Source organism: Clostridium saccharobutylicum DSM 13864, from assembly GCF_000473995.1.
GTDB lineage: Bacteria > Bacillota > Clostridia > Clostridiales > Clostridiaceae > Clostridium > Clostridium saccharobutylicum.
In genome coordinates this window covers 4,053,330-4,111,000 of the sequence record NC_022571.1, presented here as the reverse complement: position 1 = coordinate 4,111,000, position 57,671 = coordinate 4,053,330, and the positions used below count along the sequence as shown (strand labels likewise).

General features: G+C 27.7%; 43 protein-coding genes and 1 riboswitch (2 of these 44 cut by a window edge). Of the genes, 35 read left to right on the top strand and 8 right to left on the bottom strand.

Translation table 11 applies throughout. From position 1 onward, the window contains the following. The 3 genes from CLSA_RS17995 to CLSA_RS17985 all read left to right on the top strand — a co-directional run. Window positions 1-4,394, top strand: partial view of an AAA family ATPase gene (locus CLSA_RS17995; protein WP_022748553.1) — the 3' portion only. It extends 1,516 nt beyond the left edge of the window; 4,394 of the gene's 5,910 nt are visible here — the last part of the coding sequence; its start codon lies beyond the left edge, outside the window; its stop codon occupies window positions 4,392-4,394. A 462-nt stretch (window positions 4,395-4,856) separates the two neighbouring features. Next, window positions 4,857-5,004: riboswitch (cyclic di-GMP riboswitch) on the top strand. Window positions 5,005-5,094: 90 nt separating this feature from the next. Next, a complete protein-coding gene (locus CLSA_RS17990; RefSeq protein WP_022748549.1) occupies window positions 5,095-5,472 on the top strand; it encodes a hypothetical protein in 378 nt (125 codons plus the stop codon). A 445-nt stretch (window positions 5,473-5,917) separates the two neighbouring features. After that, on the top strand, window positions 5,918-7,633 hold the full coding sequence (locus CLSA_RS17985) for a methyl-accepting chemotaxis protein (RefSeq protein WP_022748545.1): 1,716 nt from the start codon (window positions 5,918-5,920) through the stop codon (window positions 7,631-7,633). A gap of 764 nt (window positions 7,634-8,397) precedes the next feature. Here CLSA_RS17985 and nudC read toward each other — a convergent pair. Then, a complete protein-coding gene (nudC, locus tag CLSA_RS17980; protein WP_022748541.1) occupies window positions 8,398-9,225 on the bottom strand; it encodes an NAD(+) diphosphatase in 828 nt (275 codons plus the stop codon). 294 nt (window positions 9,226-9,519) lie between these two features. Continuing rightward, on the bottom strand, window positions 9,520-10,146 hold the full coding sequence (locus CLSA_RS17975; RefSeq protein ID WP_041716341.1) for a DUF5105 domain-containing protein: 627 nt from the start codon (window positions 10,144-10,146) through the stop codon (window positions 9,520-9,522). A 498-nt stretch (window positions 10,147-10,644) separates the two neighbouring features. Here CLSA_RS17975 and CLSA_RS17970 point away from each other — a divergent pair, with 498 nt between their 5' ends. Continuing rightward, the gene (locus CLSA_RS17970; protein WP_022748534.1) at window positions 10,645-11,217 is read left to right on the top strand and encodes a sigma-70 family RNA polymerase sigma factor; all 573 of its coding nucleotides are present in this window, start codon (window positions 10,645-10,647) and stop codon (window positions 11,215-11,217) included. 460 nt (window positions 11,218-11,677) lie between these two features. Beyond that, a complete protein-coding gene (locus CLSA_RS17965) occupies window positions 11,678-12,796 on the top strand; it encodes a CAP domain-containing protein (RefSeq protein ID WP_022748526.1) in 1,119 nt (372 codons plus the stop codon). Between the two features lie 244 nt (window positions 12,797-13,040). On the opposite strand, the gene CLSA_RS17960 is transcribed toward CLSA_RS17965, so the two are convergent. Next, window positions 13,041-14,099 carry a galactose ABC transporter substrate-binding protein gene (locus CLSA_RS17960; protein WP_022748523.1) on the bottom strand — a complete coding sequence of 353 codons (1,059 nt, stop codon included), beginning with the start codon at window positions 14,097-14,099 and terminating at the stop codon, window positions 13,041-13,043. Between the two features lie 436 nt (window positions 14,100-14,535). Here CLSA_RS17960 and CLSA_RS17955 point away from each other — a divergent pair, with 436 nt between their 5' ends. The 4 genes from CLSA_RS17955 to CLSA_RS17940 all read left to right on the top strand — a co-directional run bounded on the left by CLSA_RS17955 (window position 14,536) and on the right by CLSA_RS17940 (window position 16,878). Then, window positions 14,536-15,066 carry a sigma-70 family RNA polymerase sigma factor gene (locus CLSA_RS17955; protein WP_022748519.1) on the top strand — a complete coding sequence of 177 codons (531 nt, stop codon included), beginning with the start codon at window positions 14,536-14,538 and terminating at the stop codon, window positions 15,064-15,066. 69 nt (window positions 15,067-15,135) lie between these two features. Continuing rightward, the gene (locus CLSA_RS17950; protein WP_022748515.1) at window positions 15,136-15,354 is read left to right on the top strand and encodes a BhlA/UviB family holin-like peptide; all 219 of its coding nucleotides are present in this window, start codon (window positions 15,136-15,138) and stop codon (window positions 15,352-15,354) included. An 808-nt stretch (window positions 15,355-16,162) separates the two neighbouring features. Then, window positions 16,163-16,480 carry a hypothetical protein gene (locus CLSA_RS17945; protein WP_022748511.1) on the top strand — a complete coding sequence of 106 codons (318 nt, stop codon included), beginning with the start codon at window positions 16,163-16,165 and terminating at the stop codon, window positions 16,478-16,480. 80 nt (window positions 16,481-16,560) lie between these two features. Next, entirely contained in the window at window positions 16,561-16,878 is a 318-nt protein-coding gene (locus CLSA_RS17940; RefSeq protein WP_022748507.1) for a hypothetical protein, read from the top strand. A 119-nt stretch (window positions 16,879-16,997) separates the two neighbouring features. On the opposite strand, the gene CLSA_RS23210 is transcribed toward CLSA_RS17940, so the two are convergent. After that, a complete protein-coding gene (locus CLSA_RS23210) occupies window positions 16,998-17,873 on the bottom strand; it encodes a glycoside hydrolase family protein (RefSeq protein ID WP_022748504.1) in 876 nt (291 codons plus the stop codon). 426 nt (window positions 17,874-18,299) lie between these two features. Here CLSA_RS23210 and CLSA_RS17925 point away from each other — a divergent pair, with 426 nt between their 5' ends. From CLSA_RS17925 to CLSA_RS17895, 7 genes are all read left to right on the top strand, one after another. Next, on the top strand, window positions 18,300-19,043 hold the full coding sequence (locus tag CLSA_RS17925; protein ID WP_022748500.1) for a hypothetical protein: 744 nt from the start codon (window positions 18,300-18,302) through the stop codon (window positions 19,041-19,043). 442 nt (window positions 19,044-19,485) lie between these two features. After that, the gene (locus tag CLSA_RS17920) at window positions 19,486-21,477 is read left to right on the top strand and encodes a methyl-accepting chemotaxis protein (protein ID WP_022748498.1); all 1,992 of its coding nucleotides are present in this window, start codon (window positions 19,486-19,488) and stop codon (window positions 21,475-21,477) included. 630 nt (window positions 21,478-22,107) lie between these two features. Next, window positions 22,108-24,105: a methyl-accepting chemotaxis protein gene (locus CLSA_RS17915; protein ID WP_022748496.1), complete on the top strand. Its 1,998-nt coding sequence runs from the start codon at window positions 22,108-22,110 to the stop codon at window positions 24,103-24,105. A 317-nt stretch (window positions 24,106-24,422) separates the two neighbouring features. After that, window positions 24,423-26,417, top strand: a complete 1,995-nt coding sequence (locus CLSA_RS17910) for a methyl-accepting chemotaxis protein (protein WP_022748492.1) — start codon at window positions 24,423-24,425, stop codon at window positions 26,415-26,417. Between the two features lie 812 nt (window positions 26,418-27,229). Next, complete coding sequence (locus CLSA_RS17905; protein ID WP_022748488.1) at window positions 27,230-27,721, top strand: sigma-70 family RNA polymerase sigma factor; 492 nt, start codon at window positions 27,230-27,232, stop codon at window positions 27,719-27,721. Then, on the top strand, window positions 27,708-28,865 hold the full coding sequence (locus tag CLSA_RS17900) for a hypothetical protein (RefSeq protein ID WP_041716339.1): 1,158 nt from the start codon (window positions 27,708-27,710) through the stop codon (window positions 28,863-28,865). The genes CLSA_RS17905 and CLSA_RS17900 overlap by 14 nt, the downstream gene beginning before the upstream one ends. A 1,043-nt stretch (window positions 28,866-29,908) precedes the next feature. Continuing rightward, window positions 29,909-31,645 carry an N-acetylmuramoyl-L-alanine amidase family protein gene (locus CLSA_RS17895; RefSeq protein WP_022748482.1) on the top strand — a complete coding sequence of 579 codons (1,737 nt, stop codon included), beginning with the start codon at window positions 29,909-29,911 and terminating at the stop codon, window positions 31,643-31,645. 206 nt (window positions 31,646-31,851) lie between these two features. Here CLSA_RS17895 and CLSA_RS17890 read toward each other — a convergent pair whose 3' ends face one another. Beyond that, on the bottom strand, window positions 31,852-32,907 hold the full coding sequence (locus tag CLSA_RS17890; RefSeq protein WP_041716337.1) for a galactose ABC transporter substrate-binding protein: 1,056 nt from the start codon (window positions 32,905-32,907) through the stop codon (window positions 31,852-31,854). Window positions 32,908-33,245: 338 nt separating this feature from the next. Here CLSA_RS17890 and CLSA_RS17885 point away from each other — a divergent pair, with 338 nt between their 5' ends. After that, on the top strand, window positions 33,246-33,878 hold the full coding sequence (locus CLSA_RS17885) for a DUF6198 family protein (protein ID WP_022748475.1): 633 nt from the start codon (window positions 33,246-33,248) through the stop codon (window positions 33,876-33,878). A 224-nt stretch (window positions 33,879-34,102) separates the two neighbouring features. Here CLSA_RS17885 and CLSA_RS17880 read toward each other — a convergent pair whose 3' ends face one another. Beyond that, complete coding sequence (locus CLSA_RS17880; protein ID WP_022748471.1) at window positions 34,103-34,942, bottom strand: CAP domain-containing protein; 840 nt, start codon at window positions 34,940-34,942, stop codon at window positions 34,103-34,105. Between the two features lie 526 nt (window positions 34,943-35,468). Between CLSA_RS17880 and CLSA_RS17875 the strand changes: the two genes are divergently transcribed. The 5 genes from CLSA_RS17875 to CLSA_RS17855 all read left to right on the top strand — a co-directional run bounded on the left by CLSA_RS17875 (window position 35,469) and on the right by CLSA_RS17855 (window position 39,517). Then, the gene (locus CLSA_RS17875) at window positions 35,469-35,933 is read left to right on the top strand and encodes a GNAT family N-acetyltransferase (protein ID WP_022748467.1); all 465 of its coding nucleotides are present in this window, start codon (window positions 35,469-35,471) and stop codon (window positions 35,931-35,933) included. Further along, the gene (locus tag CLSA_RS17870) at window positions 35,923-36,354 is read left to right on the top strand and encodes an EamA family transporter (RefSeq protein WP_041716335.1); all 432 of its coding nucleotides are present in this window, start codon (window positions 35,923-35,925) and stop codon (window positions 36,352-36,354) included. The genes CLSA_RS17875 and CLSA_RS17870 overlap by 11 nt, the downstream gene beginning before the upstream one ends. Before the next feature lie 147 nt (window positions 36,355-36,501). Further along, window positions 36,502-37,008: a GNAT family N-acetyltransferase gene (locus CLSA_RS17865; RefSeq protein ID WP_022748460.1), complete on the top strand. Its 507-nt coding sequence runs from the start codon at window positions 36,502-36,504 to the stop codon at window positions 37,006-37,008. 97 nt (window positions 37,009-37,105) lie between these two features. Continuing rightward, entirely contained in the window at window positions 37,106-37,609 is a 504-nt protein-coding gene (locus CLSA_RS17860; RefSeq protein WP_022748456.1) for a cupin domain-containing protein, read from the top strand. Between the two features lie 486 nt (window positions 37,610-38,095). Beyond that, window positions 38,096-39,517, top strand: coding sequence for a L,D-transpeptidase family protein (locus CLSA_RS17855; RefSeq protein WP_022748452.1), 1,422 nt, complete (start codon window positions 38,096-38,098; stop codon window positions 39,515-39,517). Window positions 39,518-39,978: 461 nt separating this feature from the next. On the opposite strand, the gene CLSA_RS17850 is transcribed toward CLSA_RS17855, so the two are convergent. After that, the gene (locus tag CLSA_RS17850; RefSeq protein WP_022748449.1) at window positions 39,979-43,062 is read right to left on the bottom strand and encodes an efflux RND transporter permease subunit; all 3,084 of its coding nucleotides are present in this window, start codon (window positions 43,060-43,062) and stop codon (window positions 39,979-39,981) included. Window positions 43,063-43,075: 13 nt separating this feature from the next. Then, window positions 43,076-44,287 (bottom strand): efflux RND transporter periplasmic adaptor subunit, encoded by a 1,212-nt coding sequence (locus CLSA_RS17845; RefSeq protein ID WP_022748446.1) that lies wholly within the window; start codon window positions 44,285-44,287, stop codon window positions 43,076-43,078. A 214-nt stretch (window positions 44,288-44,501) separates the two neighbouring features. Between CLSA_RS17845 and CLSA_RS17840 the strand changes: the two genes are divergently transcribed. From CLSA_RS17840 to CLSA_RS17780, 13 genes are all read left to right on the top strand, one after another. Then, the gene (locus CLSA_RS17840) at window positions 44,502-45,095 is read left to right on the top strand and encodes a TetR/AcrR family transcriptional regulator (protein ID WP_022748443.1); all 594 of its coding nucleotides are present in this window, start codon (window positions 44,502-44,504) and stop codon (window positions 45,093-45,095) included. Between the two features lie 538 nt (window positions 45,096-45,633). Further along, a complete protein-coding gene (locus CLSA_RS17835) occupies window positions 45,634-46,263 on the top strand; it encodes a DUF6033 family protein (protein WP_022748441.1) in 630 nt (209 codons plus the stop codon). A 61-nt stretch (window positions 46,264-46,324) separates the two neighbouring features. Then, window positions 46,325-46,957: a DUF6033 family protein gene (locus tag CLSA_RS17830; protein WP_022748437.1), complete on the top strand. Its 633-nt coding sequence runs from the start codon at window positions 46,325-46,327 to the stop codon at window positions 46,955-46,957. A gap of 40 nt (window positions 46,958-46,997) precedes the next feature. Continuing rightward, on the top strand, window positions 46,998-47,216 hold the full coding sequence (locus tag CLSA_RS17825) for a hypothetical protein (RefSeq protein WP_041716334.1): 219 nt from the start codon (window positions 46,998-47,000) through the stop codon (window positions 47,214-47,216). Between the two features lie 197 nt (window positions 47,217-47,413). Next, a complete protein-coding gene (gene ccpM / locus CLSA_RS17820; protein WP_022748430.1) occupies window positions 47,414-48,859 on the top strand; it encodes a Cys-rich peptide radical SAM maturase CcpM in 1,446 nt (481 codons plus the stop codon). A gap of 3 nt (window positions 48,860-48,862) precedes the next feature. Further along, window positions 48,863-49,972: a TIGR04066 family peptide maturation system protein gene (locus CLSA_RS17815; RefSeq protein WP_022748427.1), complete on the top strand. Its 1,110-nt coding sequence runs from the start codon at window positions 48,863-48,865 to the stop codon at window positions 49,970-49,972. A gap of 14 nt (window positions 49,973-49,986) precedes the next feature. Continuing rightward, a complete protein-coding gene (locus tag CLSA_RS17810) occupies window positions 49,987-50,247 on the top strand; it encodes a hypothetical protein (protein ID WP_022748423.1) in 261 nt (86 codons plus the stop codon). Between the two features lie 146 nt (window positions 50,248-50,393). Beyond that, window positions 50,394-51,860: a S8 family serine peptidase gene (locus CLSA_RS17805; protein WP_022748419.1), complete on the top strand. Its 1,467-nt coding sequence runs from the start codon at window positions 50,394-50,396 to the stop codon at window positions 51,858-51,860. 223 nt (window positions 51,861-52,083) lie between these two features. After that, complete coding sequence (locus CLSA_RS17800) at window positions 52,084-53,808, top strand: ABC transporter ATP-binding protein (protein WP_022748415.1); 1,725 nt, start codon at window positions 52,084-52,086, stop codon at window positions 53,806-53,808. A gap of 234 nt (window positions 53,809-54,042) precedes the next feature. After that, entirely contained in the window at window positions 54,043-54,654 is a 612-nt protein-coding gene (locus CLSA_RS17795) for a DUF6033 family protein (protein ID WP_022748411.1), read from the top strand. 41 nt (window positions 54,655-54,695) lie between these two features. Continuing rightward, window positions 54,696-55,307, top strand: a complete 612-nt coding sequence (locus CLSA_RS17790) for a DUF6033 family protein (protein ID WP_022748407.1) — start codon at window positions 54,696-54,698, stop codon at window positions 55,305-55,307. 56 nt (window positions 55,308-55,363) lie between these two features. Continuing rightward, window positions 55,364-55,981 (top strand): DUF6033 family protein, encoded by a 618-nt coding sequence (locus CLSA_RS17785; RefSeq protein ID WP_022748403.1) that lies wholly within the window; start codon window positions 55,364-55,366, stop codon window positions 55,979-55,981. Between the two features lie 452 nt (window positions 55,982-56,433). Next, window positions 56,434-57,671: the 5' portion of a putative bifunctional diguanylate cyclase/phosphodiesterase gene (locus tag CLSA_RS17780; protein WP_022748400.1), read on the top strand. 1,093 nt of this gene lie beyond the right edge of the window; only the first 1,238 of its 2,331 coding nucleotides appear in the window; the start codon lies at window positions 56,434-56,436; the stop codon falls past the right edge of the window.

The window sequence follows — 57,671 nt, the reverse complement described above, 5'->3', positions numbered from 1 at the left end:
AAGATGGAATAACAATTCATACAATTGATTTAAAAGTTATTGAGAGAAAAGATATTAAGTTACTTTTACAAGATACTTTGGTAGGGCTTGAACAGGATTTGAATGATATCGAAGAATTATCAGATTGCATATATAGTAAAACACAAGGTAATCCATTTTTTGTAAGACAGTTTTTGAGATCTTTATATGATTTTAAACACTTATGGTTTGAGTATAATTTAATGAAATGGTGCTTCAATACTGAAGAAATAAGAAAGATGAATATAACAGAAAATGTTATAGATCTTCTAGATAGTAAAATTAAAATGTTAAAACCATCAGCTATTGAGTATCTAAAGTATGGAGCATGTATGGGAAATGAGTTTGATTTGCAAACATTAGTTTTAGTAAACGATAAAGATGGTGAATCAATATTAAATTCATTAAAGGAAGCTGTAAAAATTGGTTTGATTTATGATTTACATAATAACAGAGAATCAGATCTACTGAAGGCGGATATTAAATTTAAGTTTGTTCATGACCGCGTTCAGCAGGCAGTATATTCTATAATATCTGATGATGAAAAATGTTCGATACATTTACAGTTAGGTCAGCTTTATTTAAAGAATTATGCGGAAGTTAATAAGTCTGAACAATTATTTGAAACAGTGAGACAGCTTAATGCAGGAAGCATAATAATAACAGATAAATTTGAAAAAGTTAAATTAGCAGAGTTAAACTTAAAAGCAGGTATAGCATCAAAACAATCTTCTGCATATTATTCTGCATATACTTATTTTAATGAAGGAATTAAGTTATTAGCTAATAGCAATGGATGGCAGGATTTTTATGATATAACTCTGCAATTATACTCAGAAATTACAGAAGCAAGTTATCTTATAAGCAACTATAATAAAATGGATAAATTTGCAGCAGTAGTTTTGGAAAATGCTAAAACATTAATGGATAAGGTTAACGTTTATAGAGTTAAAATTGAAGCATCTCAAGCTCAATTAAATGTACAGGAAGCATTAGATACTGCTTTACCAGTTCTTAAATTAATGGGAATAGATATTAAAGCTAATCCTACCAAAGAAGACGTAGATGAAGTGTTTGAAGAGGTATGGAATATAGTAAGAGAAATTAAGCCAGAAAATTTAGTAAAGCTACCAGAAATGAAAGATAAAGTAATGCTTGGAGCAATGCAGATTTTACTTGGAAGTATATCTGCCGCATATAAAATAGCGCCAATGGTCATGAATATAGCTGTGTGTAAGATGGTAGAACTTTCAATAAAGTTTGGTGATTCTCCATTTTCACCTGGAGCATATTCACTTTATGGACTTGCTCTTTGTTCATATATAACCAATATAGAGTTAGGGGATAAACTTGAGGAATACATAGAGCTTGCTTATAAATTAGGAAAAATAAATGCGCATATTGTAGAAAAGCCTAATATGAAACCATCTAAGGTAGTAGTTTTAGACGTGAATAATTCATCAGTAAATGAGTGGAAGGAAAGTCTTAGAGATACGCTCAAACCTCTTATGGATGGATATCTTGCAGGAATAGAAAATGGTAATTTTGAGTATGCGGGTTATTGTTTAATGAATTACAATAAACATTCATTTTATTCTGGTAAAGAACTTAACATAGTTGAAGATGATATAAAGAAGAATATAATAAAGTTACAAAAAATAAAACAAGGATTCAGTGTTAACTGGGTATTTGTTTTTGGACAGATTGTTGAGAATATTCAAGGAAAATCAAAAGATCCAATTAAACTTACAGGAGAGTTTTGTGATGAAGATGAAATGATTTTGATACTTGAAGATATTGGTGATATGTTAGGTTTAGTATTTCTATACCTAGGAAAGATGAGACTTGATTACATATTTGGAAATTATTTTGGCGCTATACAATATGGAAAAAAGGTAGAAGAAAACTTAGCTGGAGCATCTGCAACTATAGATATAGCAGTTTATTATTTTTATGATTCACTTTCAAGATTAGCTGTACATTTCACATTAGCAAAAGAAGAACAAATTGCTAACTTAACAAGAGTAAGCAGAAATCAAGAAGTTATGAAAACTTGGGCAAAGCTTGCGCCAATGAATTTTATGCATAAGTTTTATTTAGTCCAAGCAGAACTGTGTAAAGTAAATGGCAATTATAATGAAGCTAGACAATGTTATGATAAATCAATTAAGTTAGCTAGGGAAAATGAATATTTAAATGATGAAGCTTTAGCTTATGAATTAGCAGGAAAGTTTTATTTAGATGAATGCAAGAGAGATGCGGCGAAAGTATATCTTATTGAAGCTAAAAATAAATATGAACTTTGGGGAGCAATAGCAAAAGTAAATGAAATGAAAAATAGGTATCCAAGTTTAATGGAGGAAACTGATGATAATATAAATTCAACTCAAGGTATGGATTTATTTTCAATTATGAAGGCTTCGCAAGCAATTTCGAGTGAAATAAATCTAGAAGGATTACTTGGTCGCCTTATGACAGTTATTTTAGAAAATATGGGAGCACAAAGAGGATTTCTTATATTAAAATCACATGATGCACTAGTTATTAAAGCTTATGTAGATGCAGTACGCAACAAAAAGGAAATATTGACTCTTCAGCCACTTGATGAATTTGAAGAATTACCAAAAACAGTTATCAGATTTACAGCAAGGACAGGAGAAAATGTTATATTTCCAGAAAAAACGGATAAATTTTTATTTGATGAGGATCCATATATTATTAATAAAAAGCCAAAATCATTCTTTTCAACAGCAGTTAAGATAAAAAATACAATAAAAGCAGTATTATATCTTGAAAATAATTTAGTTGAGGGAGCTTTTAAGCCTGATAGAGTAAAGGTCATTGATATTTTATCAACTCAAGCAGCAATTTCTCTTGAAAATGCTATTCTTTATAATACTTTAGAGGAAAACATGAATGATAAACTTCGAGATAGTGAAAATAAGTTAAGATTTACAGTTACTAATGCAGGTTTGGGGCTTTGGGAATGGAATATAGAAACTGGAGAAATTAAAATTAATGAAGAATGGGTTTCTATGGTAGGTTATACTTTAGATGAATTAAAACTTCAAAATATAGATATGTTTTTTGAAATTATGCATCCTGATGATATTACGAAGTCAAAGGAATGCTTAAAGAGATGTTTTGCTAAAGAATTAGATGTATATGAATGTGAATTTAGAATCAAACATAAAAATGGTGAGTGGGTTTGGATATTAGGAACAGGAAGAGTTACTGAATGGAATACAAGTAATAAACCGATTAAAATGTCTGGTATTCATATGAATATATCTGAAAGAAAAGTAGTTGAAAATGAGCTTAAAATGGCAAAGAAAGCAGTTGAAGAAGTAAGTCTTTTAAAAAAGAAATTTCTTTCTAATTTACCTAATGAAGAGGGAAGTTCTAATAACATTGATAATAAAATAAAAAATATACCAATTATGATAAGCAAAACAAATGAAATTGATAAAACCAATACTATCATAGAGGAAGTTAATGCTATCATTAAGGACGAAATACAAAAGTACGGAAAAACTGAAGTGGAACTTATTAGAGCAAAGGCAGAAGCTAATAAGGCAAATTTAGACAAGACTAATTTTATTGCAAATATAAGCCATGAGCTTAGAACACCAATTGCCGTTATATTAAGTGGAATACAATTAATAGAAGCTAATATTAAAAATAATTCGGCTGAAAATAATGCAAACTTATTTAATCATATAAAGACGATTAAGCAGAATTGTTATCGATTATTAAGATTAGTAAATAATATTATTGATATAACTAAAATTGATGCGAGATTGAAAAAATTAGAGCTTAAAAATTTAAATATTATTAACTTAATAGAGAATATAACAACATCGGTTATAAAATATGCTGAATTAAAAGAAATAACAGTATTGTTTGATACAGATGAAGAAGAGCGGATTATAGCTGTAGATTCTGATAAAATTGAAAAATCATTACTTAATCTTCTTTCAAATGCTATAAAATTTACACCGAAAAATGGTTATATATTTGTGAAAGTTTTAAATGAAAACTCTAAGGTTATAATTTCTGTAGATGATACTGGAATAGGAATACCAGAAGAAAAAATGGATATTATTTTTGAAAGGTTCCATCAGATCGACAATACATTCACAAGAAGAAATGAAGGAAGCGGAATAGGACTGTCTATTGTGAAATCTTTTATTGAACTTCATGGAGGAAAAATATCTGTATCTAGTGAGCTAGGTAAAGGTAGTAAGTTTATTATCGAAATCCCAGTTAAAAGGTTAGATGAAGATGAAGCTGAAGATATACAAACTCAAGTTGAGAATGCAAGTAGTTGTGTTGATATAACTGATATGGAATTTTCGGATATCTATTTTGATTAGAATAAAACTAAAATTACATATAACAAACATATGAGTAAAGTTAAGCCGGCGGCTACCACAATATATGCTAAATATTGAGAAAAACAAAGCTGTTTATGATTGAAATTTATTAATTTTTATAAGAGAACTGGATTAAATTTACCCATAGGATAAACAAATTGTAATTTAAAACTATGTGTTGACTAACTGAAAATATAGTACTATTCATTAAAATATTCTTTAAGAAAATTAAGTTTCATTGTGGTGAATTACGACAGTAGTTTTAAGTTATAAGTTGTTCGTCTATGTAATAAAGTTACATTTGGTTAATAATACCTGAAAATTTCGTGATTTTTATGTTGTTTATTTCAGAGCAATGTGATAGAATTTTACCTGGATATTGAAAATTATTGATTTATATTTTATAAGATACAAAAGTTCTAAAAAATATAAAGCTTTTAATTGAATATTAAAAAAAGTAAAAAGTGAAAAAGGCAAATCATGGGAAACTGTGAGACGCAAAGCCAAGGGCCTGAACCACTAAAGTTATTTAGAAATATGAAAAAATAGACTAGTTGATGTGCTTACTATTCTTAAATATTTCTTATGTGGATGGCAGCCGGTTACCACGGGAGATCATAGGAATGGAACTGTGATTAATATTTTTTTGGTCCATTTTTATTGACCTATTTCCCTTTTTCACGATGAAAGGTAGGGTCATATGAAAAAAAGTTTTTTAAGGAAGATATCATTTATGATGTCATCGATGTTTACTTTGGTTTCGAAAGCATCTTTGGTAAACGTATCCGTAGCGAAAAATAATGATGAAGGAACTTCAAATGTAGATTCGTTGCTTGGCAATGTTAGTATGGATGAAGTAAATTCAATCATGACAAAATCACAAACAGATTATAATAATGCAGTTATTTTTAATCCAGAATTATATGATGAAGTAGATAATAACAAAAGTTCGTTGTTGAGTAATATTATATGCACTTGTACAATGCAAGATGATATGATATCCACTTGGAGTTCTAGGTATGGAATTGTTGATTATAATGTTAGTGAAATGTTTAATCTTTCAGCTATGGTTAAATAAGGGTGTTTAGAATAACTTAGAATGTAATACAAGGTAAGGGTAATTTATTAATTGAGAGTAATAAGTCACACTTAAGTGGCTAGAATGAGAATTATAATATAAAAAGGGTATTTTATATTAATAAGAAATATTAAAGAAAAAAATAATAATAGGGAAGTATTCAGCGTTAATTTATGTAGTTGAATTTATTCAAATTTATGGGATTGGCCTCTGTTAATAAGCAGAGGTCATTTTTATTTGATTTTATAATAAAAAATTTGCATTATTTATAATTATGAAAAACTATTAATTAGTAAAGTGTTGTTTTTGACAATTTAAGTAATTTTATGAAAGTTTTTAAATTACTTAATAGTAATTGAAAATATGATGACGTATAAGATGTTTTTTGTTGGTACATATTGAGAATGTAAGAATATAGTGTATAATTATGTCGAGGGGTGATTATGTGAACAACTTAAAAGTAAAATCAAAATTAATATTATTCTCAGCTATATCGTTGTTTCTTACAAGCATAATGAGTGGGGTTGGATATTATTATATTTCAAAGTCGAATAAAGATATTACAGCATTATACAAAGATAATTTATTGAGTGTTCAATGGTTAAATGACAATAGAAATCAAGCTAGAGCTATAGAAGCAGATTTATATTATATATTATTGCATACAGAAGATAAAAATAAACAAAGTGAGACAGTAAAGGATATTGAAACAAGACAAAAAAATTTTTCTGAAAACTGGAAAAAATATAAGCAAGTTGCTAATGATCAATATGAAACAGATAGGATTCCGGTTATTGAAAGTAACCTTGAAAAGTATACAAGCGTAAGAGATTCTGCTATTAAATTAGCAGTTCAAGGTGATCAAAAAGCTGCAATGGATGAACTTAAAACTGTTGATAGCAATGAAAAACAATTTCAAGATGCGTTAAAGGAAATTGCTATATATAATACTAATTTGGCAGAGCAATTAAGTATTCAGAATACTAAAAATTTTGATACTTCTAAAGTGGTATTTTTAATAATCTTTTTGATTGCAATAGGTATTGGGACAATTCTTACATTTATTATTTCAAAGTCTATATCATATCCTCTTATATTAGGTGTAAATCATTTGAAAAAAGTAGCTGAAGGTGATTTCACAACTAATGAATCGGAACAATTTATAAATAGAAAAGATGAGATTGGTGAAATTGCAAATACGATACAATTGATGCAAAATTCTTTAAAGCAGTTGATTGGAAAGGTAAAAGATGAATCTAATTCCATAGAAACAGTAGTAATTAATGTTTCAGAAGATATAAATAATTTAAATGGAAACATAGAAGAGGTGGCTGCTACAACAGAAGAATTATCTGCGGGTATGGAAGAAACAGCAGCATCTGCACAGGAAATGAATTCAACGGCTAATGAAATAGAAAGAGCTGTTAAGTCCATAGCTAAAAAAGCTGAAGAAGGTGCAATGGAAGCTTCTGAGATAAATAAAAGAGCAATTGACACAAGAGATAGTGTTATAAAGTCACAAGAAAGAAGTTTAGGTATATTTAATACAATAAATGAGAGCTTGAAAATTGCCATGAAACAATCAAAGGTGGTTGAAGAAATTAATATATTATCTGAAACAATTAAAGGAGTTTTGGGTCAAACAAATCTGTTAGCATTAAATGCATCTATTGAAGCTGCAAGAGCTGGAGAAGCAGGGCGCAGTTTTGCAGTTGTTGCCGATCAAATAAAAAATCTTGCAGAAGAGTCTGAAAATACAATAATTGAAATACAAAATGTAACTAAAAAAGTAATATCATCAGTAAATGATTTATCATCTAGTTCACATGAACTATTGAATTTTATGTCTGCAGATGTGCAGGATGATTATAATTCTATGATAAATGTTGCAGATAAATATAGCAAAGATGCTGAATTTGTAAGTAATTTAGTTTTAGATTTTAGTTCTACTTCGGAGGAACTTTTAGCTTCGCTTCAGAATGTAGTAAATACAATAGAGCAGGTGGCTGCAGCTTCCAATGAAGGGGCAGAAGGAACATATAATATTGCCGATAAGATAGTTGCTATAACTGAAAAATCAAATGGAGTTGCTGAAGAAATGGCGAAATCAAAGAATAGTTCTCAGAAATTAAATGAGCAAATATCCAAGTTTAAGATATGATTTAGACTTAGGTAATAACTTACCGAAAGAAGTTGCATTCTTTTTCTCGGTTGCTATATAATTCGGATGTGGATTTATATCAGCAGAAGTTGACCTATTCATGCATGCTCCTCAAGCAGAAATAGAACAACTTTTGCTGAAGAAATATCTACAGCAAAATTATAAATGCAACACTCCGAAAAAGAATTCAGCTTCTTTCTAGTTGAAATAATTACATAAGTAGTAGTTTGTTTATTTATAGATAATGATCCTAATTGAAATTCAAAAAATACTGATATTTCTGTAATTGTAGCAATTTATATGTCCTATATTATTGTACTTTTGTTAATTTAATTATAATTTGGATGATTTGATTTTGTTAGAGTTTTTTATTTTTTAGGAAATTATAATGCAGTCAAATCTGTGGATGATTTTTAGAAGTAGAACAGACTTACAGTCTGCGAAGCAGATTATTTTATATTAAAGTTAACTAGCACAACGCGTTAATTTAAGAATTAGACTTATAATTAAAATATATATACGTACTTTTAAACTTTAATTCGCATCTATACTAGAAATTAGGGATATGTTTTTGGGAAGTGTTTCATTAGGAATTTTTATGGTTTTGATTCTTAGAGCATAAGTTGTTCCCAATATGCTAGTTCAAAGCTTGAATTTGAGGCTAGCGTTTTGGATGCAACTTATGCTCTTAGAATCATCCATGAAAATTCCTTAGAAACCGGAACAATAACATATCCCTAATTTCGGTAAGCCACTACATAAGTTTAAATTTCAAGTTGTTTATCTGTAAAGCTATCTATTATTTTTCGTGCAAGGGTAAATTTGTCTGGAATATTTGGAAAGTTATCTTTTGTGAACCAATCAGCATGTAGTATTTCTTCTCCATCAACTTTAATTTCACCAGATTCATATTCGGCAGTAAATCCGATCATTAATGAATTAGGAAATGACCAAGGTGAACTTGTATAATAATTGATATTTTTTATTTTTATGCCAACTTCTTCGAAGACTTCACGTTTTACAGCACTTTCTAAATCTTCACCTGCTTCTACAAATCCAGCAATTAAACTATATTTATTATTTTTAAATCCTTTATTATGAGCAAGAAGTATTTTATCACCATTAATAACTGCAACTATTATAGCTGGACAAATCACAGGATACATTACATTATTGCAATTAGGACAAACTTTAGCTATTTCATCATTTTTGTTTTCTGTTTTAGAACCACATTTTCCACAAAATCTATGGGTTTTATCCCAATTTAATATTTGAGTAGCTCTTCCCGCTGCTAAAAATAATTCTTCCTTAACAAATGATCCGAACTCATATAAAGGTATTATTTCAAAATCACCCAATAAATCAACTTCTCCAACAGCTTCAACAGCAAAACAAGATTTCTTATCAATTGTCCCTATAAAAAATTCATTTTCATATTTAATGTTTAATTTTTTAATGTCATCAAATATTGGAATAGTTATATTATCATCTTTTTTCTTAATCAATAAATTTCCTTTAAAGAACGTAAAACATAAATCATTAAGATTGCCTTTTCTAAATATATTAGATATTATTTTTAAATTATCGCCCATATCTACTAAATCCTTTCATTCTGTATAATCGTAATTAAGATAATTAATTTATATTTTATTTTAATGGTTAGTTATACTATTAATTGTAGTATATATATCATAATAAGTCACACGTTATGTAAAGTATTAATGTATTTAGATGAAATTTTGTAAATAAAAGATTTAAGGTTTGGACTTTGGCTTAAAAACATAAGTTATATTATACAAATAACTCTAAGTTGTTTATCTAAATTTTGAAACAAAAAAGTTCTAAAGTGATTTTTTCAAAATTACTTTAGAACTTTATTTATGTTTCTAATTCATTGATATTGCAACTTTAGAAATATCATTTTCGAAGTTATCATCAGGTACCCATATATTATTTTTCTTAGTTAAATTAACTTCTACAGTTGTTGTGTCATCTTTTTCTGGACCAGCAGCAATTTCTTCACCAGCAATTTTAAGTGATTCTTGTATTATTTCATTTTCAGTCATTGACGGATTAGCAGTAACTTCTTCTGTTATTTTCTGCTGTTCATTTGCTACAAGTTTACTGAATTTAAAACAATTAATTTTTACATTAACTTTTGCAGTATCTTTGTCTGTTGATACAGGAGTTACTTCATAGTCTAATTTAGACATTCCAGTTGAAATATTATTTTCTAAATTAGTCTTAATTTCATCTGTTAATATATTGCTGTTAGCACTTGAAGTTTCGAATTCTCCCATTAATAAATCTTTTTCCTTATTCGCATGAGTGTTATAATCGTCTTCTGTCATTCCAATCTTGTCCATATTAGTCTTGTCATTTTTTAAAACAACGTCTAAATAAATCTTCGCAGTATCCTCTGGTGATGTTTTAGGCTTACCACATGAAATTAACATAGTTCCAGACATTACAGTTACCAATGCAACTGCTAAAATTTTTTTTGAATTTTTCATAATTACCTCCCCTATTTTCCCTTTAAAGTCCCTTAACATTTTATCTAACATTATAATCGATTTCAAATAGCTCAAAGTTATTCTATAGCAAGAATAATATGCTTTTCTCTAGATATCTTACAATTTTGCCTGCTTATGCTATATATTCCTATTGTTTGTATGAAAAGTATATGTTTTCTAACACCATTTGAGTTAATACTTAAATATTTTTATATTCTATTTGAATAAATTCTCACCTTAATGATCAATACTTTTGTATTTTTAATGCATCTAAATATTTTTTATATTTATTTCTTTATTATATTGAAATCCACAACAGTGATATTTATATGAAAATTTCGTATCCCAAATAGTTAAATATAATTTAATTATTTGAGAAAAGTGGTTTACAAATAATGGCTTTTGACGGTTAAAACTTATGTAAGATTCACAATTAGAAATTGTTATGTAATTTAAAAATAAGGGATTTAGAAATGTGATTTAAATGGAGGTGTTAATATGGATTACGAATATATAGAAGATTTAGTGTCAAAAGCAAAGACAAACGATGAATGCTCTAAAGAAAAATTAGCACAAGAATTTCGGCCGTTAATAATAAACATTTGCAAAAGAACATTTATTCATGGTTATGATAAAAATGATATTCAAAATGAATGTTATAAAACACTGTTTAAATGTTTATTAATGTATAACTTACAAAATCACAGATTTGTATCATATGCAACGAATGCAATTAAAAATAATATAAATGATTTAATTAGAAAATTTAAAAATAGAAGTTCTTTTGAGGGGCAAGAAGTACTTTGTCTTTCTGACAATCTAGAACAAAATTTAGTATCAAATGAAGAAAATTTAGAAGATATCCTTTGTAATAAATGCGATTATGAATCCTTAAAATTAGCACTTAGCATTTTAAATGATGAAGAAAAAGAACTCATTTATTTCATATTCTTAAAAAACAATTCAGCAGCCTCTTATTCTTCATTAAAGAACATTCCATATACAACAATAATAAGAAGAAAAAAAGCCTCTCTAGCAAAACTTAATAGATATATAGCAAAATGTTTATAGATATAAATAATTTTTAGTTTAGTAAATGTATATATTTTTATATATACAAGTCACATCTCCTAATTGGTTATCTATAAAATTTAAATATTTATGTATTGAAGAGATTAAATATTTAAACGCAATTATTTTTTAGAATTTCAATTATTTATCGTTGAAATGTAAAAAAAAGTCTTTAGAATATATATTTTTTAAATGTGATTATAACAAAGCTTTAAAATAATTATACGGGGTAATCCTTTGCAGTCATAGGGATGGAAGCATATTGTGGTGCATATGAGCAAAAGTAAGAGAAAACCGCAGTTATTTAAAGTTAATATCTTTTAATACAATTATCCAAGGAATTAGAGTGTTGAAAAATGTCGAAAACATGGTACCATAGAGGCATGGACACACTCACTAAATTAAAAAATATTAACAAGAATATGAGGTGTCAAATAAGCGAAACAAAGGAGAAAAACTAATGAAGAAAGCTTTTTTAAAAAAGATAGTGACAGCGGTTGTTGTTGCAGCAACAATGACTACTCTAACACCATTAGGAGTATCGGCAGCAAGTAATACTTCAACAAATAGCAACTATTATAACTTAATTTCCAACACAATATCAAAGGCAGGTTGGACATTCAACAATGGAACTTGGTCTTATGGCGATACAACAGGAAATGCAAAAACAGGATGGGTTAAGGATAATGGTAATTGGTATTACTTAGATAACAATGGAGCAATGCAAACAGGAGTTATTAATGTTAATGGTAAAACTTATTGTTTAAATAATTCTGGAGCAATGCAAACAGGTAAGGTTATAGTGAATAATGCAACATATAAGGTTTCCTCTAATGGACAAGTAATCGGAACTAACGCTCCAACACCTGATGTAATATTTGATTCAAATAACACTGCAGTAAAGGTTAACAATCAAACTTCTACAGTAACAAGTGGAAATAAAACAATTGATTCAAATAATCAAACAACTACTACTTCAGGAAGCAACAGTAATACGGCAACTACTACTTCAACAGGAAACGTAAACACTACAACTACGGCAAATACAACAAAAAACACAACAGGTACAAGCACTACATCAAACACAACAAGTACAAAAACAACTAATACAGGAACTACAAACAATGCAAATACAGATTCAACTTCAGTTGATGTACAAGGGTTACCACAATTACCTAAGACTTATTCTATAAGTGTACAAACTAGTGGTGAACAACAAATTCTTGATTTAATGAATCAAAAGAGAGTAGAAGCTGGTTTGAAACCATTAACATTGGACAACACTTTGATAAAAGTAGCAAGATATAAGAGTGACCATATGATCCAATATAATTACTTTAGTCACACAACTCCAGAGGGAACTAACTGGGCAGATTGGTTAAAAACATTAGGATATAGCTACACTACAAGTGGTGAAAATATAGCATATAACACTTCTGATGCAGTTGAGTTATTCAATCAATGGTGGAATTCTCCAGGTCATAAAGCAAACATGATGAATCCTTCATTTACTAAAGTTGGTATAGGTGTTGTTTATGGTAATGGCAAATATATGGGAACACAAGATTTTTCAAATTAGTAATAAAAAATATTTTAATTAATATATATATGTTGTAAAGAATAATTTACATCAAAAGATGTAACAGTAATTTAATTTTACTGAAAAATTAATACTGCAACATGTATTAAAGCAGTAACTAGCATTTAACAAAAAATTATTAAGAATGAAATCCAAGGTAGGTGCCTTGGATTTCATTTTTATATAGATAAACTTATAACTAAATATCTAACTCTGGAAGTTATTTTAAATAATTTATTTAAGCTTAAGGTTTATATTCAGCGAAAGGAAGACGAATTGTAATTCCAGTTGAATCAAATTTGTAATCAGTGTCTTCAAGAGCATATTTACCTAATGATAAATTAAGTCCAACTTTATAAAGAGCTTTAGCTGTAGCATTAGGATCTTGAATAGTGGTGCCAGTCATAAAGCCTTTTTTTATTAAGTCTATAGCTTCAGGTATTCCATCAGCCCCTACAATAGGAATAGTTTTTTCTTTATTACCATTGTTAAATCCATATTTTTGAAGAGCCTTAACTGCACCTATTGCCATAGCGTCGTTATTTGAAATTATAGCTTCAATTTTATCATTATATGTTAAAAACAAAGATTCAATAGCAGTTTTTGCAGTCTCCTCATCCCAACCACCATATGCTGTTTCAATTTTTTCTGTTTTTATTCCAGCATTATTAATTGCCGAAATGGAGTATTTTGTTCTAATATCAGCAGCTACATTATTATTCCTTCCACGTAACATAATATATTGCAATATATTATCATTATTTTTATCTATAGATGCTTTATTATGATTCCATTCATTAACAATAATTTGTCCTTGTAAATTACCACACTGCTCATTATCTGATGATATAAAAATGGCTTTATTATTAAGTTTAACAAGATTTAGTAAAGATTCAGTAGGATCGCCCAAGATTATTAATGGAATATTTCTTTTAGTTATCCTTGTAATAATATCACTTATCGAGTCTGATCTTATATCTGCAAAATTTATTATTAAAGCATCAAAACGTTGTTTGAGCACATTATCTATATCTTGATTTTGTATAAGCTGATTTCCTTTTGCATCAAAAAAAGTGAAATTGACTTCACTATTATGTTCCTTTTGAATATTTTCAAGATTTTGTTTAACAAGATTAATCCACTTGTCATTCAAATCATATAAAAATACAGCTATATTAACTGGAGTTTTTGTATTAGAATTTGGAACTTCTGCATATATGCTAGTTTGAGTGACATTTATTAATTGACCAGTGAATAGTATTGTAATAACAATAAATATTAATGTTTTTATTATTTTTTTCATTTGTAATCCTCCATGTATCATCTCTAGAATAATATTAGTATATAATTGTATAATTTTTGATATTATTTCTTGTAGTATCTTTTTACATAATACTAAAAAACTATTAATGACTAGATTTATATTGTGTTTTAATAAATAAAATTATTCTAATACATTTTAAATTTTAATAATTAAAGAAATGTATGTAAATTATCATTATTAGCGATAAAATTAATAGGAATTTTAAGAGAACAGAAGACAAGTTATGTAATGTTATATATAATTGTTGCTATAATCGGCAATTACGATAAATGCGAGTTTATGTTAATCATCAATACCGATAAAATATAACTATAGAAATGTTAATAATGGAAAAGAGATTTACAGATATTCGTATTATGAACTTTTGGTGAATATGAAATTCTATAAAACTCTTAACTATATTTTGGAGGTATAGATGATTACAAAGTTATTAGAAAAAGCTAAAATGTTTCAAAAAAACCAGAAAAACTTTAATGAAATTCTATATTATTTTAATTCAACAATTAAATATATAGGATATAAACTAAAATATCCAGAAGCCGAAAGTGATCTTATAATTTACTTGCATCAGCTATTAAGAAGATTAAATTTAAACAGATTTAAAGAAGATAAGGATTTATTAGCATTTATTAATAAGTGCTTAAAAAACAGATCAATAACATTATTTTATAATAATGCAAAGGAAAAAGAACGTATTAATCTTATATCTGAAACAGAAGTATTAGATTCGATGAATTATGAAGAAAAAAATGATGAGTACTCAGATGTTTTTTTCATGGATTTAATTTCATCATTAAATCCAAAACAAAAGCAGATCACATTCTGTAAATATTATTTACAATTATCAGATATAGAAATTGCTAAGATGTTTAAAATGTCAAGGCAAGGTGTTAATCAAGCTAAAAGATTAGCTCTAAAAAAATTAAAGGTAGAATTATTATCATAAGCTTAATGTTTAGGCGGCTATGAGAATAAAAAAATAGTTACTAATTTTTATGGCAAAGGAGATAATGCTATGGATGAATTAATAAAGATGGGTGCAACCCAAGGAATTTGGGCAATGCTTAGCTGTCTACTTATAGTATATATATTAAAAGCTCAGGAAACTAGAGATTTAAAACAGGAAGAAAGAGAAAAGAACTACCAGGAAATAATAAAAGAACTTACAGAAAGGCTCAACACATTAGATTTAATAAATTCAACTATAAACGAAATGAAAAATAAGATTAATTAAATTTAAATAAATATCTGGAGCTTAGAGTTATGTAGTGAATAACCGAAATTCCATACATTTTTGTTCCACAGGACTATGAAATTTTCACTGAAAGTTTCTAAGTACAAGAGACTGTGCCCATTTTTGGATGCTCCTAATCTAAAAGCTAACAGAGAAAGTTCGAATAACGAAATATAAAATTTTCATTCTCACTTTTAAGACAAGCAAGAAAATGGTACAACCTTATACTAAGAACCTTCACAGTTTAATTTCAATGATTGCTTTTACAAAAATGTATGCAATTTCTAGTATGGAAACACATTTTAATTATAAGTCTGATTCTTAAAGTGGATATATATTAAAAACATAGACGTTATTTATAAATTTCATATCTACATAAGGTATAAATCTAATTAGTAGTTTGTCTATAGGATGATGTGCTGTAAACTATTTTATATTTTGAAATACGGAAAATTAAATACGTAATATATTTATAGGGATAAAGGGGAAAGTTTTGGTTAAACACATCATCACTATAGACAACTTATTTTGATTGCTAAATATAATATAACAATTGGAATTTAAAATAGAAACAGCAGGGGGGATTAGTGTACTGCCATATCTATTTTAATTTAAATTATATCCATTTATATTATTAACAATATTCATACAATTATACAATTTAAATTTTATTTGGATTATTTTTCAAAAGTAAAATAAGATAGAGAATAGAACAGACATATTTTTAATCATTATATGTCTTTTTATAGATGATATAGGTATATTGTGAGATGTATTACATATGATAAAACTGAAAGGTGGTTGCAACATGAAGAAACTTACAATTTTAATTTTATTTTTCTTATGTTTTTCATTTAATATAACTATGATGTCTCCCTTAGCAGCAGGTAATATTTATAAAGAAGGCTTTTATAAAATATCGGACTTAAACATACAACCTAATAAAGTTTATGACATTCAAAATGTTTCAGGTACAAGTGATGTTTATGTTCTTGTTTTTGATAAAAACCAAAATTTATATCAGTCTATAAGAATGCCCGCTAATTCACCAAAATATAAATTATTATCATTGGAACCAGATTATAGAATAATAATAGTTGGCAATGGAGAAGTATTTATTTCTTAAAGAATCAAAAGAGCTAATGTATATGAAATGATATAGCTACAGTATTTGATAATTATAATAAATTGAAAGGTAGTGGTAAGATGAAGAAATCTACTGCAATATTTTTAACTGTTTTATTTTTGTCTGTTGGCATGATTAAAATGAGCCCGTTAGCACAAGCTAACAATTTAAAAGAAGGCTTTTACAAAATGAACGATTTAAACCTAGAGCCTAATAAAGAATACGATATTCAAAATCTTTCTCCTAGTTCTGCTGTATATATTCTTGTTTTTGATAAAAACAATGTTGTCCAACAATCTTTACGCTTACAAGTTAAATCTGGAAAGTATAAGCTATCACCTCTTCCAGAAAATTATACAATTGCAATAGTTGGAGATGGAGATGTTTCTATTTCTTAAAATTGAAAGTGGATGTTTTAAAATACAAAATTAATCACAAACAAAGAAATTGGATACATATTTGTATCCAATTTCGATTATTTACCACATAATTTTAATTCATAGTTTGAATATCTATACTATAAATTTCTAGTATAATCTCCGTACATAAACATGTCGAATTCTTCTCTACGTCTATTTAAAAGACCTTGTATAACTTGTCCGTTACCATGGCACCAAGCTTCAAAGTTTGCTTTTAATGATGTATCTCTAACTCCAGCACAAATTCTTTTATAAAGTGTTGAGCTAAATAGTGCGCCAGTTCCACAGTTGTATGCAAAACTGCATAAAGCATCAAATTGTTGTTGAGTTAAAGAAACGCCCTTAGAATCCAAATTTCTCTTTATTTGTGCAGCCATAGAATTTATTTCTTCCATAAGAGCTTGGGTAGCTTCTGCAACTGTAACAGATGATCTATTCATTATCCAGCCATGTGTACTTCCGTATCCAATGGTTCTTACACCAACACTATCATAATATGGTGTTGCGCTAAATCCTTCGTAGCTTTTAACGAATTCAACTAAAGCACTTGATACAGTACCATTAGTTGGTGTACCAGGATTAGGAACAGGTGTTGGAGTAGGAGTTACAGAACCTCTTAAAGCTGCCCATGTAGCAGGACCAACCATACCATCAGCGCTAAGATTATGTGCACTTTGGAAACTTACTACTGCATTGTAAGTGCCAGGACCTGCAACGCCATCAACCCCTACGGAATATCCTTTATTATTTAATGCTTGTTGAACTTGAGTAATGTCAGTTTTTAATCTTCCCCATGTACCATCACCAACAATACCATCAGCAGATAATCCTTTTAAATTTTGATATTTAACAACAGCATTATAAGTGCCAGCTCCGAATTGACCATCAATAGATCCAGGATTGCAACACATAATTTTTAATCCGTATTGTAAATAAGTAACATAAGAACCACTTGAACCTTTTTGTAATAACATAAAAACATCTCTCCTCTAAAATTAATTAGGCATATTGGCTTATTATTTTTTGAATATGCCTTGCATATTTATTTTTGTAAAAAGATAATAACTAATTGTTAATAGTTAGAAGGGAATCTTTTGAGTTTTTTAATAAGCAAATTTATTAAAATGTAAAAAATAATGATCATTAAATGTAGAATTCTAATTAGAAATTATATATATTTAAGTTTTTTGCTTTTTTAATTTCCCTTGTGTCTTTTTACACTATATAAAACAAGTTTAAAGGTGAATTTGTAAACATACTTTTAAAAAAAATTTTTTTTTTAGTTTTTTTCTTGGGCAATTTTTTCCTAGCATAAGGAAAAATGCGAATTAGATAAATTCATAAATAATAATTTGAAGTTATGAAAATAATAAAGATAAAATATTATTTAGGGGTTTAATATGAAGAAAACATTATATGAATACAAAGATAAAATAATTAAATTACCAATAAAAGACAAGTATGATAAAGATGAAATTTTAACAAATGATTTTCTTATAGAGAGGGAAAAGAATATAGAAATATATTATTCGCCTCACAATGAATATATAAATACAAAGGCTAAGATATTTATTGTAGGAATAACTCCTGGGTTTCAGCAGATGAGTACAGCTATTTCTGCTGCACGAAAGGAATTGGAAAATTCTAATGATATTGAAGAAGTTCAATACAAATGTAAGGAAGCTGCACGCTTTAGTGGTAGTCTTAGAAAGAATTTAATTAGTATGTTGGATGAAATCGAGATTAATAAATATTTAGATATAGATAGTTGCAACGAATTGTTTGGAAAAAAGGATTATTTATTACATACTGTATCACTTATACCATATGCTGTTTTTGTAGAAGGCAAAAATTATTCAGGCCATAGTCCTAAACTCATTAAGAGTGAATTCTTAATGAAGTATGTTTATGAAAATTTTATTGATGAACTGAAAGTGTTAGATAATGCTCGTAGCATTCTGATTATACCTTTAGGGAAATGTGTAGAAGAGGTATTATATAAATTAGAGGAGCATGGAATTATTAATGAAAATCAAATTCTTAAAGGATTTCCACATCCTTCTGGGGCTAATGTGAATATGAGATCTCAGTTTGAAAAGAATAAAGAAATGATGATTCAACATCAAAAAATATTGAAATATTAAATAAAATAAAAAAATAAATTAAAATACTTACATAAAATAGTAAGATTGTATTTTGACTATAATATTTGTTATCGATATCAATATCTATAAAATATACAGTAAGAGAACTTATCTAATGAGGAAAAGTTCTTTTTTTATATGTAAAGTTTAGTATTATCAATAAGAACTATAAAGTGATTTACTTAAATAGCAATTTGCGTAATACAGCTAAATATCTAGAATTATGCATATAAACATTGTTATTTAACAACATACAAAAAATATTATAAATAGAAAAATTTTAACTTAATAACAAAATTTAATATTTGTTAAAAGAATTTAAATCAATATTTTTTACAAAGTAGTTTGATTGACAATATTCTACAATGGAAATATAATTATACCTATACAACAAAGTATTGTTAAAAAAATAGCAAAAAATAATTAAAAGGGAGAGATAATTATGAGATTAAAAAGCAAGTTCATTGGTATTTTCACAAGTTTTGCCATAATTCCTATAATTATAGCAGGTATTGTAATAAGCTGCGTTGTTCAAAATTCTAATAAAAATGAGGCTTATGTAAGATTGAAAGAAGAACTTTCTGTAGCGCAAAACTCTATGGAAGGAAATATTGAGATGTTGAAAAATATTGCGCTAGATAGTCAAAATGATGAATTGCTTACTAACTATTTAAATAACAGTAGTTCAGCAGAGTTAAAGGGAAATGTATCTGATGAGTATAAAAGTGTTATGGATAGGTATGGATTATTTTCTAATATAATTATTCATAGCATCGATGAAAAACCTTTAACTGATGCAAAGAAAAGTGGCATTGAAGACAAGCCATATGATGTTCCAGACTATATGGACAAGGCAAAGCAAACAAAACAATTGGTGATATCAGGTGTTAGAAAAAGTAGAACTACTGGTGAACCGATTTTGGCAATATGCAATCCAATTTTAAGTAGTGACAAGCAGATACTAGGATATATAATATATTCGATAAATTTATCGAAGTTATCCGAAAAATATATAACTAACATTAAAATGGGGTCATCTGGATATATGTATGCCATGGATTATGACGGTACAATGATAATGCACCCAAACAAAGATGAAATTTTTCAAAAGAACATTTTAAAAACTGATATTGGTGAAGAAATTTTAAAGAATAAAACAGGAATTGGTGAGTATAAGTACAATGGCGTAAGAAAAATAGTGGCATATAATGAAGATAAAGATATGGGATTAATATATGTAGCTAATATTCCAATTGATGAGTTTATGGGGACTTCGAAAACGGTTGTAAATATAGTGTTAATTATGGGAGTGATTTCTGCAATTGTTGCAGTTGTTCTTTCTGTATTAATAGCTAAAAGTTTAACAAATCGAATTAATAATGTTGTTGTAGCTATGGAAAGCTTGGCAAAAGGTGATTTTACAAATAAATTAAATGTTAAATATAAAGATGAAATAGGTATAATGGTCGATAAAATAAATGAAACGATGGATCAATTAAGATTTTCTGTAATTGGAGTTCAAGAGAATAGTTCAAATGTTGATAATATGTCAACTATTCTTGCAAGTACATCAAAAGAAATGACTGTGGCTGCAAGTGAAGTAGCTTCAGCTGTTGAAGAAATAGCAAATGGTGCTGTAAATCAAACTCGTGAATTACTTGATGTAACTAAGCATTTAGATATATTTAATTCTGATTTAGATGATATTTATAATAAAATATCTAACGTAAATATAAGCAGTAAAGGTGCTGAAGATAAGGCGACATCTGGAAAAGAATATATTGAATCATTGACAGAATCAATAACTAAGGTAAAAGAAGCGGCTATATTAGTTAATAATAAGATTAACGGTCTTGGTGTTACTGTTAGTGAAATAGGTAAAATAACAGATTCTATTAATGAAATTTCTGAACAAACTAATCTTTTAGCATTAAATGCTGCTATTGAAGCAGCTAGAGCTGGTGAACAAGGTAAGGGATTTGCTGTAGTAGCAGAAGAGGTAGGAAAATTAGCAGAAGAATCTAGCAGAGCGTCTAGTGAAATAATGAATTTAATAAATTTAGTAAGTCAAGAAACAGGAGAAGTAATTGAAACTTCTAATCAAATGAATGGACTCATGATAAATCAAGGAAATATAATTAATAAAACTATTCAGTCATTTGATAATATATTAGAGTCTGTAAAAAATATTACTCCAATGGTAGATGAAACTTATAGTTCTGTGAAAAATGCAATTGAAGCAAAAAATGTAGTAGTTGATAAGATTGAAGGGATAGCTTCTGTTGCAGAGGAAACTTCAGCATCAACTGAAGAGATATCAGCTTCAGCAGAGGAAATGCTTTCTTCTACAGAGGAAGTTTCACAAATAGCTTTAAAATTAGATGAAGCTGTAAATGATTTAGTAAGTAAAGTTGAAGGATTTAAAGTACAATAAGATAGATTAAGAAAAATAATAAGTTCATCTGTGAAGATTATTTTCATAATGACATTTTCGAATTGTTATTTTTTTTCGGGTTTCTAATACATAAATAAATACAGTGGATAGTTTTGCTTTTATACAAAACTATCCACTGTTTTATTTTATTAGATACTAAGATTATATTTTATAGGTAAGGTCATTTATTTTTTAGTGCTTATTTACTAGAAGAGAGTTTAATATGTTCTTTATTGAAATATTTCACAACATATACATATATCGTAATAGTGTTGTCTATCTGATAATCAATTGTATCCATTATCTACTCTCAAAGTTATTTGTTTAACAGAAGCACTTGAATGATAAAGACTATTTAGTATTTATGATAAAGTTATCAAAGAATGAAGTTAGGAAAAGCAATGATACATAGTTAGATATCGAATATAGAAATTTTGATAAAATATTTTTTGAAAAGTATAATGTAATGCTAAAATATTCCGACAATAAGCTTGAATTCAAAAATAATTAGTCTATTATTGGCGAAAATAGAATTATTTTAAAAAAGGTAATTTGAAATTTATCAAATTTGATAATAATTATTAACTACAGTAATCGTTTTGATAATTAATTTTTATTAGGGAGGGCATTATGAGAAGCATAAAAGCAAAGTTAATAGTATTTTTTGGAGTATTAATAGGGGGGATATGTATGGGATTGAGTATAATTTCATATATAAACTCATCGAATGCATTAAACTCCAATTTGGGAAAGACACTTCCTAAAGTTGCGGAGCAAACTGCAAATAATATTCAAGGAAGGCTTGAAGGTAAACTAACTTACTTAGAGGCTGTTGCAGCAAGGGAAGATATAAAGGACATCAACAATTCATGGGAAAATAAAAAAGTAATTCTTTTAGATGAAGTTAAAAGAAATGGAAGCATTAGAATGAATATTGCTGATAAAAATGGAGATGCAAAAACTAGTGATGGAAAAACTCTTAATGTTAAGGATAGAGAATATTTTCAAAAGGCATTAAGTGGTCAGAGTAATGTATCAGATCCAGTTATAACTAAGACGGATAACTCAGTATCTATTTTATATGCGGTTCCAATTAAAAATAATGATGAAATTGTAGGTGTATTGATCGAAACACAAGATGGTAATGAACTAAGTGGATTAACAGATCAAGTTAAATTTGGACAAACAGGCAGTGGATTTATGATAAAAGAAGATGGAGTAGTAATAGCAAATCCAAATAGGGATTTGGTTATTCAAATGTACAATCCAATTGAGGAATCGCAAAAAGATTCTAATTTACAGGGATTGGCAAGTATTGAGAAAAAAATGATATCTGGAGACACGGGGATTGGTGAATATCAATATAAAGGAGTAGATAAATTTGTAGCTTATGCTCCAGTACAAGGAACTGATTGGTCTGTAGGAGTTTCTGTAGCAAACAATGAAATATTATCAGAATTAAGCAGCTTAAAAATTTCTACTTTATTATCATCTATAGTATTTATATTGATTGGACTTGGTGTAATTTACATAATAGCTAATTATTTATCTAAGGGAATAAAGTCAACTTCAAAGCATTTAGAATTATTAGCAGAAGGTAATTTATGTGAAGAAATTTCTTCTAAGTATTTGCAATCAAAAGATGAAATTGGTGTTATGACTAGTGCAATGAAAATAATGCAAGAATCTTTAAGAGAAATGATTGAGAGAATTAAAGAAAGTTCTTCAAGTATTAATGGACAATCAGAAAACTTATCATCTATTTCAGAAGAGATAGCAAGTGCATCACAAAATGTTACAGCAGCAATAACAGAAGTTGCAGAAGGAACAGGAAATCAATCTGAGCAGTTAATACAGGTAACAGAAATTCTGAATGAATTTAGTCATAAGCTATCTGGAATGGTTAGAGAAATACAAGTTGTGGATTCTAATTCGAGACAAATAAGTTCAATGGCTAATGATAGTAGTAATGAAATGAATGTATTAAATACATCAGTAGCTAATGTGTCAAATTCGTTTAAAGATTTTTATAACAAAATTAGTGTACTTGGAAAAGATATAAACGAAATAAATGAGATTACTAATTTAATAAATAGTATTGCAGAACAAACAAATTTATTAGCATTAAATGCAGCTATTGAAGCAGCTAGAGCAGGAGAAGCTGGAAAGGGATTTTCAGTGGTTGCTGAAGAAATAAGACATCTTGCTGAACAATCAAAAGATTCATCAGAAAGTATTAGTAAATTAATAAATGAAATATCTAAAAATGCTGATACTATAGTTGAAGAATCAGTTATGATGGATGATGAAATGAAAAGTCAGGCTAAAATTATAGATAATTCAATATCATCTTTCAAAAAAATTATAGATGCAGTTGATGATGTAATTCCTAAGATTGAGACAGTTAAAAGTTCTGCGGAAAATATCGAAAATGATAAGAATATTATATTAGATAGAATAGATGGACTATCTTCAGTTGCAGTTGAGGTATCAGCATCAGCGGAAGAAATTTCAGCATCATCAGAGGAAATGAATGCATCAACAGAAGAAGTAGCATCATCTGCACAAATACTTACTAATATGACTAATGAAATGTTAGAGGAAGTAAATAAATTTAAAATTAAGTAATTAAATTAAAAAATAGAGTCTAAAGTTGAAGACTCTATTTTTTTATTATATTCTAGTTTATTATATATTTTGAATAATAAGAATGGTTTGCTTTTTGTAGAAATATTTACTTATTTATGAAAAAAGTATAATGTGCTTTAAAAATGTTTCAATAATATTTTTAGCAAAAGAACGTATTTGTCTATTATTGACGGAAAACTTGCAATTTAAGATGAAATATGATTATATTTCTTAGAATTGTATTATTTATTTAATTCAAAAATTGCTATGAACGATGATAATCGTTTTAGGCATTTAATTTTTGCTAGGGGGAAATAATGAAAAGTATAAAAACAAAATTAATAGCACATCTAGGATTGTTAATGGGAATTGTATGTATTGGCTTAAGTGTAATTTCATATGTAAATGCATCAAACGAACTAAAATCTAATATAGGAAAAACTTTACCTGCACTTGCAGAACAAACTGCAAGCAACATTCAAGGAAGAATTGAAGGAAAATTAAGTTGTTTAGAGGCTGTTGCAGCAAGAGATGATATAAAAGATCCTAATGTTCCAATTGAAAAGAAAATATCAATTCTTTTAGATGAAGTTAAAAGAAATGGCAGTATCAGAATGAGTGTTATAGATAAGGATGGAAATCTTACAAATTCAGATGGAACTACTGCTAATGTTAAAGAAAGACCATATTTTAAAAATGCATTAAGTGGTAAAAGTAATGTATCTGATCCACTTGTGAATAAAACAGATAATTCAGTAGTTGTTGTATACGCAGTTCCTATTAAAAACAATAATGAAATTGTAGGAGTATTAATTGAAACACGTGATGGTAATAAACTTAGTGAGTTAACTGACCAAGCTAAAATTGGACAAACAGGTACAGGGTTCATGATAAATAAACAAGGAACAACTGTTGCTAATAAGAATAGAGATTTAGTTTTACAAATGAATAATATGATTGAGGAAGCAAAAAAAGATTCAAAACTTCAATCTTTATCTGATATAGAAAGTAAAATGATTACTGGACAACAAGGAATAGGTGAATATAAATATTCAGGAGCAGATAAATTTGTTGGTTATGCTCCTGTAAATGGAACAGATTGGTTTGTAGGAATTATAGTGGACGAAAATGAAATATTATCAGAATTAAGCAGTTTGGAAATTTCTACTTCATTATCATCTATAATATTTATATTGATTGGCCTTGCTACAATATATATAATTGCAAATAAGTTATCAAAGTCATTAAAGTCAACTTCGTCACATTTAGCATTATTAGCAGAAGGTAATTTATGCAAAGAAGTTTCCAAAGAGCATTTGAAGTTAAATGATGAAGTTGGAGAGATGACTAATTCAATGAAAGTAATGCAGGAATCATTAGGAAGAATGATTAAAAAAATAAAAGAAAGTTCTTCAAATATTAATGATCAGTCAGAAAATTTATCATCTATTTCAGAAGAGATAGCAAGTGCATCACAAAATGTTACAGAAGCAATATCAGAAGTTGCAGAGGGAACAGGCAATCAATCTGAGCAATTAATACAAATTACAGAAATTCTAAGCGAATTTAGTGACAAATTATCTGACATGGTTAAAGAAATACAAGTTGTGGATTCTAATTCTAGAGAAATAGGATCAATGGCAAGTGATAGCAGTAATGAAATGAATGAATTAAATATTTCGGTAACAAATATTGGTAAGTCATTTAAAGAGTTTTATAATAAAATTATTACACTTGGAAAAGACATAAATGAAATAAATGAGATTACGAATTTAATAAACAGCATTTCAGAGCAAACAAACTTATTGGCATTAAATGCAGCCATTGAAGCAGCTAGAGCTGGAGAATCAGGAAAAGGATTTTCAGTAGTTGCTGAGGAAATAAGAAATCTTGCTGAACAATCAAAAGACTCATCAGAAAGTATTAGTAAATTAATAAGTGAAATATCTGGAAATGCTGATGAAATAGTTCAAGAATCAGTTATGATGGATGATGAAATGAGAAATCAAGCTAAAATTATAGAAAATTCAATATTATCTTTCAAGAAAATTATAGGTGCAGTGGATGAAGTAATTCCTAAAATTGAAACAGTTAAAACTTCTGCTGAGAACATAGAAAATCATAAAAATACTATTTTAAATAGAATAGATGGATTATCTTCAGTTTCAGCTGAGGTATCAGCATCATCGGAAGAGATTTCAGCATCATCAGAGGAAGTGAATGCATCAACAGAAGAAGTGGCATCATCTGCGCAAGTACTTAATAATATGACTAATGAAATGTTAGAGGAAGTAAATAAATTTATAGTTTAAAATTTAAGAATTGAAATATAGATATTCAAATCAAGTCTTAAACTTATGTAGTAGATAACCGAAATAGAGGTCATGCATTTGTATATATATTCAAGACATAAGATTATTTACAAATTGGATATCTATATAGATAAACCGATTAAAAATTAAAGTTATGAAAAAATAAAGCCAAGGATTATGCTTAAACCTTGGCTTTACTTTATTTAGAAAGATTTGTGTACTTATGGGACTTTAAAATCATTTTCGGACTAATCCTAAAACATTATTTTCAAAATCTAATTCCATGAGAATCACCTCTTTCTGATATTATTGTGTGCAGTATTGAATTAAATATACCTATGAATAAAAATATATATGGTGAAAATTTAAATCTTTATTAAAACTAGGTACGGTATCACTAAATCAGTTGATTAGGTATAATCAAAAAAGCAATAATTACATTTTGGACTTGCTATTTTCTTTCATATACTTTAGTGAAAAATAAGCATATTTGAAGTTTAATAATAAATTATTAAAAAAATTATAATTTATTGCAACACTTTCTTAAGTTGAATTGTATTATATTTAGAAAATAAGATGTGACTTAGGCACATTCAATTTAATTGATGAAATTTAATAATTAAGTCAACTATTAAATTAGTCGATATATAGATATGTAAATCAAGACTTAGACTTATGTGGTGAATAACCAAAATAGAGGTGATGCATGTGTTTCGGTTACTCACCACATAAATATGATTTATTTGATTTGGGGCTATTTAAAATTTTTGATTAGTGATTTTTGGCTAGAGAATGGAAGGATGAGTTTTATAATGAATGAGGTTTCATTGCGTACGGATGAAATTATCTCACAAGATTTAGATCATTATGGTAATATGCTGCTGAGACTTGCATATTCATATATGAAAAATATGTATGATGCAGAAGATGTAGTTCAAGAGGTTTTTATACAATTACTTAAAAATATAGAAATCTTTGAAAGCGATGATCATAAAAAGCATTGGCTTATTTGTGTTGCGCGAAATATTTGTAAAAATAAATTAAAATCTGCTTGGTTTAAAAAACATGTAGAGTTAACAGAAATGGAATATTATGATGAGTATAAAGATAGTAGTGTTCTTAACAAGGTGATGGAGCTTCCATTAAAATATAGAGAAATTATTTATTTATATTATTATGAGGATTATACTACAGTGAAAATTGCATCTATAATAGGTAAAAAAGAATCAACAGTGCGGTCATTGCTTAGTAGAGGAAGAAACATATTAAAGAAAGAGCTAAAGGAGGAGTATGATTTTGAGTAAGAAGTACAAAGAAGAATTGGACAAGATTGTTATGAACGAAGACATGAAAAAAAGAATACTCGTTAATGTGCTCAATAAAAATATAGAGGCTAAAAGTACAACAATACCAAAAGTAAAAAAATATAATAACCTTAAAAGAAATATGCAGTTGACCGCAGCATGCACTATAGTAGTAGTAGGTCTAAGTGTTGCTAAAAGTTATCCTGAGCTTTTAAAGCATGATAATACTAATAATGAACAAAATCAAGTAATTAATGATAGCGATGATGAAAATCAAATAATCAATAATAATAACGATGATGATGAAAATAAAGCATTAAAAAATAGCGAAGAAAGTAAATCAAATGATACTAAAGACTATAGTACAAACAATAATGATGGTGCTAAAAAACATCAAATTATAAATTCACATATTGGTAATGATGAAGAACATACAAAAAGTAATTCTATAAACAAGGAAAGTAATATTGATAATAAAGAAAGTTCTGTAAACAAAGGAAGTATGGATGATTCAGAGAAAACTGAACAGTCATCAGAAATAGAACATAATGAAAAGGCTTTAGATAATTCGGTGGAGAATTCTAGTTCACCATCAAAGATAAATTCAGAAACACAAACTAATGAAAATAATGAAATGGCAAAGCCATCAGGTTTTGATGAACATTCAAAAGATGTAATTAATAGACAGTATAAAACAACTAGTAATGAAAATAAAGAAAACAATGATTTAGATAGTTCTTCTATGAGAACTTGTGAAGATTCGATAATAGAAGAATATAAAACAGTAGAAGAAGCTGAAGATGCAGTTAAATTAAGAATAAATTCTATAAAATTACCTAAAGGATTCAATATTGATAATATAAGTGTTATAACAAATGAGATAGTTCAAATAAATTATAGTAATGGACAAGATTGCATTACTTTTAGAGCAGGAAAAGATATTGAAAATATAAGTGGTGATTATAATATATATGAAATTAAGAATACATGTGAAGTAAATGGGATAAATGTAAATTTACAAGAAAACAAAAATAAAGTATTTAATTTAGCAACTTGGAAAAAAGATGATATATCATATTCTATTTCATCAACAAATGGAATTGATGAAGATGAAATATTAAATATAATTAAAAGTAGTTTATAGTTATGTGGTAATTTACCGAAGGAAATGGTACTCTTTTGTTTCGGTTACTACAAAAAATGGTTGTGGATTTCTAATAACAAAAGTTGTTCCATTCATGCGTGATCCTTAAACAAGTTAAGGACATGCATGAATGGAACAACTTTTGTTAAAGAAATCCTACAATCATTTTTTTTATGTAACACTCCACAAAAGAGTACCAATTCCTTCTGGGTTAGAGTATACGTTAAAGCATAAGTGTGATTTATAGATTAACTATCTGAAATTAAAAGTTGATTATTTATATAAGGATGTGACTAAACAAAATTTTAAAGTAGAAAAAACATTATAAATATATTAAGTAATCTTTTTTTATAAAATTTATTCTATAAAATAAATTTTATTTCATCATCTTATATGATTACATATTGATAGAAAAATCATATAAATTCAGAAATATAAGGAGTTTTTAAATTTCATAAGCTTGAACTTAAAAAGCAATCATACATATATAAATAAACTACGAAATAGATTTAAACTTTGAAATGCATTCAATACTAGAAAGAAAGGGGATTATTTTACGTAGTGTTGCGTTGATAATTTGTCTGTAGGTATTTCTTCAGTAGAAGTTGTTCTATTCTTGCTTGTCACAAAGCTTGTCTTGGGAGCATGCAGGAATAGGACAACGTCTGCTGTTAGAAATCCACAGCCCAATTATCTAGCAACCGAGTAAAATAATCCCCTTTCTTTCGGTAAGTTACCACAGAAGTCTAAATACTAAGTTTTTTATCTATATAAATAAATTTTAAAATTTATTGCAACACTTTCTTAAGCTGAATTGTATTATATATGTAAGAATAAAAAACAATAATGAAGCGTATAGAAATTTCACCTAAAATGATGTATTAATTTATTCACTGGAAGGTAGAAATGTTGCTAAAGCTTACACTAAAACATATGATAATGAAAGTCAATATTGATTATATATTGTAAGCATTATTTGTGTTGATTTAAATGTATTTACATAAGGCGTATTAAAAAAATGAAATTTTGGAGGAAAGAAAATTATGATTAAAAGAGCAAATAAAATCACATCATTATTATTAACGGGAGCAGCTGTTGTCTCAATTATACCAGCATATGCTGCAGATATTAAGAAAATAGATTCAGAGAGCGGAACTGTTTATAATGCAATAGCATACAAAGATGGTAAAGCTTTGATTGATGGAGAAATTAAAGATACTGATGCATCTTATTATTATAGTAATGGTAAATATACTAATTTATCAAGTATTGATTCAGGTTCGGATTACTCTATATATGGAGCTAAATATGCAGAAGTAGAGGATGGAGATTATTATGTAGATTTAGATACTGGTAAAGTGACTGACGATTCTATAAGAGAAAATGCTTTAGATGATGCTCAGTCAGCATTGAGAAAAAGTATTAAAAGTGTTGATAGATATGGCAGCAATTCTAATATACCAACAGATTTGAGTAAAATTAAAGGAAATAAGTTTGGAGAAGAATGGTATGCTACGAAGTTTTATACAATAACAAAGGGGTTAGACAATGCAGGTGATAGACCAAGCATATATACTAATGCAAAGGGAAATTATATTGATGCAGATTATAATTTAGGAAAAATTAAAGTTGAAACAACAGGAGCAGGAGTTGTAGGTCAAGTAACAGTAGAAAATACAGTGGATAAAGAATCGTTAAAATATGGTACCACTAATGCTGTTACTGTAGATGCTAAAATTGTAACATCTTCCACTAATGAATTAGGACAAGACAAGGATAATATTTATAGATATACACAAATTAAATTTACTTTAGCACCTGCAAATGGTGTGACTTTGCCATCAACAGTAAAAATAAATGGTAAATTATTTGGTCTTGATGCAACTGATCATACTGTAACTGTAGATGTAATTCAAAAAATAGCTAAAGCACAAGATTCAGATAATATTAAAAATGCAAAATATTCAAAGTCCGTTACTAACTATGTGATTAGTAATGATAGTGGTATAGTTACTTCTTCAAGTTCAAATGAAGCTAATTACTTAACTTTAGCAAAATTATCAAGTACTGAAGCTAAAGTAATAGATGGAAAATTAGTATTATTTAACATAGATAATGCAAAGAGTGCAGATCCAAATGTTAAAATTCAAGCTGCTACACTAAAATCAAAAAATGGTTATTATTATACAGATGTTGAAAAAAAAGCAGATATTAAAGCTGAGTATAGTACTAAGCTGAATAAAGCAGCAGTTGATACTGATGTGGATGGAAATATTTATGTATTGGATAGTGGATATATAAAGAAATTTGATGGTACTAATGATTGGACAAAGATTTATAAGGTGGATGGATCATTTGATTCATTATCAGTTTATGATAATGACAATATGGTTGTTTGGAGTCAACATGATGAAGCTTATTCGCTAATTGGTGGAAAGAAGCAAAATGATACACCATCTGTGGTTAAAGGCTGGGTACAATCTAAAGATGGAACTTGGTCTTATAACAAAGCAGATGGAACTAAAGCTATAGGATGGATTCAAGATGGAGCAAATTGGTATTATACTAATGCATCAGGAGTAATGCAAACTGGTTGGCAATATGTAGGCGGTATGTGGTATTACTTAAACCCAACATCAGATGGTGTAAAGGGAGCAATGAAAACTGGTTGGATTAATGATAATGGAACATGGTATTATTGCAACTCATCAGGTGCAATGTTAGCTAATACAGTTATTAATGGATATGTATTAGGAAGCAATGGAGCTTGGATTAAATAATCTGGAAATTTGATGATAGCCAAAGCTGATTGTAAACTTTTTTACCCTTGAATAAAGCTATAACTTTGTTCAAGGGTGTTTTTAATTTTAATAAAAGTAAATGGGTGTTTATCTAAATAAAGTATATTATATTATGAATTATTCAACAATTGGTAGTAATAAAAATAGATGTATTTTAAGAATGAAATAAGAAATTAAATTATTTTTTATTTAAACATTGGTCCAGTATATTCTTGAAATGGAATAAGAACTGATACGCCTGTTTCATCTAATTTATATGGTGTCCCCTCAACAGGGTCTCTGCCATAAACTAAGTTCATTCCTATTGTATAAATAGTATTAGCTAAATCAGGATTTTGCAAAGCAGTACCTAGCATAAAGCCTTTTGAAATTAGTTCTTTAGCTTCAATCATTCCGTCAATGCCAACGACTGGAATTACTTTTGATTTGTTTCCGTTGTTATAGCCATATTTTTGTAATGCGTGAGCAGCACCAATTGCCATAGAATCGTCATTTGAAATTATTGCTTCTATTTGGTTGCCATATCTTAAAAACAATGCTTCAACTGTGCTTTTTGCTGATTCTGTGTTCCAATTTAAAATTGGTGATGCAAGTTCTTGCGTTTTTATTCCAGCTTGCTGAATAGTTAAAACGGAATATGTGGATCTATCAATAGATGTTTGATTAAATCTTTCACCAACTAACATAATATATTGCAATATATCATCATTATTTTTATCAATAGCTTGCTTATTACTATTCCAAGCATCTGCTATAATTTTTCCCTGCAAAGTGCCAGCTTGCTTTGAATCTGTTCCTACGAACAAAGCTTTTTTATAGGATTTAATGACATCTATTGAATATGGTTCTCTATTAAAAACTAATACTGGGACATTATATTGTGCAATTTTTTTTATCACTTCTGCTAGATCATTTATATCAACTATATCTAATAATATAAGATCAACGCCTTGATTGAGTTTATTATTAATATCTGAAATTTGTGTTGACTTATTAAATTTGGCATCATAAAAATTGAAGATAACTTTGCCTTCATTATTTTTTTGAATATCTTCAAAGTTTTTGCTAAGAGATTCTATATAATCATCATTAAGATCTTTTGTAAATAAGGCTACTTTAACAGGAAGCGTTACGGAATAGTCATTCGCAATACATTTTACCGTATAAAGATTATTTTCTAGTATTATAATGATTATAATTGCAATTATGGATATAGTTATGGTTTTCTTAAATATCTTCATTTGAATCATTCCAATCATTTGTTTGGTAATTTTAGTATATGTTTTGGAGAAAAATTTATACGGCAATAGAGCAACACAGTAGCTGCACTTTCGGTGAGTTATAACATAAGTCCAAGCACAAGTTGTTTATCTATATAGAGTTCCTCATCTAGAACTTTTCAGCGAAGTTTTCATAGTTCTATGGAACAAATATGTATCTAATTTTGGCTGGGATTCACATAAGCTCTATTCTTATAGCGGAACCCCCAAAATGGTTTATTAAGGATAAAATAAAAATGTGTTATAATTAATGGTATAATTGGAAAATAAATTTTAAAAATAAGAATCGGGGAAGATATATGAAGAAATATTACCGTGGAGTAATGTACTGTATCGGACTTGTGATACTTGCATTAGGAATTATTTTAAATACAAAGACAGGACTCGGAGTGTCTCCTATTATTTCTATTCCATATTGTATCTCAAAAATTTGGAAATTAAATTTAGGGGATATTACTATGTATACTTATATATTGTATGTAGTTTTACAGATGGTGCTTCGAAGAAGAAAGTTTCGTTCATTTGATTTGTTACAGATTCCTATGAGCATTATATTTACTAGAGTAATTAATGTTTTTAATGATAAGATAATAATAAATAACAGCAGTTTTGTAATGAATTTAATTTTGCTTATGATAGCTATAATGCTCACAGCAATTGGAGTTGTTATTACAGTTGAGATGAAGTTTGTTCCGAATGCAGCAGATGGTCTTGCACAAGCTATGGCAGAAGCGATGAATAAAAATCTTGGCTTGGCAAAAAACATTTTAGATATATTCAGTGTAATAATTACCATAGGAATTGGAATGTTTGCAGGTGGAAAAATTATTGGAATTGGTCTGGGTACTGTATTAGCTGTTATTGGAGTAGGTCGTGCTATTTCATTATTTAATATGTTGTTTAAAAATAAATTAGTAGCAATTGCAAGTTAGAATTATGTAGTATTTAACTGAAAAAAATGTATTTTTGGTTTTAGTTACTAGAGTATATGATGTTCATTTCTATTTAGGCACATTCAAAAAATAAGAAATGCTTAGTGATGTAACACTAATAAGCATTTCTTACAATATTTGTTTTGCTTTATGATTACTCAGAAAAATTAATTTTAAGATATAAAAACACTAATTGTTCATTGGTGTTTTTTTGCATAATAATTCTATTTAGGCTTGCTTACAAACATTTGTGAAAACATATTTCCATAACTACTACCATTTTTTATGCCTATACCTATATGAGTAAAGTTAGGATCTAATATATTTCTTCTGTGACCAGGTGAGTTCATAAGTGAATTATGAGCATCTTGAACATCATGGTTTCCTGCAATATTTTCCCCAGCTTTAACGTAGCTTATTCCAAAGGATTTTAGCATATCAAATGGACTTCCATACTTTGGTGAGCTATGACTGAAATAATTATTATCTATCATATCTTGGGCTTTAATTCTAGCTACATTTGTCACTTGCATATCAATCTCCAAAGGTGGTACATTATTTTGAGTTCTAGCTTGATTTATAAGATCTAGCATTTCTTGTTCTTGTGAAGTTAATGTATCTGAGTTTGTTTGTGCAGTCGGAGTTTTAGGTATTGTTGAGCTAGTTGTATTGCCCTGAGTTGGTTGTGGTGTTGCACTGGAATTTTCTTGTGTGATGTCTGTAGTTTTTGTATCAGTTACTACTGGAGTAGCTTCTTGTTTAGATACAAAGCCTATTTGACCATTTGAGAGTTTTACTGCAAACCAGTCTTCAACTTGATTAATAACATCTAATGTATTACCTTTGTCTACTGTATTAACAACAGAAGCATTATTTGAACATCCAGATCTAACATTAGAAGTATCAGCTGTGATTTTTATTTTTTTAATATCACCCATTTCAGACACAGAGGATTCTACGCCTCCTATAAGATTTTGTTGGTTTTCTGTGTTTGGTCTTGAACTACATGAAGCGGTAAAGGTTAAGAATAGTGCTGCCGCTAAAACGAAAAAGTTTTTCTTCATAAGTATACCTCCTCAACAAAAATGTACAGTATTAATATTTACTATAAAAAAATTTTTATAAGCTTATATTGAAAAAATAATTATTGGAATATTAAGCAGGGGAATGAGCATTTATTAAAAATAAGGCTAAGAATTATATTTAAATATTGGTTTTACTTTATCTACAAAGATATGTGTAATTATGGCGAGGTTTTAAAATTAGTACATGATTGAAATTATTTATGAAGGTGTTATAATAATTATAAAAATAAATAAAAAAATAATTTCTTTGTCGCCGGATAAAGAAATTAGGCACATGAAAATAAATAATAAGTTCAATTTGCTGTGGACATTTTTCATCAGGCAAGGAGGCAAGTTGCCTTCATAGCGGTGTTATTATGTCAATTTGTTGATGTAGTATGATGGAAAATAGGCCGATAAATGGACTCGTTATTTTTTGATATGCCTTAATAAGCGTTTAAATTTCACACCGCAGGCCTTTGAAAGTGTGATGTTTAAGCGCTTTATTTTTTAGGGGAGGATTGTTATGTTGGAAGAAAATAATTTAATAACTATCAAACAATATAATTCTTTATGTGAGGAAGCAAAGCATATTAGGATGGAAGTGTTTGTGAAAGAGCAGGGATTTAAAGATGAATTTGATGAATGGGATAATAAAGTATCACATGTAGTATTATTTGTAGATGGAAAAGCAGCTGGTACTGGAAGATTATTGCCTGGGAAAAGTAACAAGATTTTTATTATAGGCAGAGTGGCAGTATTAAAGAAATATAGAAAGCTGCATCTTGGAAGTAAAATTATAAGTGCATTAGAAGAAATGGCTAAAACATTGGGTGGAATAAGTATTGAATTATCAGCACAATGCACAGCTCAGAGGTTTTATGAAAAGCTCGGGTATGTTGCAAGTGGAGAAATATATTTAGATGAATTTTGTAAGCATATTCATATGGAAAAGCAACTATACGGTAAGGAGATTAATCATGTCATTTAAGTACATTATACCAATTATTATAATTATTATATCTAATGTTGTTTATCATAATACAGCTAAGAATATACCCAAAGAAGCAAATTCATTTTTGTCATTAGCAATAACTTATTTCGTAGGGGTTATTATTGCTATAGCGATGTATTGTTTGACATCTAAACCTAGTAAGATTTTAACAGAGATACATGAAATAAATTGGACAAGTTATGTTCTAGGAATATCAATTGTAGGTGTGGAAATTGGGTATATGTATATGTATCGAGCAGGCTGGGACATAAGCAAGGGTTCATTAATTGCAAATATCCTAGTAGCAATAGTGTTAATTATTATTGGCATTTTATTTTATAAAGAACATATTGGAGTATATCAAATAGTAGGAATTATATGTTGTATAGTAGGATTGATTTTTATTAATTTCAATTAAAGTCTTATGTTATAATTGTTTAAAATATTAGAATCAAGTTAGCTAGTTAATCATAATTATGCACATGAAAGAAAATAACAAGTCCAAAATAATTTTGACAGATGGAAGTGTTATTTTTTGAATGTACCTTAAACGAGGGGGATAAGAATGAAATTTAGGAAATCAGTTGAAACAGATATCAATGATATAATGAATATTATAAGACAGGCTCAAGATTATTTTAAAGAACAGGGAATAAATCAATGGCAGGACAATTACCCTAATAATTGCACAATAAGTAATGATATTGCTAATAAAAATAGTTATGTACTTTTAAAAGACAATAAAATTGTTGCTACAGTAGCAATTTCCTTTGATGGAGAAAAAACATATGATTCTATTTATGAAGGTGAATGGATTAGTAATAATGAATATGCAGTTATTCATAGAATAGCTGTTGATAATACTTATAAGGGATTAGGATTATCATCTGCAATTATTAAATATGCACAAGAGCTTTGTTTAAATAAAGGTGTACATAGCATAAAGGTAGATACACATGAAGAAAATATCTCAATGCAAAAGTTACTTGAGAAAAATAAATTTAAATATTGTGGAATAATTTATTTAGAAGATGGAAATAAAAGAATTGCATTTGAGAAAATACTACACTAAAAAATAAATAAAATAATAGGATTTATTAAACTTGAATATATTGTATTATTTAAATTATATATTAGACACATTAAAAAAATTTTAAAGGAGTAATTAGATGTATACAGCAGATTATTTTGTAAAGAATTTAAATATGATATCTCATCCAGAGGGAGGATTTTATAAAGAAAGTTTTGTTTCAGGCCAAAATATATCAAATAGAGGATTAGACATTGAAAGTGAAGAATCAAAAAAACTTTGGACTAGCATATATTTTTTGCTTAGGGATGGTGAAGTTTCAAATTTTCATAGATTAAAATCCGATGAAATGTGGTACTATCATTCTGGTTCGCCACTAACTATATATATGATCACTCCAGAAGGAGAACTTATAACAGAGGAACTTGGACTTAATATTGAAAAAGGAGAAAAACCTCAAATATTAGTTCCTAAAAATTACATATTTGGCTCTGCAATGAATAATACTGGATATGCTTTAGTTGGGTGTATGGTATCTCCAGGCTTTGAATTTAAAGATTTTGAATTATTTGAAAGAAAATATTTGTTGGAAAGATATCCAGAGTATGAAAAAGTAATTCTTAAATTAACTAGAAGTTTTTAAAACAACTTGCACAAATGGGATAACGGTAGACTTGATGTAAAGGGACGTTTGCTAGAGATAGAATGTATGTATATGAGCATATTTCATATGTATCCAAGATAAAAGCACTTTTTATCCTATAGAATTTATAAAACCTTTAAAACAATGATTGAAAAATATAGAAGAAAAATAGTATAATTTATACAGCTGATATTTAATGCTTGCTATTATTTGAGCATATCAGCTGTTTTTTTACAGCTTATAATGTCAATTATAGTACTTTAATGAATAAATATTTAAGACATATATATATTCAAATTAAGCCTTAGCGTTATGTGATAGTTAATCGAAATAAAGGTTATGCATTTTTTCGGTTACTGAAAATTTTGATGAGGCTTTTAAGAATGTAAGTTTTAATATTTACATATTTGTGATTTGATTTTAAGCAATTAATTTAAATTCATTAATATATTTTGATTATATAGAGTAAGGAAAGGAAGAAAAAACATGGGGGAAAAAGAAGAAAAAAAACTTGGGAGATTAAAAAGAGCAAAAAATAAACAAAGTAAAATGATGAAGAAAACCATAGCTTCCATTGGTTGTTTAGCAGCTATATATTTAGGAATAGCATTATATTCTACTACTCATTTTAATTTTGGAACCAAGATTGATGGTGTTAATGTTGGGGGAAAAAGTGTTACGAAGGCAGAGGACATTTTATCATCTGAAATTCAATCATATAAGCTTGAATTAGATGAAAGAGGAGATTCAAAAGAAGAAATTAAAGGTACTGATATTGGATTAAAATATGATTCTGATAAGATTAAACAATTAAAGGATAATCAAAGTTCACTTGGATGGATAGCTACTCTTTTTAAGAAAGATGATACTGATGATTCCCAAATATATTCATATGATGAAGACTTATTAAATAAAGCTTTAAGCAATCTTTCATGTGTTAATAAGAAAAAGGTAACAAGACCTCAAAATGCAAGTTTTGAATATAAAGATGGAAGTTATCAAATTGTGGATGAAGTTTTAGGAGATAAGATAAATATAGATGCTCTACATGATAATGTAGCGGATGCAATTCTTAATGGAGAAGAATCTATAGATTTAGGTACGGATAATAGTTATGAAAATCCACAGTATACTTCAAAGTCAGAAGAAGTTCAAAATGCAAAAGATACTCTTAATAAATATGCATCTTTAAAAATTACTTATGATTCTCATGGAACTAAGGAAGTTTTAGATGGATCAACCATAAATACTTGGCTTGGAGTAAATGACAATATGGAAGTTACTTTTGATGAAAATAAGGTTAAGAGTTATGTAGATAAAATAGCGGGCATTTATAATACTTTTGGTTCTACAAGAAGTTTTGTTACATCATCTAAAACTACAGTGCAAGTTGATGGTGGTAATTATGGATGGATTGTAAATAAATCTAAAGAAGTGAAGGATTTAATTGAAGCTGTAAAAGGTGGTCAGGATGTAACAAAGGAACCAGCATATTCACAAACAGCAGTATCTAAAGATAGCAATGATATTGGCGATACATATGTAGAAGTTAATTTAACAAAGCAACATGTATGGTTTTATAAAAAAGGAGCCTTGGTTGTAGAAGGAGATGTTGTTACAGGTAATGTAAGTAATAATACGGGAACACCAGCAGGGACTTATGTTTTAAATTATAAAGAAAAAAATGCTACATTAAAAGGAGAAAATTATAGCTCACCAGTTGATTACTGGATGCCTTTTAATGGTAATATTGGAATACATGATGCAAGTTGGAGAAATGGTGTTTTTGGAGGAACTATTTATAAGACAAGTGGTTCTCATGGCTGTGTAAATTCACCATATTATTTAGCAAAGACAATATTTGAAAATATTGAACCAGGAACTCCTATTGTGTGTTATCAAGAATAACTGAGGCAATATGGATATCTATAACTTAAAATTTAGACTTATGTGGTAATTTATAAAAAGTTAAGAGGATTCTTTTGCTTGATTGAATTTAGAATGTTTCTATATTAATCAAACAAAAGAATCCTCTTGCTTTCTAGTTAGAATATATTGGGAAGTTTAAATTATAGATACCCAATTTAAGAATTCAACTTATTTAGGGTTAACATCTCCACTAGAAATCATATATATATTTGTGAAGGAATCATTTGAAATTTAGCTGTTGAAGATTCTTAATGGGAGCTTGTTACATTTACTGCTTGTCAAAATTAATATTTGGAACATGCAGAAATGGGCACAAGCTCCCATTTAGAATCTTCCAACGAAAATTTCATAAGTCCGACGAAACAAATATATATATGATTTCGGTGAGTTCACACATAAGTATGATCTATAGTTTATATAGAGGTTTTATCAAATAATTATCATTTTTTATATTTATGCAATACATTTTTTAAAATTTGTAAAAAATTATGTTGTCTTTTCTTTTCAAGTTGAGTATTAACTAAAGAATACATTACAGGAACAACTATAAATGTAAGGAAAGTAGCAGACGCAAGTCCAAATATTATAGTAACAGACATAGGTCCAAATAATGCACTTTTAGAAAATGCAAGTGGTATAAGCCCTGTAATAGTTGCAGTTGAACTTAATATTATTGGTCTAAATCTTTGACTTACAGCATGCACACAAGCTTCATCTATAGAAAGCCCTTCATGTCTTCCCTCAATTATATATTCTACAAGCAGAATTGCATTTCTTATAACAACTCCAATCAAGCTTATTATTCCCATTACAGCAGTTAAAGATAGTGGCATGTCACACATCAAAAGTCCTACTATTACTCCTATTAGTGATAATGGTAGTGAATAGAGTATTACAATTGGTTGTATAAATGACTTAAATTGAACAAATAGAATTAAATAAATTATTACTATAATAAGCACTCCAGCAATAGCAAGATTTGAGAAGTTATTTTCTATTTGTTTTTGTTCTCCATCATAAAGAACATTTACACCATTTAAGTCCATTTTATTAATTTCAGTTTTGACTGTATTTTCTATATCACTTGAGTTATATCCTGATTTTAAATCACTATATACTGTTACAGTCTTATCTTTCTTATAATGCTTTATTTGATCTAACTCAGAATTAAGATTTATAGATGCTACTTGTGATAACAATATTTTATTATTTGTAACACTTGATTTTACTTGAAGATTTTTCAAATCTTCTACTGAAGCAATATTACTTTTGACTAATATATCGTATTCGCTTCCACTTTTCCTATATACAGAACTGCTATATCCTTTTAATGCAATGTTCATTTGTTTCAAAATATCAGACTTTAACAAACCATATTGAGATGCTTTCGTACTATCTATATTTACTTCATATTCATATGTCTTTTTAGCTGCATCGTCTCTTACATTTGTAGTCCCTGGTATATTTTTTAAATTTTCTTGTATTTGCTCTGAAGCAGTATAAATTTTATCTAAATCATCTCCTGTAAGACGCATTCTAACAAGTGCTCCTATTGGATCTGCTTGTTCTAAAAGTTTAACTGTAGCCGTTCCACCAGAGATTTTATTGTCTAATTCACTTTGTATATGTTCAACGAGTTTTTCTCTTGTATCAAACTTTTTAGTTTTATCTAGATCTACTTTTACCATAATTTGAGCTGTATCTTTTGATGGTGTCACAGTAGGCAATGTAACATAAAAACTAGGCAGACCACCACCTATGGCTGAAGTATAATTCGTAACTTCTTCTTGTGATTTTAAAACATTTTCTACTTCTTTCACTAAATTATTTGTACTATCCAAATCTTCAACTTTTTCATTAGACACATTTATATAAATAATATTTTTATCTACATAAGGGAAGAATTGTGAACTCAATAAATTCATCAATCCCATTGATACTGAAAATATAAGTAAAGATGCTGCAATAATCTTTATTTTATGATTAAGTCCATAAGTTAAAAGCTTAGATAATAATTTTTGAATTTTATTTTCCTTTTCAGCCTTTTTACTCTTTTTAAAAAATAAAGATGACATAGCAGGAGTAATTAATAGCGCTGATATATATGAGCAAGTTATACAAATCATTACTACTTGTGGAAGCGTTCTTATAAATTCGCCGACTGCTCCTGGTATGCTTAGCAGAGGTGCAAAGGCACCAACTATAATTAATGTGGAGGTAAATACAGGCACAAATAATTTTTTAATTCCTTTAAATGCAGCCTCATCTCCTGGTAATCCCTCATCAATTCCTACCTGAACAACATCTCCTATTACAATTGCATCATCTACAAGTATTCCAAGTGCTATAATAAGTGCTGTCGTAGAAATTTGATGCACCTTGATTCCAAGAAGCTCCATAGCAATAAATGACATAGCAATAGATATTGGAATTACTGAGGATACTACTAGTGCATTTCTAATACCCATTCCTATTAGAACAGTTATAACTACAAGAATAACACCATCTCTAAGGTTTTCCATAAAGAAAGAAACTGACTCATTTACATCTTTAGGCTGGAAGGTAACCTCTTCTATATTTAAATCCTGTGGCAATTGCTTTTTTATTTCATCTAATTTTTTTCTTACATCATCACCTATTAAAACTATATTTTTATTATCTTGAAAATACCCTGCAAGCAATACTGCATTTTCTCCATTATCAGTATATTTATAATTGGAATCATCATCATAATCCATATTTATACTAGCGATATCTTTAAGTTTTATAGTTTGTCCGGTTTCTGTTGAAACTCCCACAATTGTATTTTCTATGTCTTTAAGCGATGTAAAGCTCCCGGGTGTCTGCACTTTTATTTTTCCAGTCGCTAGTTCCAAAGATCCAGAAGGAATCTCTACATTTTGTGATTGTAATACACCACATACATCTTCAAGAGAAATAGAATATTTATTTATTTTACTTAAATCCACTTTTACTTTTACTTGTTTATCCTGTTTTCCCTTTATATCAAATCTAGAAATACCACTAACATTACTTAGTTGTTTCTTTATATCATCTGCATAATTTCCTAATTGCTCATAAGAATAACTTTCACCAGTTATACTTAAAATCATACCTGCAGTTTGAGTAAGGTTGGTGTCTATTTTACTATCCTCACAGCCATCTGGAAGCTCAGCTTTTAAATCTTTTATTTTGTCTCTCAAGCTGCGCCATGCTTTATCTTTATCTGCATCATTATTTAAGTAAACAATAACTATAGATGCGCTATTTTGAGAATAAGACTCAGCATAATCATATCCATCTATTTCTTCAATTTTATCTTCAATCTTTTTTGTAACTAAACTTTCTACATCTTTAGGAGAAGCCCCTGGATAAATAGTTGTTATCATTGCCGCTGGAGATGAAACATCTGGACTTTCCTGCTTAGGAATGTAATAGTAACAGATAAAACCACTTATTATAGAAAGAAGCACCAAAAACATCACTATCTTCTTATTTTTTATAGCAGCATTAATCAATCCCATAATTCATCCTCCTTTATTCTACTGAAACCTGATATCCAGCTTTTATATTTTTCATACCTTCATTAACAAGATTATCTCCGTTCTTTAATCCATCTACACACACTTGATTTTCATTAGTTTGTCCTAAAGTTATGTTTTTCCTAACGGCACGTCCGTCTTCTACTACATATACATAGTCTTGACCGTCATTTAAAATACTTGCGATAGGAATCCAAATTCCATTCTTTTCACCTTCATTAATATAAACTTTTGCACATTGACCTATGTAAAATTTACTATTATCTATTTGATTTAACAATTTAATTTCCGCACTATATGTTCCGGATTGCTTATCTGCCATTTGAACTACATTCATAACTTCTCCGTCAGTTGTAACATCATCTATTTTAACTTGTGCTTTTGTTCCTAACTGTATTTTCTTTACATCAGTATCAGATAAACCTACAGTAACAACTTGATTTTCACTTCTAATTAAGATAACTGGATTTCCTGATGCTTGTATTTCTCCCTCTTTACAAAGAATATCTACCACATAACCATCTTCATCGGCTTTAAGAGAAGCATCTTGAGTCAAATTGACTTTCGAATCATAATCAACTTTTGCAGAATTTAATTGAGCTAGTGCTGCTTGCTTATCTTCTTCTCTTGTACCATTTTGGAGCTGCTTTAATGTTTCTTGAGCTGAATTTAAGTCATTTTCACTTCCATCTAATTTAACTTTGGTATCATTAACCTCCTGCTGTGGTATAGCATGTGCTTCATATAAGGTAACATTTTTATCATATAAATCTTTGTAGTAATTGTAATTAGCCTGAGCATTTTTTACTGCTATTTGAGCTTTGTTTATATCCTCAGATTGTGCACCATTTAATGCTTTATTATATTGCGCTGAAGCTGCAGCCATTTGAGCTTTTGAAGCTTCTGTTGCGGAATTTAAATCAGTTTTATCTAAATCAATAAGGCTGTCTCCATTTTTTATATGTTGACCTTTTGAAACGAATATTTTTGAAATTTTTGATGAACTTTTAAAAGAAAGCTTTCTAACTTCACTTCCACCTGTTATCCCTTCATATTCTAATGAAACAGGATAATTTTTATCTTGAAGCTCTATAGTTTTTACAGGATAGGTTTTAACTTCTGTACTTGGATTTGTTTTAGCACTACATCCACTAAATATTGATAGATTAAAAAGTACTAAACAAATAACTAATATTTTCTTATGCATATATCCTCCTTGTACTTAAGAATCCAGAATAAAAGATCTATTTAGACTCTTAAGTTTAAAATAGTATATAATCTACATATGTATGAATAACTTTACAATTGTATATGTATAATTTATACTATTGCTATATTGTTATCAAGAAACAAAAATTTAAAATTATATAGTTATTCTACACATTAGAATTTTTGTTGATTGTTTGATTAGGAGGAAAAACATGAGTAATCATGAGAAGAATGAAAAAATTGATTTAAGAATACGAAGAACTCATAAATTATTATCTAATTCATTAATGTCTTTGCTTACAGAAAAAAGTTTTGAAGATATTAGAGTTTCAGATATTTGTGACCAAGCAATGGTACATAGAACTACATTTTACAAGCATTTTGAAGATAAATATCAATTACTTGATTGTTTATTAAGAGATTTGATAGAAGATTTTGAAAAAGAAAGTTTAAAAACTCCACCACATGACCCAAAGCAATATTATAGCAATTTATTTAAACTTCTTCTTGAGCATATGTGCAAAAATAAAAAGATGTACACAATAGGATTATTAAATAATAGTTCAGCAATGAAGCAGCTCCAAAAGATAGTACTTGAATGTATAGAATATCGACTAAGAAATGACGAAAAAAATGGAATTAAATTTATAGTGCCAATTGATATTATTGCAGGCTTTTTTTCTCCAGCATTGGTATATTCAGCAGGAGAGTGGCTTGAAGAAGATATGATTATTTCAATCGAAGAAATGGTAAAATATTGTGATACTATAGTTGAAGCATTACAGATTAGATATAAAAGTGTATAGCTGTTGTTTTTATTAAGCAAAGAATCAACACTTTTTAAATAAAAAGCCTAATGTGTATGAAGATACACGTTTTTTCTTTATATATAAGTTCTAATTAATAAAATTCACAATTAGTAAGAGTACTAATTGAATATTTATAAAAGTAGAAATTCATGTTTGATGAACAATATTTTTTAGAACTTATGTATAGTTCAAACTAATGATGATATTGTCTTGATAAATAAAAAATGAGATTCTTTCTATTGGAGAGAAAATTAGCCTTAACCAATTATAATAATGGTTAAGGCTAATTTTATATATAGATATCCAAACGCGATAGTTAATTGAATTTCACATATTTTTGTTGCACAGATTTATAAAATTTTCATTGAAAGGTTGTCAGTAATTAGGTGCAATTTATTTACCTTTTGTTCCATATATTATACGTTTTGTGTAATATATATTTACATTCTTTGTAAAATAATGTTTAATTAAATCAAATAAAGGAATATTTTTCATGTAATTAAGCTTTAAAATTCATAAGGGGATGAATAATGAAATGTCAATAGGAATTAATAGTAGTTATAGTTCGTATTATACACAAGCATCTAATAAAACTGGAGTTAATAATGATAAAACTAAAGTTAGTGATGCTGATAAAACTACAGTTAGTAGTACAAGCACAACAGATAAAACAATTTCGAAAGATGAGTATTTTAAAAATCTTTGTGAAAGATATTCAGGTGCTAATCTTCATATGAGTAGCTCAGGTATTATGAAAAAGAATGAAATAACCTATAATATCTCGCCTAAATTAGTAGATAAGGCGACAAAGGACTCTAAATATGCTGAAAAGTTAGAAGGATTGTTAAGTCAAATACAATCATTTAAGGAATATTTCAATACTCATAAATACACTTTAGGAGGAAGTGAGGTAAAAAGTGTAAGCGTTGTAATAGATGAAAATGGTGGAGTCAGCGGTATGCTTGATATTGAACCTAAGAATTCTAAAAATACAAGTAATACAAAGGATTCAAGTAAAACGAGTGAAGAGGAAAAATTACGAATAAAAAGAATGAAAGAGAAAAAAGAGCGAAATTTAAAATTAAGCAAAGAACATAAAATATATAGTGATATTGCTGCAAACATTGATATGAGCTTCTTGGATAGATTCGATACAAATATATAGTATTTTAAAAAATATATTGTATAATTTTGCATATTAAGAAAATTAAGGGGTGAATAATAATATGTCAATAGGAATTAATAGTAGTTATGGTTCGTATTATACACAAGCATCTAATAAAACTGGAAGTAATAATAATGATAAAACTAAAGTTAGTGATGCTGATAAAACTACAGTTAGTAGTGTAAGCACAACAGATAAAACAATTTCGAAAGAGGAGTATTTTAAAAATGTTTGTGAAAGATATTCAGGTGCTAATCTTTATATGAGCAATTCATATAATATGAAAAAGAATGAATTGACTTATAATATTTCTCCTAAATTGATAGAGAAGGCAACTAAAGATCCTAAGGTGGCTCAAAATTTGGAACGATTATTAAATCAAATACCATCATTGAAGGAGTATATTGGTAATCATAAATATACTTTAGGGGGAAGTGAGGTAAAAAGTGTAAGCGTTGTAATAGATGAAAATGGTGGATTAAGTTGCACGAGTGAGATTGAACCAAAGAAATCTAAAAATACAAGTAATACAAAGGATTCAAGTAAAACGAGTGAAGAGGAAAAATTACGAATAAAAAGAATGAAAGAAAGAAAAGAACGGAATTTAAAATTAAGCAAAGAACATAAAATATATAGTGATATTGCTGCAAACATTGATATGAGCTTCTTGGATAGATTCGATACAAATATATAAATATTTTTTTGAATTTTAATATTGAAGGGAGGTGAAATATATGAAAAAAGTGAGTTTAGGTAAAAAAAATGATTTTGAAAAGGGAACTTTTATGGCTTATGCATGTAATTGTAATTGTTTCAATATTTCATGTGGGACATGCACTAACTGCAGCAAGTACAAAAAAAATGATGTTCAAGGATTTTATGCACTAAGTCTTGTGAATAACAGCAAAATAGAAATGAAATCTATGGCTCCTATGACTATGTTAGGTGCATAATTACTACTAAAGCATATTAAAAATAAGCTATAATAAATTATTATTTGAATAATTTGTATATTATTTTTAATATATTCTAATAGCAAATTAAATGTTATTATATTTTATTTGCTTATTTAAAAGCTCCATTCAATAAATTAAATTTGAGAATGGAGCTTGATAAATTTTTGATAATAAATTAGGAAGGAATTGAACAGATGCTAAAAAATATTCCACATATTCATTTATTAAAACTGTATAATGAATACTATTTGTATGATGTAAATACAAATGCTATTGTATCTATACCTTCAAAGGTTTATGAATATTTACAATCTAGTTTAAACAGCGATGAAAATAGTAATAACCTATATGAATGCTTAGATAAGAATTTAAGAGATGGTATAGAATATCTAAAGTCTCAAGGAATGTTATTACCACGAAATGAAAATCTAAAGATAAAGCATGTAGAAACTGATTTATTAAAAGATTTATATGAAAATAATTTAAGATCACTAACTTTACAGGTAACACAAAACTGTAATTTAAGATGTAGTTATTGCGTTTATTCTGGAAGTTATGTTAATAGAACACATAGTAATAAGAGAATGTCGTGGGAAGTAGCTAAAAAAGCGATTGATTTCTTTTATGAACATTCAACTAATACTGAAGAAGTTGTTTTTGGATTTTATGGTGGAGAACCTTTGCTAGAATTTGAATTAATGAAGAAATGTATTAATTATATAAGAGAACTTTTTATTGGAAAGAAGATTTTCTTCACTGTGACAACAAATGCAACACTACTTACAGAGGAAAAGATAAAATTTTTGTCAGAAAATAATTTTGATTTAGTAATTAGTTTAGATGGTCCAGCAGATGTGCAGAATAAAAATAGAATTTTTGCAGATGAACATAGAGGTACTTTTGAAGTTGTTATGAAAAATTTAAGCAAAGTTAAAATGATTGATGAAAGTTTTTATAAAAGGATATCTTTTAATGCGGTTATAGACTTAAAAGAAAATTTTTCTTGTGCAAATGAATTTTTCCTTTCATATGATATGGTAAAAGATTTAAATGTAGCTGGTAACTATGTGAATGTTACAAATAAGGTTGAGAAGATAGATATAAACACTAAATACTATGCGGATGCACAATATGAAACATTTAAGGCATATTTATATCATTGCAGTAACATATTTAGTGCGTACAAGCCTACTTTATTAAATAATGTTGTTAATAATATAAAAAGCAGCATGAATGATAGAGTTAAGGTAAGAGGTGAAAGAATTTTACAATCTAGTCCAGGAGGACAATGCATTCCAGGAATACAAAGATTTTTTGTGAATGTGGATGGTGAGTTTTATCCTTGTGAGAGAGTAAATGAAAATGCTGATATTTTAAATATTGGTAATATACATAATGGCTTTGATATTGACAAAGCAAAGAACATTTTAAATATAGCTAATACTACTGAAGAAGAATGTAGGAAATGTTGGTGCTTTAAGATATGTACCCAATGTGTATCTATGGCAGAAGAGGATGGAGATCTATCAAGAAAAAGAAGATTGAGTAGATGTAGTGAAACACAAAAAAATGCAGAAGAGCAAATAAAAGATTATATTGTTTTAAAGAAATATGGTTGTGATTTTGAAAAGGAGGTATAAGGAATGGAGAAAAAAATGAATGCTATAGTATTTCCGTATGATTTTGAGTTTTTACCAGTGATAAGAAATAATCATTTATTAAACAATATTGACATTAAGTATTTAGTTGCCCCAAGCGGATTTGGATTAGAAAATAAGGATGCATATTATTTTGATGATAGTGAAAAATTAGGGTTTACTATTAAAAGTCAAATTTCAGAAGAATGCTTTGAGAATATAGATGTTGTATGGATTACTGAATCAATACAAAAGGTGGAATTTACCAATATAAAAGATTTAATTGAGAACATTGGTAAACATAATAAAAATATTCTTTATACGGTTAACTCAGGGTATATCTATGAAGAAGAAATATATAAATTATGCGAAGCTAACAATGTAAAAATAATTACAATTAATGATTATATTAAAGATTTTAATATGGTGGATTGTAATAATGTAGAGATTTCATTTGCATTAGCGAAAATAAATACACCTATAATTACTGTTTTAGGAATGTCTCCTATGACACAAAAATTTGATCTTCAATTATATTTAAGGGATAAATTTTTACAAAATGGCTATAAAGTCAGTCAAATAGGAACAAAAGCATTAAGTGAAACCATGGGATTTTACTCTATACCAGATTGGTTTTTTAGTAATGAATATAAAGAAAACGAAAAGATTTTAATGTTTAACAAGTTTGTTAAGGAAATTGAAAAAAGTGAAAATCCTGATGTGATAATTATTGGAGTGCCTGATTGTATTATTCCATTAACTAAGAATCATAGTTTTAATTATGGTATTTATGCTTTTGAGATATGTAATGCCGTTAATTCAGATTATACTATTCTGTCATTATTAGATGGTTTATATAATGATGAATTTTTTGATGAAATGAAGTTAGCATGTAATTATAGGTTTAATGTGGAATTGGATGGTTTCTTTATATCTAAGTATAGACCAGTATCTAATTCATTAGATCAACTTAAGCTTAGTTTTACACATACAAATGGGACAAAGAATAGTAGCGAAAAATATAATATTTTTAATGCTGATGATTTAAAAAGAGATTCTATTATAAATGAAGTTATAAAAAAGTTGTCTATGTATTCTGTATTTGAAGTAATTTAAGAATGGAGGACATTATGGATAAGAAAGATATAGAGTGTAAAATTAAAGAAATATTTAAAAAGAAATTTTTTCTTGATTTAGATAAGATGAGAAAAGAAGAAGAAAATATGAGTATGTTAGATCCGAGTATTGGGATGATGCCAAGAGATTTATTAACTTTATTTTTTGAGTTACAAGAGTGTTTTGAAATAAAGTTTGAAGAAAAAGATATACTAGAAAAAAGATTTGATTGCTATAGTGATATTGTTAGTCTGATTGAAGAAAAAGTTAGCTAATGCTATATTAATGTACTTAATAAATATAGTGGAACGATAAATGAATATATAAACATTAACGATGTAGTTTATGCACATGCATTTACAAATAAAATTATTACTTTAGTTAAAAAATAAATCATAATTTTATTGTTAGGGGGAGTAGGATGGAAGAAGGGGTAAAGGTTGCTATATTAGATAATGGTGTTATGGATATTTTTTATGAAGAATTGAAAGAAAATATTTATATTGATGAAGAAAATAGCATAAATAATGCAAGTATCTATAGAAATAAATATTCTTCACATGGAACAAGCTGTTTTTTAATATTAAAACAGTTTGCAAAGAGTAGTAGAATTAGTAGTGTGGAAATTTTGAATGAGGATGGTAAGGGCAGTATAGAAAAGTTGATTCCAGCTTTTGAATGGTGCGTTGAAAATGATATAAAAATTGTGAATTTAAGTTTTGGAAGTATCCATTTTAAAGATGCTGAGATAATACAAAATATTATAAATCATTATGCCAGCAAAGGAATAATAATTATTGCAGCTAGCTCTAATAGTGGATATACCTCATATCCTTCATATTTTTCAAATGTTATTGGAGTAGCCAATATTGAGGATAGTGGGATAAAGGATGATATGGTAAGAGTTAATAATGTTCATACAGGAGTGGACTTTTTAGCAGTTTCACAGCACACAATATATATAGAAGATGAAAATATTATATTATCTAAAAGCAACAGTTATGCTGCACCATTTGTTACTTCACAGGTTTACAACATTTTAAGTCATAACGTTAATTTGACATTGTATGAAGTAAAAAAAACATTAATAAATCAATTGAAAAAGCAAAATGAGGAAAGTAGTCTTTTTTATTGTGAACCAAATTGGATTGAAAATGCGTATATCGTAGGAGGAAAACTCAAAAGTAAAGCTAGAACGTATTTTAAGTTGTTTAAGAATTGTAGTTATGAAGATGTAAAAGAAAAAATAGATACTCTTATTATATTTAATGAAAATGATTTGAATTTTTATTTAAGAGAAAAAAAGAATATTGTATATTTGGGAAATGATTTTGATTTACAAAAATGTATAAATGAAAAATATATATGGCATAAATCTCTAAAAGAGAAAAAGATAGATGAGGAAATTATAATTGAAGAAGATATAAAAATACCTATAATTATAATTAACTTTTCTATAAATGATGATGAATTACTAATATTACAAAATTTAAAGAATTTATTTTTTTATGAATCTTATAATTTATATGCGGCAACTACGAATCCAGAAGGTGTTTTTTATAATTTAGAATATATACCGAAAAAATATATAAGCAATGTTAAGGAAAGAAATACAATTAAGTCATTTCTGTATAAAGATACATATTACAAAAGAAGTGATATTATAATTTTAAGTTATTACAATAATGAAAAAAAACTATATGAAAGTAAAAATGCAATCAAATATGATATAGGTGCAGATCTTGTAATATCTATAGAGCATTCTAATATCTATAAAGTGATTTTTAATGATAATGAAAATGAGCAGATTACTAAAGAATATGAGAATATAGGCACTAATGAAATTAGAGATATATATTTACAAATATTAGACACATTTAAAACATAAAAAGTCCCTCTGCCAAGCGTAGTTTCAATCATATGAAGCTAGAATTGAATGCGCTTGCTGAGTGTAAGCGATTTACATCAAATCATAGATTTGCATTCTCATATCACATCAGCATATTGTCCTAATAGGCTGACTATACTACTAATTTAAAAATAATCATGGCATTTTTGCAACTGTTATTTTCTTTCAAGTGCCTTAAATGTAGTTAAAGGAGAATAGAAACATGCGTAATAAAGAAACAATATATAAATTAATTAACTTATTAAAAGGTAATGGCAGAAAAGTTTCTGTGATTATCTTTTTTTTACTCATATCTTCATTAATATCTATTATATCACCATTAATAAGCAAAAATATTATGGACAAGGGTTTCTTAAGTAACAACAAGTGGACAGTAATATATTATTCTCTTTTGGCTTTTGCTTTAGTTGTTATTGATAATGTAATAGATTTTAGTAAGGAAAAAATTAGAGTAGCATTAAAAGCAGAAATTACATATAAACTTTTTAATAAATCTTTTTGTAAATTAAGAGAAATAAATCTTTCAGAACTTAATAAAACAAATAATACGGAACTTTTGAATAATATACATAGTGACATTTCAAACATATCAATGATAGGAGATGGAGTGTTCTTTACTACTATAACACAAATATTTAATATAATAGGTGGAATTATTGGGTTAAGTATAATAAGCTGGAAGTTAACTTTGCTAGTTATGTGCTTTATTCCTATAAAATTTTTTGCAATAAATAAGTTAACAAAAGATAGAAAACAAATGGTAAATGATTATATGTTAGGATATTCCCAATTTGCGAGTTGGTTTGGAGATACTTTGGGAGGCATAAAAGAAATAAGAATATTTGGTTTGTTTGATAAAAAGATGAATGAATTTGATGATATGCAAAATATGGTTATTGATTTGGAAAAGAAAATGACTATTCAGAATTCGTTTAATTCAGTATTTGATAATACATTACAATCTTTTATTACTACTTCATTATATATAATTGGGGCTAATATGGTGTTTAATTTAAGTTTAACTATAGGAAGCATAGTTTCATTTATCGCCTATGTTGCATATTGCATAAATCCTATATCATCATTATTTAACTTGGGACTAGTATTAGCTAGTATATTTCCATCTGCTAAAAGATATTATAAGTTTTTAGATATGAATTCAGAAGCTGAAAATAATGGTATCATCCCTTTAAATGAAGAAATGAAAAATAGACCACAAATTAAATTTGAAAATGTGTTTTTCTCTTATGATGGTAAAAGTGAAAATAATATATTAAAAGATATTAATTTTCAAATTAATACAGGAGATAAAGTGGCGATAATTGGTTTAAATGGGGCCGGAAAATCAACAATAGTTAATTTGCTTATGAGGTTTTATAAACCAACTGGTGGAAAAATATTTATTAATGAAGAAGATGTTAATGATATAAATATTAGTGATTATAGAAAAAATATATCAATTGTTTCTCAGGATAGTTATTTATTTAATGATACTATAAAAAATAATATATGTTTCTATAAAATTATTGAACATGAAAAATTCAAACAAATTTTAAAGGATTGTAACTTATATGAATTTTATGAGAGTCTTCCAAGGGATTATAAAATAGGCGAAAATGGATGTTTCTTATCAGGTGGACAAAGACAGAAAATTTTTATTGCTAGAGCATTAGCAACTAATAATAATTTAATAATATTAGATGAAGCAACAGCTAATGTAGATATTGATACAGAAATGCAGATTAATGAATTGATATCCACAAAACTTACAAATAAAACAATGATAGTTATTAGCCATAAACCAAGTATATTAAGATATATGGATAAAATCATTGTATTGGAAGATGGGAAAGTCAGTGATATAGGAGATCATAATAGATTATTGAAAGAAAGCAGAGTATATAATGATATATTGATTAATCGCTAATTTATATAGGGTTACGCAATGAGAATCGAACTTATGTGTATCCTAGCCGAAATCAGGACATAGATAGTCGCTATTGCAAGAATATCTATGCTTTTCCGAGAATGGTATACATATGTTATACATTTTGTGCAAGATATATTTACATCTTTTGTAAAATAATGTTTAATTAAATCAGATAAAGAATTATTTTTAATGTAATTAAGTTTTAAAATTTATAAGGGGATGAATAATGAAATGCCAATAGGAATTAATAATAGTTATAGTTCGTATTATACACAAGCATCTGATAAAACTGGAAGTAATAATGATAAAACTAAAGTTAGTAACACTGATAAAACTAAAGCTAGTAGTGCAAACACAATAGATAAAACAATTTCGAAAGAGGAGTATTTTAAAAATATTTGTGAAAGATATTCAGGTGCTAATCTTCGTATGAGTAATTCGCATTTGAATAAAGGAAATGAAATAATTTCCAACGTTTCTCCTCAATTAATAAACAAAGCAATTAGTGATCCTAAAGCAGCTGAAAATTTAAATAGATTGTTAGATCAAATGTCATCAATACCACAATATATTAATAATCATAAATATACTTTAGATGGCAGAGAAGTAAAGAATGTAAGTTTTGTAATAGATGAAAATGGTGGAGTTAGTTGTAAGTGTGAATACGTAGAAAAAGATTCTAAAAATACGAGTAAAACAAGTGATGAGGAAAAATTGCGAATAAAAAGAATGAAAGAGAGAAAAGAACGAAATTTAAAATTAAGCAAAGAACATAAAATATATAATGATATTGCTGTAAATATTGATATGAGCTTTTTGGATAGGTTCGATACAAATATATAGTATAATTCTGTGAATTAAAAAAATGAGGAGTGAATAATAATATGTCAATAGGAATTAATAATAGTTACAGTTCGTATTATACACAAGCATCTGATAAAACTGGAAGTAATAATGATAAAACTAAAGTTAGTGATGCTGATAAAACTACAGTTAGTAGTACAAGCACAACAGATAAAACAATTTCGAAAGAGGAGTATTTTAAAAATATTTGTGAAAGATATTCAGGTGCTAATCTTTATATGAGTAATTCATATAATATGAAGAAGAACGGAGTAACATTTAATTTCTCGCCTCAATTAATAGAAAAAGCGATTAAAGATTCTAAGGCGGCAAAGAATCTAGATAGATTAATAAATTTAATACCATCAACACAACAAGATTTTAATACGCCTAAATACACTTTGGAAGGAAGAAAAATAGATTCTGTTAGTTTTTCAGTAGATGAAAATGGTGGGGTAAGTTGCGAAATTGAGGTTGAGGAGAAAAACTCCAAAAATACGAGTAAAACAAGTGATGAGGAAAAATTACGCATAAAAAGAATGAAAGAGAGAAAAGAACGAAATTTAAAATTAAGCAAAGAACATAAAATATATAATGATATTGCTGCAAATATTGATATGAGCTTTTTGGATAGGTTTGATACAAATATATAGTATTTAAAATATATTGTATAATTCTGTGAATTAAAAAAATGAGGGGGAATAATAATATGTCAATAGGAATTAATAATAGTTATAGTTCGTATTATACACAAGCATATAATAAAACTGGAAGTAATAATGAGAAAACTAAAGTTAGTGATGATGATAAAACTACAGCTAGTAGTGCAAGCACAATAGATAAAACAATTTCGGAAGAGGAGTATTTTAAAAATATTTGTAGTAAATATTCTAATATAAATTTAAATATGAGTGATTCATATTTAAAGAAAGATAATCAAATAACAGTTAATGTTTCTCCTAATTTAATGAATAAAGCAATTAATAGTTCTGAGATGAATAAAAAATTAGATAATTTATTACAACAAATTCCGTCACTGCCACAATATATAAATTCACTTAACTCTATGTTAAATGGTAACAGCGTGAATGTAAAAAGTGTAAGTATTGTAATAGATGCAAATGGTGAAGGTAGCTGTACGATTGAACTTAAACAAAATAACTCTAAAAATACCAGTAAAACGAGTGAAGAGGAAAAGTTACGCATAAAAAGAATGAAAGAGAGAAAAGAACGGAATTTAAAATTAAGCAAAGAACATAAAATATATAGTGATATTGCCGTAAACATTGATATGAGCTTCTTGGATAGATTCGATACGAGCATATAAATATTTTTGAACTTTTAATATTGAGGGGAGGATATATTAAAAATTTAGTTTGGGTAAAAAAATGATGTTCAGGGAATGGCTGCATTATCCCTTGTAAATAACAGTAAGATTCAAATTAAGTTTATGTAAGTTGTGATAATTATTGATACATGATTACTGCTAAAGAATATCATAATATAATCACTAATGAAATTGGATACATATTTATGCAATATGCATATTGCATAAATATGTATCCAATTTCATTGTTTGTGATATATTAAATTCTCATAAAAATGAGGTGTAATATTATGTAAAAGGTAAGGGAAAGTATTTGGTAAAGTTGATTAATTTATTAAAAAATGGACTTTATATGGGAAAAGTATATCCAATATATTCACAAGAGATTATATTTTGATATAATTAATTATAAATAGTATTTTTTATAAAGTTTTGTATAGGTGAGGGGAATAATGGATAAGTATGTAAAGTGGTCTTTTGTTTTTGGGGTAATTTGTTTTTTGCTATATTTTATTGCAGCAATTTTTAAATCTAATTTGTGGGGGGATATTTTATCGCCTCTAGGAACTTTATCATCATTTATTATATTATTACACGTATATAAAAAATCAGAACGTATGAAGAACGTTTGGCTTATGCCATCAATAGCAGCGTTAATTTGGACATTCTCTGATATAATATGGGCAATTTGCGAAATACTAATGGGAATTAATCCAGATAATATGACTATATTTACTTTATTATATTTATTTCCTAATATATGTATAATGACATCAGGACTTATATATATGAAAAAGTTTATTAAAGGAGCAAATGCAGTTCAGCTTCTTCTTGATATTTTTGTAATATCGACAAGTTGTCTTGTGATGTTTTGGTTTTTGTTTTTGAAAGAGAATATTTTTTTGTTTATAAAAGATGTAAATAATATTTTGTCATTTATATATGTTATTACAGATTTTATAATTATTAATTGGGTTATAATATGGTTTTTTTCTGTACGTAGAGGAAAAGTAACTAAGGGAATGTATATTACATTGTTAGGGGCAACAATATATGCTGCTAATGATTTAGTTTGTACATATGAGTATTTTTATCATTTATATGTTCCTAATTCGATACCAGATACTATATATCTATTATCGTTTTTAATTATTGCCTTTGGCGGGATAAGTGTTTTACAATATAATAATTGTAAATGGGCATATGAATTTTATTCTCAAACTAAAAATATTGGAAATACTAAAAAAAGTTTGATTTTATTATTAACTATTCCTATCTATATAATATTTAAAGGATTTGATTTTGATAAAATATTAATATTATTTTTAATTTTTACAATTTATGAAATAGCAAGTAATTATGTGCAGAAGGCTATAAATAACGAGAAACTTCTTAATGATGAGAAAAATATAAATTTAATATTAGAGGAAAAAATTAAGGAACGTACAAAAGAACTTTTGCTCAAAAATGACGACTTGGAATATACATCTTATCATGATTTTATCACAAATGTTTATAATGGCAGATATTTAAAAAAAAGATTGGATGATATTATAGATCAAAAAATATCTAATCAGAAAATAACAATATATTATATAGACGTGGATCGTTTTAAAACAATAAATGATACTTATGGACATGATATTGGTGATTCTTTATTGATTGAAATCGCTCAAAGATTACAAAAAGA

Bases quoted from the DNA above. Each gene is read 5' to 3' on its own strand.
- CLSA_RS17920 (WP_022748498.1), top strand. From the start codon at position 19,486: ATGAGATTAAAAAGCAAGTTCATTGGTATTTTCACAAGTTTTGCCATA.
- CLSA_RS17970 (WP_022748534.1), top strand. From the start codon at position 10,645: ATGGATTACGAATATATAGAAGATTTAGTGTCAAAAGCAAAGACAAAC.
- CLSA_RS17785 (WP_022748403.1), top strand. From the start codon at position 55,364: ATGTCAATAGGAATTAATAATAGTTATAGTTCGTATTATACACAAGCA.
- CLSA_RS17900 (WP_041716339.1), top strand. From the start codon at position 27,708: ATGATTTTGAGTAAGAAGTACAAAGAAGAATTGGACAAGATTGTTATG.
- CLSA_RS17880 (WP_022748471.1), bottom strand. From the start codon at position 34,942: ATGAAGAAAAACTTTTTCGTTTTAGCGGCAGCACTATTCTTAACCTTT.
- CLSA_RS17795 (WP_022748411.1), top strand. From the start codon at position 54,043: ATGCCAATAGGAATTAATAATAGTTATAGTTCGTATTATACACAAGCA.
- CLSA_RS17835 (WP_022748441.1), top strand. From the start codon at position 45,634: ATGTCAATAGGAATTAATAGTAGTTATAGTTCGTATTATACACAAGCA.
- CLSA_RS17800 (WP_022748415.1), top strand. From the start codon at position 52,084: ATGCGTAATAAAGAAACAATATATAAATTAATTAACTTATTAAAAGGT.
- CLSA_RS17890 (WP_041716337.1), bottom strand. From the start codon at position 32,907: ATGAAGATATTTAAGAAAACCATAACTATATCCATAATTGCAATTATA.
- CLSA_RS17810 (WP_022748423.1), top strand. From the start codon at position 49,987: ATGGATAAGAAAGATATAGAGTGTAAAATTAAAGAAATATTTAAAAAG.
- CLSA_RS17870 (WP_041716335.1), top strand. From the start codon at position 35,923: ATGTCATTTAAGTACATTATACCAATTATTATAATTATTATATCTAAT.
- CLSA_RS17805 (WP_022748419.1), top strand. From the start codon at position 50,394: ATGGAAGAAGGGGTAAAGGTTGCTATATTAGATAATGGTGTTATGGAT.
- CLSA_RS17790 (WP_022748407.1), top strand. From the start codon at position 54,696: ATGTCAATAGGAATTAATAATAGTTACAGTTCGTATTATACACAAGCA.
- CLSA_RS17990 (WP_022748549.1), top strand. From the start codon at position 5,095: ATGAAAAAAAGTTTTTTAAGGAAGATATCATTTATGATGTCATCGATG.
- CLSA_RS17960 (WP_022748523.1), bottom strand. From the start codon at position 14,099: ATGAAAAAAATAATAAAAACATTAATATTTATTGTTATTACAATACTA.
- nudC (WP_022748541.1), bottom strand. From the start codon at position 9,225: ATGGGCGATAATTTAAAAATAATATCTAATATATTTAGAAAAGGCAAT.
- CLSA_RS17815 (WP_022748427.1), top strand. From the start codon at position 48,863: ATGGAGAAAAAAATGAATGCTATAGTATTTCCGTATGATTTTGAGTTT.
- CLSA_RS17825 (WP_041716334.1), top strand. From the start codon at position 46,998: ATGAAAAAAGTGAGTTTAGGTAAAAAAAATGATTTTGAAAAGGGAACT.
- CLSA_RS23210 (WP_022748504.1), bottom strand. From the start codon at position 17,873: ATGTTATTACAAAAAGGTTCAAGTGGTTCTTATGTTACTTATTTACAA.
- CLSA_RS17840 (WP_022748443.1), top strand. From the start codon at position 44,502: ATGAGTAATCATGAGAAGAATGAAAAAATTGATTTAAGAATACGAAGA.
- CLSA_RS17865 (WP_022748460.1), top strand. From the start codon at position 36,502: ATGAAATTTAGGAAATCAGTTGAAACAGATATCAATGATATAATGAAT.
- CLSA_RS17855 (WP_022748452.1), top strand. From the start codon at position 38,096: ATGGGGGAAAAAGAAGAAAAAAAACTTGGGAGATTAAAAAGAGCAAAA.
- CLSA_RS17875 (WP_022748467.1), top strand. From the start codon at position 35,469: ATGTTGGAAGAAAATAATTTAATAACTATCAAACAATATAATTCTTTA.
- ccpM (WP_022748430.1), top strand. From the start codon at position 47,414: ATGCTAAAAAATATTCCACATATTCATTTATTAAAACTGTATAATGAA.
- CLSA_RS17860 (WP_022748456.1), top strand. From the start codon at position 37,106: ATGTATACAGCAGATTATTTTGTAAAGAATTTAAATATGATATCTCAT.
- CLSA_RS17895 (WP_022748482.1), top strand. From the start codon at position 29,909: ATGATTAAAAGAGCAAATAAAATCACATCATTATTATTAACGGGAGCA.
- CLSA_RS17965 (WP_022748526.1), top strand. From the start codon at position 11,678: ATGAAGAAAGCTTTTTTAAAAAAGATAGTGACAGCGGTTGTTGTTGCA.
- CLSA_RS17905 (WP_022748488.1), top strand. From the start codon at position 27,230: ATGAATGAGGTTTCATTGCGTACGGATGAAATTATCTCACAAGATTTA.
- CLSA_RS17845 (WP_022748446.1), bottom strand. From the start codon at position 44,287: ATGCATAAGAAAATATTAGTTATTTGTTTAGTACTTTTTAATCTATCA.
- CLSA_RS17910 (WP_022748492.1), top strand. From the start codon at position 24,423: ATGAAAAGTATAAAAACAAAATTAATAGCACATCTAGGATTGTTAATG.
- CLSA_RS17950 (WP_022748515.1), top strand. From the start codon at position 15,136: ATGGATGAATTAATAAAGATGGGTGCAACCCAAGGAATTTGGGCAATG.
- CLSA_RS17940 (WP_022748507.1), top strand. From the start codon at position 16,561: ATGAAGAAATCTACTGCAATATTTTTAACTGTTTTATTTTTGTCTGTT.
- CLSA_RS17850 (WP_022748449.1), bottom strand. From the start codon at position 43,062: ATGGGATTGATTAATGCTGCTATAAAAAATAAGAAGATAGTGATGTTT.
- CLSA_RS17885 (WP_022748475.1), top strand. From the start codon at position 33,246: ATGAAGAAATATTACCGTGGAGTAATGTACTGTATCGGACTTGTGATA.
- CLSA_RS17975 (WP_041716341.1), bottom strand. From the start codon at position 10,146: ATGAAAAATTCAAAAAAAATTTTAGCAGTTGCATTGGTAACTGTAATG.
- CLSA_RS17830 (WP_022748437.1), top strand. From the start codon at position 46,325: ATGTCAATAGGAATTAATAGTAGTTATGGTTCGTATTATACACAAGCA.
- CLSA_RS17915 (WP_022748496.1), top strand. From the start codon at position 22,108: ATGAGAAGCATAAAAGCAAAGTTAATAGTATTTTTTGGAGTATTAATA.
- CLSA_RS17925 (WP_022748500.1), top strand. From the start codon at position 18,300: ATGAAGAAAACATTATATGAATACAAAGATAAAATAATTAAATTACCA.
- CLSA_RS17955 (WP_022748519.1), top strand. From the start codon at position 14,536: ATGATTACAAAGTTATTAGAAAAAGCTAAAATGTTTCAAAAAAACCAG.
- CLSA_RS17945 (WP_022748511.1), top strand. From the start codon at position 16,163: ATGAAGAAACTTACAATTTTAATTTTATTTTTCTTATGTTTTTCATTT.